At 49.3% G+C, this 49,098-nt stretch carries 42 protein-coding genes, 1 rRNA gene and 3 pseudogenes; 20 read left to right on the top strand and 26 right to left on the bottom strand.

All coding sequences use genetic code 11. The annotated features are described in order from the left end of the window. Window positions 1–142: 142 nt before the first annotated feature. The 3 genes from C0K55_RS22465 to fdhD all read right to left on the bottom strand — a co-directional run bounded on the left by C0K55_RS22465 (window position 143) and on the right by fdhD (window position 5,584). Complete coding sequence (locus C0K55_RS22465; protein WP_105267024.1) at window positions 143–2,449, bottom strand: hypothetical protein; 2,307 nt, start codon at window positions 2,447–2,449, stop codon at window positions 143–145. 1 nt (window position 2,450) lies between these two features. Beyond that, window positions 2,451–4,286, bottom strand: a complete 1,836-nt coding sequence (locus C0K55_RS22460; protein WP_001517339.1) for an ATP-binding protein — start codon at window positions 4,284–4,286, stop codon at window positions 2,451–2,453. Window positions 4,287–4,747: 461 nt separating this feature from the next. Then, window positions 4,748–5,584 (bottom strand): formate dehydrogenase accessory sulfurtransferase FdhD, encoded by an 837-nt coding sequence (fdhD, locus tag C0K55_RS22455; RefSeq protein ID WP_085449386.1) that lies wholly within the window; start codon window positions 5,582–5,584, stop codon window positions 4,748–4,750. A 193-nt stretch (window positions 5,585–5,777) separates the two neighbouring features. Here fdhD and fdnG point away from each other — a divergent pair, with 193 nt between their 5' ends. The 4 genes from fdnG to fdhE all read left to right on the top strand — a co-directional run bounded on the left by fdnG (window position 5,778) and on the right by fdhE (window position 11,422). Then, on the top strand, window positions 5,778–8,834 hold the full coding sequence (fdnG, locus tag C0K55_RS22445) for a formate dehydrogenase-N subunit alpha (protein WP_077688246.1): 3,057 nt from the start codon (window positions 5,778–5,780) through the stop codon (window positions 8,832–8,834). A gap of 127 nt (window positions 8,835–8,961) precedes the next feature. Then, window positions 8,962–9,864: a formate dehydrogenase O subunit beta gene (fdoH, locus tag C0K55_RS22440; RefSeq protein WP_000331381.1), complete on the top strand. Its 903-nt coding sequence runs from the start codon at window positions 8,962–8,964 to the stop codon at window positions 9,862–9,864. Next, window positions 9,861–10,496, top strand: coding sequence for a formate dehydrogenase cytochrome b556 subunit (gene fdoI, locus C0K55_RS22435; protein ID WP_000829020.1), 636 nt, complete (start codon window positions 9,861–9,863; stop codon window positions 10,494–10,496). The genes fdoH and fdoI overlap by 4 nt, the downstream gene beginning before the upstream one ends. Beyond that, window positions 10,493–11,422, top strand: coding sequence for a formate dehydrogenase accessory protein FdhE (fdhE, locus tag C0K55_RS22430; RefSeq protein WP_000027717.1), 930 nt, complete (start codon window positions 10,493–10,495; stop codon window positions 11,420–11,422). Before fdoI ends, fdhE begins: the two co-directional genes overlap by 4 nt. 36 nt (window positions 11,423–11,458) lie before the next feature. Here fdhE and C0K55_RS22425 read toward each other — a convergent pair. The 12 genes and pseudogenes from C0K55_RS22425 to yihU form a co-directional block, all read right to left on the bottom strand. Next, window positions 11,459–11,587: pseudogene (locus C0K55_RS22425) on the bottom strand (PIN domain-containing protein); the annotation flags it as partial. Window positions 11,588–11,608: 21 nt separating this feature from the next. Beyond that, window positions 11,609–11,828 (bottom strand): annotated as a pseudogene (locus C0K55_RS22420) (CopG family transcriptional regulator). Between the two features lie 426 nt (window positions 11,829–12,254). Then, the gene (gene fabY / locus C0K55_RS22415; RefSeq protein WP_001517342.1) at window positions 12,255–13,196 is read right to left on the bottom strand and encodes a fatty acid biosynthesis protein FabY; all 942 of its coding nucleotides are present in this window, start codon (window positions 13,194–13,196) and stop codon (window positions 12,255–12,257) included. Between the two features lie 44 nt (window positions 13,197–13,240). Next, on the bottom strand, window positions 13,241–13,678 hold the full coding sequence (dtd, locus tag C0K55_RS22410) for a D-aminoacyl-tRNA deacylase (protein ID WP_000560983.1): 438 nt from the start codon (window positions 13,676–13,678) through the stop codon (window positions 13,241–13,243). After that, window positions 13,675–14,547: a virulence factor BrkB family protein gene (locus C0K55_RS22405; RefSeq protein WP_000920721.1), complete on the bottom strand. Its 873-nt coding sequence runs from the start codon at window positions 14,545–14,547 to the stop codon at window positions 13,675–13,677. The genes dtd and C0K55_RS22405 overlap by 4 nt, the downstream gene beginning before the upstream one ends. Next, the gene (gene yihX, locus C0K55_RS22400; protein WP_000965690.1) at window positions 14,541–15,140 is read right to left on the bottom strand and encodes a glucose-1-phosphatase; all 600 of its coding nucleotides are present in this window, start codon (window positions 15,138–15,140) and stop codon (window positions 14,541–14,543) included. Before yihX ends, C0K55_RS22405 begins: the two co-directional genes overlap by 7 nt. Before the next feature lie 140 nt (window positions 15,141–15,280). Continuing rightward, window positions 15,281–16,168, bottom strand: coding sequence for an aldose 1-epimerase (locus C0K55_RS22395; RefSeq protein WP_001517343.1), 888 nt, complete (start codon window positions 16,166–16,168; stop codon window positions 15,281–15,283). Next, window positions 16,158–17,507 carry an MFS transporter gene (locus C0K55_RS22390; RefSeq protein ID WP_010376781.1) on the bottom strand — a complete coding sequence of 450 codons (1,350 nt, stop codon included), beginning with the start codon at window positions 17,505–17,507 and terminating at the stop codon, window positions 16,158–16,160. The genes C0K55_RS22395 and C0K55_RS22390 overlap by 11 nt, the downstream gene beginning before the upstream one ends. Before the next feature lie 101 nt (window positions 17,508–17,608). Next, window positions 17,609–19,042, bottom strand: coding sequence for an MFS transporter (locus tag C0K55_RS22385; protein ID WP_000078427.1), 1,434 nt, complete (start codon window positions 19,040–19,042; stop codon window positions 17,609–17,611). A 69-nt stretch (window positions 19,043–19,111) separates the two neighbouring features. Next, window positions 19,112–20,122: a zinc-dependent alcohol dehydrogenase gene (locus C0K55_RS22380; protein WP_105266851.1), complete on the bottom strand. Its 1,011-nt coding sequence runs from the start codon at window positions 20,120–20,122 to the stop codon at window positions 19,112–19,114. Between the two features lie 32 nt (window positions 20,123–20,154). After that, window positions 20,155–21,042 carry an aldolase gene (locus tag C0K55_RS22375; RefSeq protein ID WP_000094553.1) on the bottom strand — a complete coding sequence of 296 codons (888 nt, stop codon included), beginning with the start codon at window positions 21,040–21,042 and terminating at the stop codon, window positions 20,155–20,157. A gap of 24 nt (window positions 21,043–21,066) precedes the next feature. Next, window positions 21,067–21,945, bottom strand: coding sequence for a sulfolactaldehyde 3-reductase (gene yihU, locus C0K55_RS22370; protein ID WP_016249351.1), 879 nt, complete (start codon window positions 21,943–21,945; stop codon window positions 21,067–21,069). A 172-nt stretch (window positions 21,946–22,117) separates the two neighbouring features. Here yihU and C0K55_RS22365 point away from each other — a divergent pair, with 172 nt between their 5' ends. The 8 genes from C0K55_RS22365 to C0K55_RS22330 all read left to right on the top strand — a co-directional run bounded on the left by C0K55_RS22365 (window position 22,118) and on the right by C0K55_RS22330 (window position 29,625). After that, a complete protein-coding gene (locus C0K55_RS22365) occupies window positions 22,118–23,014 on the top strand; it encodes a sugar kinase (RefSeq protein ID WP_001517346.1) in 897 nt (298 codons plus the stop codon). A 39-nt stretch (window positions 23,015–23,053) separates the two neighbouring features. Continuing rightward, window positions 23,054–23,842, top strand: a complete 789-nt coding sequence (locus tag C0K55_RS22360; RefSeq protein ID WP_000022286.1) for a DeoR/GlpR family DNA-binding transcription regulator — start codon at window positions 23,054–23,056, stop codon at window positions 23,840–23,842. A gap of 245 nt (window positions 23,843–24,087) precedes the next feature. Then, on the top strand, window positions 24,088–24,936 hold the full coding sequence (locus C0K55_RS22355; protein ID WP_105266777.1) for an STM4015 family protein: 849 nt from the start codon (window positions 24,088–24,090) through the stop codon (window positions 24,934–24,936). Window positions 24,937–24,996: 60 nt separating this feature from the next. Continuing rightward, window positions 24,997–25,983 (top strand): STM4014 family protein, encoded by a 987-nt coding sequence (locus C0K55_RS22350; protein ID WP_038354794.1) that lies wholly within the window; start codon window positions 24,997–24,999, stop codon window positions 25,981–25,983. Next, window positions 25,976–26,848, top strand: a complete 873-nt coding sequence (locus C0K55_RS22345) for an STM4013/SEN3800 family hydrolase (RefSeq protein WP_105266776.1) — start codon at window positions 25,976–25,978, stop codon at window positions 26,846–26,848. Before C0K55_RS22350 ends, C0K55_RS22345 begins: the two co-directional genes overlap by 8 nt. Continuing rightward, on the top strand, window positions 26,841–28,079 hold the full coding sequence (locus C0K55_RS22340; RefSeq protein WP_038354726.1) for an STM4012 family radical SAM protein: 1,239 nt from the start codon (window positions 26,841–26,843) through the stop codon (window positions 28,077–28,079). The genes C0K55_RS22345 and C0K55_RS22340 overlap by 8 nt, the downstream gene beginning before the upstream one ends. After that, complete coding sequence (locus tag C0K55_RS22335) at window positions 28,076–28,933, top strand: STM4011 family radical SAM protein (protein WP_105266775.1); 858 nt, start codon at window positions 28,076–28,078, stop codon at window positions 28,931–28,933. The genes C0K55_RS22340 and C0K55_RS22335 overlap by 4 nt, the downstream gene beginning before the upstream one ends. Next, window positions 28,930–29,625, top strand: coding sequence for a Cof-type HAD-IIB family hydrolase (locus tag C0K55_RS22330; RefSeq protein ID WP_038354724.1), 696 nt, complete (start codon window positions 28,930–28,932; stop codon window positions 29,623–29,625). The genes C0K55_RS22335 and C0K55_RS22330 overlap by 4 nt, the downstream gene beginning before the upstream one ends. 91 nt (window positions 29,626–29,716) lie before the next feature. Here the strand turns inward: C0K55_RS22330 and typA are convergent, their stop codons facing one another. Then, window positions 29,717–31,540 carry a ribosome-dependent GTPase TypA gene (gene typA / locus C0K55_RS22325; RefSeq protein WP_000570678.1) on the bottom strand — a complete coding sequence of 608 codons (1,824 nt, stop codon included), beginning with the start codon at window positions 31,538–31,540 and terminating at the stop codon, window positions 29,717–29,719. A 372-nt stretch (window positions 31,541–31,912) separates the two neighbouring features. Between typA and glnA the strand changes: the two genes are divergently transcribed. The 4 genes from glnA (at window position 31,913) to C0K55_RS22300 (ending at window position 36,188) form a co-directional block, all read left to right on the top strand. Then, entirely contained in the window at window positions 31,913–33,322 is a 1,410-nt protein-coding gene (glnA, locus tag C0K55_RS22315; protein ID WP_001271717.1) for a glutamate--ammonia ligase, read from the top strand. 173 nt (window positions 33,323–33,495) lie between these two features. Next, window positions 33,496–34,545: a nitrogen regulation protein NR(II) gene (gene glnL / locus C0K55_RS22310; RefSeq protein ID WP_001517349.1), complete on the top strand. Its 1,050-nt coding sequence runs from the start codon at window positions 33,496–33,498 to the stop codon at window positions 34,543–34,545. Between the two features lie 11 nt (window positions 34,546–34,556). Then, window positions 34,557–35,966: a nitrogen regulation protein NR(I) gene (gene glnG / locus C0K55_RS22305; RefSeq protein ID WP_001517350.1), complete on the top strand. Its 1,410-nt coding sequence runs from the start codon at window positions 34,557–34,559 to the stop codon at window positions 35,964–35,966. A gap of 111 nt (window positions 35,967–36,077) precedes the next feature. Beyond that, window positions 36,078–36,188, top strand: coding sequence for a YshB family small membrane protein (locus C0K55_RS22300; RefSeq protein ID WP_001517351.1), 111 nt, complete (start codon window positions 36,078–36,080; stop codon window positions 36,186–36,188). Window positions 36,189–36,346: 158 nt separating this feature from the next. Here the strand turns inward: C0K55_RS22300 and hemN are convergent, their stop codons facing one another. The 3 genes and pseudogenes from hemN to C0K55_RS22285 all read right to left on the bottom strand — a co-directional run bounded on the left by hemN (window position 36,347) and on the right by C0K55_RS22285 (window position 38,764). Continuing rightward, a complete protein-coding gene (hemN, locus tag C0K55_RS22295; protein ID WP_001517352.1) occupies window positions 36,347–37,720 on the bottom strand; it encodes an oxygen-independent coproporphyrinogen III oxidase in 1,374 nt (457 codons plus the stop codon). Window positions 37,721–37,908: 188 nt separating this feature from the next. Then, complete coding sequence (gene yihI / locus C0K55_RS22290) at window positions 37,909–38,418, bottom strand: Der GTPase-activating protein YihI (RefSeq protein ID WP_001517353.1); 510 nt, start codon at window positions 38,416–38,418, stop codon at window positions 37,909–37,911. A 118-nt stretch (window positions 38,419–38,536) separates the two neighbouring features. After that, a pseudogene (locus C0K55_RS22285) lies at window positions 38,537–38,764 on the bottom strand (hypothetical protein). 233 nt (window positions 38,765–38,997) lie between these two features. Between C0K55_RS22285 and yihA the strand changes: the two are divergent. Then, on the top strand, window positions 38,998–39,630 hold the full coding sequence (gene yihA, locus C0K55_RS22275) for a ribosome biogenesis GTP-binding protein YihA/YsxC (RefSeq protein ID WP_001517354.1): 633 nt from the start codon (window positions 38,998–39,000) through the stop codon (window positions 39,628–39,630). A gap of 186 nt (window positions 39,631–39,816) precedes the next feature. On the opposite strand, the gene C0K55_RS27235 is transcribed toward yihA, so the two are convergent. Together C0K55_RS27235 and polA are read right to left on the bottom strand one after the other, a co-directional pair. Continuing rightward, window positions 39,817–39,864 (bottom strand): spot 42 RNA, inhibition of DNA synthesis, encoded by a 48-nt coding sequence (locus tag C0K55_RS27235; protein ID WP_071892919.1) that lies wholly within the window; start codon window positions 39,862–39,864, stop codon window positions 39,817–39,819. Between the two features lie 165 nt (window positions 39,865–40,029). After that, the gene (gene polA, locus C0K55_RS22270) at window positions 40,030–42,816 is read right to left on the bottom strand and encodes a DNA polymerase I (RefSeq protein WP_016249355.1); all 2,787 of its coding nucleotides are present in this window, start codon (window positions 42,814–42,816) and stop codon (window positions 40,030–40,032) included. Window positions 42,817–43,179: 363 nt separating this feature from the next. Between polA and C0K55_RS22260 the strand changes: the two genes are divergently transcribed. Next, window positions 43,180–44,112, top strand: a complete 933-nt coding sequence (locus tag C0K55_RS22260) for an acyltransferase (RefSeq protein ID WP_016249356.1) — start codon at window positions 43,180–43,182, stop codon at window positions 44,110–44,112. Window positions 44,113–44,152: 40 nt separating this feature from the next. Here C0K55_RS22260 and C0K55_RS22255 read toward each other — a convergent pair whose 3' ends face one another. The 4 genes from C0K55_RS22255 to C0K55_RS22240 all read right to left on the bottom strand — a co-directional run bounded on the left by C0K55_RS22255 (window position 44,153) and on the right by C0K55_RS22240 (window position 47,712). Further along, entirely contained in the window at window positions 44,153–45,583 is a 1,431-nt protein-coding gene (locus tag C0K55_RS22255) for a DUF945 family protein (protein WP_105224733.1), read from the bottom strand. A 153-nt stretch (window positions 45,584–45,736) separates the two neighbouring features. Next, complete coding sequence (gene dsbA / locus C0K55_RS22250; RefSeq protein ID WP_000725337.1) at window positions 45,737–46,363, bottom strand: thiol:disulfide interchange protein DsbA; 627 nt, start codon at window positions 46,361–46,363, stop codon at window positions 45,737–45,739. 16 nt (window positions 46,364–46,379) lie between these two features. Further along, entirely contained in the window at window positions 46,380–47,366 is a 987-nt protein-coding gene (srkA, locus tag C0K55_RS22245) for a stress response kinase SrkA (RefSeq protein ID WP_001065532.1), read from the bottom strand. 76 nt (window positions 47,367–47,442) lie between these two features. Continuing rightward, window positions 47,443–47,712: a YihD family protein gene (locus tag C0K55_RS22240; protein ID WP_001295263.1), complete on the bottom strand. Its 270-nt coding sequence runs from the start codon at window positions 47,710–47,712 to the stop codon at window positions 47,443–47,445. A gap of 69 nt (window positions 47,713–47,781) precedes the next feature. Here C0K55_RS22240 and mobA point away from each other — a divergent pair, with 69 nt between their 5' ends. Both mobA and mobB read left to right on the top strand, forming a co-directional pair. Further along, window positions 47,782–48,366 carry a molybdenum cofactor guanylyltransferase MobA gene (gene mobA, locus C0K55_RS22235; RefSeq protein ID WP_001517359.1) on the top strand — a complete coding sequence of 195 codons (585 nt, stop codon included), beginning with the start codon at window positions 47,782–47,784 and terminating at the stop codon, window positions 48,364–48,366. Further along, on the top strand, window positions 48,348–48,875 hold the full coding sequence (gene mobB / locus C0K55_RS22230; protein ID WP_061091194.1) for a molybdopterin-guanine dinucleotide biosynthesis protein MobB: 528 nt from the start codon (window positions 48,348–48,350) through the stop codon (window positions 48,873–48,875). The genes mobA and mobB overlap by 19 nt, the downstream gene beginning before the upstream one ends. 103 nt (window positions 48,876–48,978) lie before the next feature. Here the strand turns inward: mobB and rrf are convergent. Continuing rightward, window positions 48,979–49,094 (bottom strand): 5S ribosomal RNA (gene rrf / locus C0K55_RS22225). Window positions 49,095–49,098 lie beyond the last annotated feature (4 nt).

The following is a 49,098-nucleotide window of genomic DNA, read 5'->3' as shown; positions in this document are numbered from 1 at the left end:
CGTTTTGTTTATAAATAAACACATATAATTCACAGAATGAATAAGCTCTGCAATTTAATATATAAATCGCAGAACTTAATTTAATTAACAGTTCAGCCGTTGCGGAGGGGGAGTTTCCTGCTCCCCATTATTTAAGCCCCGATTACATCCCATAACGTTCAGAAATAGCAGCATGCTTCTCTTCATTCGCACCGGCTTCTTTGGCAAGACGCCACCAGCACAACGGATGTTCCCAGTCAGCGGTCAATTCACTCAGGCTCTTATCGATATCACCTTTAGAAACTGAACGCGGTGCACTGATGACAAAGTAGAACGCAGACAGCGGCTGTGCATCTTCTCCCTGATGACTGTCCGTTAACGTATAGTCATCATTACTGTTGCTCCAGTAGTACCAGTTTCGTTCACGGAGCGCCTCACGGAAGGTATTAAACTGTTCTTCACCAGGCATAACACCTTCGCAGAACCAGGACTCGCCGTACCCGGTCGGGATAATGGTTTGCAGGCACCCATAGAGCGGAGTGAAATTCTTCTGCTCTTCTTCGTCTTCTGGTCGGGTATTCAACATTTCCGCATCGAAAACGACAATTTCATCAACATGTTGTGGGAAATCGGTCCGGTAAGTCGGCTCTATAATCCTTGCCGTTACCGGCCCAATCCGCTGGGCATAGTAATAGCGGTATTCGAAGTTTTCCCGGAAACGGATGTTCAATAACCCCCATTTTTCGTCGATAAAACCTTCGCCTTCCGTAAGTTCTATTTCCAGCTCGGCTGCAATAGCACGCACCAGACCCCATTGTTGTAAGATGCTGGCGGTCGCCATGATATCCCACTGGAGATTGCGAATATCTTCTTCACGGCTGATCAAAAGCTGCTGTAATTGCTGTAAATAATCCAGTTGCCGATCCCAGGCATCCTGTTTTTGCGCCGCCCAGGAGCACATACGATAAACGCCTGGCCACTCACGCCCTTTTGCGTTTTCCAGCAATTGTTGACCAATTGTCTCCAATTCACTCCAGTCTTCCTGTTGGTTGATCACTCGCGCGCGGAACCACAGCGCCATATGTAGCAGCCCCGCCTGTTCATACAGCTTCGCCAGGTGCTCAATGGTTTGCTGATCGCCACGGTTAAGCAACAAATCCAGCAGGTCGAAACAGAGACCGTTATCTTCCTCAATATGACTTTCAACGTAACATTGCAAAAGTTCGATCGACTCATTGATCGCATTACAGGCGTTTAATGCATTGACCAGTTTGCCCAGCAATTCCGCATCATCTGGCGTGTTCAGGTAAGCACGACGGAATACCTCTACGTCTTTTTCTGGATCTGGCTGCGTTTCTTCATCGCTATTTTCAGATGCTTCCACTATCGGGCGAGCAAGCAACTCCGCCTCTTTGGCGGCGATTTTTTCGCTGAGTTCGAGAAATTCACGATCGACACCTAATAACGCGCGTAATTTCGGCATGTGCCGCTGGGCCAGTTTCATCGCCATTTTAGCAACCCAGACAGATTCACGTTCCAGCGCGAGGGTGATTTGCAGTTTTGCCAGATCAACCACTTTGCGGTGCGCCCCAGCCTGCGAACGATGCTCCAGCATTTGTTGGATAATGCGCGCCAGTTGCCAGTGGTTTCTCTGCGGATGGCGAGGAAGCAGTACGGTAATAATCTTTACCCACATGCCCCATGAATAGGGAGTCAGATCTGGCCAACGCGGCAATTCCTTCCAGACTTCTTCGTCCTGTCCGCATAACGCCATGATGTACAGTTTTTTCAACTGATAACTGATACGGTCACGTCCCCAGTAATCATTTTCTTCTGCCAGTTCATCAATCAATTTGCGTGCTTCATCGTAACGCTGAAGGGCAACCAAAATATCGGCACGGGTCGCCAGCAGCGCTTCTAAATATTCACTCCCCGCTGCGTTTACCGCGTCGATTTGCCTGTCGATATAAACCAACGCCTCTTCTGTTTTGTTGGAATCCACCAGTGCGCTGGCATATTCGCAGGATAAACACATAAAACAGCTCCAGGTCGGATCAATGCGCGCGATGGTCTCTTCACATACCGCCATGCGTTCATTAGCCCAGCCTGGGGCATCTATATTCTCGTAGCAGGCGGATAAATCCTGCGTAACGCAGATAGATTGCGGGCAATCTTTCGCCTCTTCCCGATGTGCTTTTTCAAACAGCGCCACCACATCAGGCAGCACTTTTTCGCCTTCTTCGTGGTTAGTCAGACGATGGCGCATTTCCCAGTGTCCGATAAATATTTCCAGCCACGGATTTTTTGCCACCTGATTAAGTGCTTTCATTTCCGGTAATAATGAATCGCACTTTTCCATTTGCAGATGCAAAACACCTTCTGAAAAATCATCAATAAGTTGCGGAATATATTCTTGCCCGGCATCGCGCAACTCCTGACTATATTTATTGTACCACTCCCATGTATCCATTTTATTTTCCTTGATTAATTAAAACAGGAATAACCTGAGTAAAATCTTCCAGTGCCTGGTGTAAATCCCACTGCTGCTCTTTATTACCGCTGGAACACAAAATCACTTTTAGCGATTTTAATAACCGTAATGCCGCCGCTGGTTGCTGTTGATGTTGTAATGCTGTCACCAGTTGCATGACGCAGGGATTATTAAGGTTGATATACAGACTTGATGTTTTGGTCTTTTGGATTTGCGAAGTAAATTGCCGCGCCAGCATTAACGCCGCGGTGCTGATGCGCTTATCGGCATCATCCTGCTCAAGAATTTGTTTTAATTCCGCTTCCCGGTCTGGCGTGACGACTAACGGTAAAACGGCCGGTTCGAAGCGGGAAATAATTAATTGCTCACCATCGCAGAGCTGCTCTTCCAGATACGCAACCTGCTCTTCGGGCAACTCCGCCAGGCTGAACAACTGCTCATTACCCGTTTGCGTACCGACTTCGATAATCCGGCAGTGATATAACAGCGCCCAACGGCGTAAAAATGGCACCACGGCATAGCGATCGCCACGCGCAACGGGTCGTTGCAGAATGTGGAACAACATCTCTTCAAAACCGCCGTCGCGGCTTAACAGAATATGAATGCTGTTATTGATGCGTAAATCTTTCGCCAGCAACGCTCCTTTTGAGGTTGGCACCTGCAAACGGTCTTTCAGCAAATCAAACAGACGATCATCACACAATGCCGCACCCAGTAACGCCTCGTTATGGCGCATTAATACCCGTCGCCATATTTCTGGCTGGTTTTGTGCGAGATCGGACAAACCAGAGATCAGCGACTCTTTTAACGCCTCCTGCACCGCAACCCAGGTTTCATCTCGCTGAAGATCTTCCCGGCTCGCCGTCGGCGTCAGTTTCGATGATTCAATCACACCGCCAATAAAACCGGCCCAGGGCGGTAACAGCTCACGCGCTTCGTCATCGAGTAACATGCCGCGCAAAAACAACGACAGGTTGCGGTTATCGCTGGTGCCGTAAGTTGCACCATCCTGAATCCATAAAATCCCGACGGCATCGCTCATCCCCGCCGGTACTACCGGAATGGTACAAATCGGTTCGAAGGAGGATTCAAACTGGGCGGCAAAGGCGAGATTTTTACGCTGCACCAACGCGCGGTGCATGGTTACGCCTTCGGGGGCAACTTCACGCCACGGCGGCTGGAGTTTATTCACCGGCTCGCTGGCATCGCCCACATAGACCGGCTCGTGCAGCAATATGCAGTAGCGGGAAAGAACGCGGTTCAGCAAATTGTTACTCGCCAGATGGCTGTACTCTTCTTTGAGCGTCAGAATGACCTGCGTACCCGGAGCCGAGTTTTGATGCGGGGTAACGGTGTATTTTTGCCCGTCGGTAGAGTGGTATTTCCAGCTCTGATCCGGCGTTTGCCAGGATGTGGTCAACACCGTGACCTCTTTTGCCAGCACAAAGGCCGACAAAAAGCCGAGGCCGAACATGCCAATGAGTCCCGTATCGTCATCCTGCTGGCGTAACATTCGGGTATAACCCACACCAACCGTTGCCAGAAAGCCATGAATTTCACTTTCCGTCAGGCCTGCGCCGGTATCGCTAATGGTGATGGTGGACTTCGCCACGTCAGCTACCACACGGATTAGATTGTCCTTTGGTGCATCAGGTTGCTCAATCCTGCGACGCACAATTGCATCATGCCCGTTCTGCACCAGTTCGCGCACGGCAACCACAGGTGTGGAGTAAAGATGCTTGCTGAGCACCTCAATTAAGCCGTTTAAATTAACTTCTGTTGAATATGAACTGCCTGGTAACTGTAATGTACTCATTTTTCAATACTCATAATCCATCACCCACTATTGAAAATACATTGAGGTTGACAACAAACACGAAATTGCCTGATGCGCTGCGCTTATCAGGCCTACGGAATTCATTAAGTCTGTACGATTTACAGGTCGGATGAGGCGTTTTCGCCGCATCCGACAAAAATATTTTGCATTTTGTCAGTAATACTTATTGCTGTTTTTAATGCTGGAATAAAATTGTTGTTTCCCTTTACTCATTAGTTACACGTTTTTATTTATTGATACGATGATTAGTTCAAAACGTCCATATAAATAAAATCATTAATTCATCACGTAACGTGAGAGAAGTATATCTTTAACCGCCGGAGTTAACGAGTATATTTACTACAAATAAACAGTAATTATATTTAAATGCTGAATAATATGTTGAGGATTATTTAATAAAAAAATAAAACCGCAACCCGTAATCAGAATTGCGGTATTTTTTAATGATGAATTAAACGCTGAGGATGGGTATAAACCGTTGCCCTGCCTGGCTTACAAAAGCCCACTAATGTCAGGTTACAACGCTCAGCAACTTCCACCGCCAGCGTTGTCGCGGCAGACACCGCAAACAAAATCTCTACGCCGCACATCGCTGACTTTTGTACCATTTCATAACTGGCACGACTGGAAACCAGCACCGCACCTTGCAGCCAGCTTTCGCCTTCCCGCGCCCGGCGACCCAGCAGTTTATCCAACGCTACATGGCGACCCACGTCTTCATGTCCGCCCACCAGTTCACCAGAAGGCAGCATCCAGGCGGCGGCGTGCGTACAACCGGTCAATTGCCCCACGGGCTGGAAGTCATTGAGATGACGTAATGCGTCATCCAGTTTGTTGAGATCAAAGGTCTGGGTGAACGGCAGTGGCTGCACCGGTTTACCAATGTCATTAAGTTGCTCTACGCCACAGACACCACAGCCCGTGCGCCCGGCCAGCGCCCGGCGGCGCTCTTTCAGCCCCATAAAGCGGCGGCTGGAAAGCTCGATTTGCACTTCAAGACCGTTACAGGAAGGAACAACGTCCATACCGAAGATATCACGCGGGTTTTCGATAATTCCTTCTGAAAGCGAAAAACCGAGCGCAAAGAGCTCAAGGTCTTTTGGCGAGGCCATCATCACCACATGCGAAATACCGTTGTAGACCAACGCAACGGGAACTTCTTCCGCGACTTCATCAAGCCGGGAATGTTGTAAATCATCACGCCGCCATAACTCAATTTGACGCATCCCTGTGATATTTGTCACATTTTTGATTTCTTTTTGCTGTGTTTTTTTCACTTTCTCTTAACCAGATAAGAACACACACACCAAGATTATGGTATTCTGTTACAAACCCTTCCTGGATGGAGGGAAATTGAGCCAATTCTGGACCTTTGCGGCCTCTTCCGCAAAGAAAAATAACTCCCACTCCCTGCACGCGCAGCAAGCGAATGTAAATGGGACGTGACAATGTCGAAACAAGGAGCAATCCATGCAGGTCAGCAGAAGGCAGTTCTTTAAGATCTGCGCTGGCGGTATGGCAGGCACCACGGCAGCGGCACTGGGTTTTGCACCCAGCGTAGCACTCGCGGAGACAAGGCAGTATAAACTGCTGCGCACCCGCGAAACCCGTAATACCTGCACCTATTGTTCTGTTGGTTGTGGGCTGCTGATGTACAGCCTCGGTGACGGAGCAAAAAACGCCAAAGCATCTATCTTCCATATCGAAGGTGACCCGGATCACCCGGTCAACCGCGGTGCGCTTTGTCCGAAAGGCGCTGGCCTGGTGGATTTCATCCACTCCGAAAGCCGTCTGAAGTTCCCGGAATACCGTGCACCTGGTTCTGATAAATGGCAGCAAATCAGTTGGGAAGAGGCGTTTGATCGCATCGCCAAACTGATGAAAGAAGACCGCGATGCTAACTACATTGCGCAAAACGCCGAAGGCGTGACTGTTAACCGCTGGCTCTCCACCGGGATGCTGTGTGCTTCCGCGTCGAGTAACGAAACCGGCTATTTAACGCAAAAATTCTCGCGCGCGCTGGGTATGCTCGCGGTCGACAACCAGGCGCGTGTCTGACACGGACCAACGGTAGCAAGTCTTGCTCCAACATTTGGTCGCGGTGCGATGACCAACCACTGGGTCGACATCAAGAACGCCAACCTTGTTGTGGTGATGGGCGGTAATGCCGCTGAAGCTCACCCGGTCGGATTCCGCTGGGCGATGGAAGCCAAAATTCACAACGGCGCGAAGCTGATTGTGATCGATCCTCGCTTTACGCGTACGGCAGCGGTGGCTGATTACTATGCCCCTATTCGTTCCGGTACTGACATTGCTTTCCTGTCAGGCGTATTGCTGTACCTGCTGAACAATGAAAAATTCAACCGCGAATACACCGAAGCCTATACCAACGCCAGCCTGATCGTGCGTGAGGATTACGGCTTTGAAGATGGCCTGTTCACCGGCTACGACGCGGAAAAACGCAAGTACGATAAGTCTAGCTGGACTTATGAACTGGACGAAAACGGCTTTGCCAAACGCGATACCACGTTGCAACACCCACGTTGCGTATGGAACCTGCTGAAACAGCACGTTTCCCGTTATACGCCAGATGTGGTTGAAAACATTTGTGGTACGCCAAAAGACGCGTTCCTGAAAGTCTGCGAATACATCGCAGAAACCAGTGCTCACGATAAAACCGCCTCGTTCCTCTACGCGCTCGGCTGGACGCAACACTCCGTTGGTGCACAGAACATCCGCACGATGGCGATGATCCAGTTGCTGCTCGGCAATATGGGGATGGCAGGCGGTGGCGTTAACGCCCTGCGCGGTCACTCCAACATTCAGGGGCTGACGGATCTGGGGCTGCTGTCACAGAGCCTGCCGGGTTACATGACGCTACCGAGCGAGAAGCAAACCGATTTGCAAACCTACCTCGCCGCCAGCACGCCGAAACCGCTGCTGGAAGGTCAGGTCAACTACTGGAGCAACTACCCGAAATTCTTCGTCTCGATGATGAAAGCATTCTTTGGCGATAAAGCAACGGCGGAAAATAGCTGGGGCTTTGACTGGTTGCCGAAGTGGGATAAAGGCTACGACGTCCTGCAATACTTCGAGATGATGAAAGAGGGCAAGGTCAATGGCTATATCTGCCAGGGCTTTAACCCGGTTGCCTCATTCCCGAACAAAAACAAAGTGATCGGTTGTCTGTCGAAACTGAAGTTCCTCGTGACCATCGACCCGCTGAACACTGAAACCTCTAACTTCTGGCAGAACCACGGTGAGCTGAACGAAGTCGATTCTTCGAAGATCCAGACCGAAGTGTTCCGTCTGCCATCGACCTGCTTCGCGGAAGAAAACGGTTCTATCGTTAACTCCGGTCGCTGGTTGCAGTGGCACTGGAAAGGCGCGGACGCCCCGGGGATTGCGCTGACTGATGGCGAAATCCTTTCCGGTATCTTCCTGCGCTTGCGCAAGATGTATGCCGAACAGGGCGGCGCAAATCCGGATCAGGTGCTGAACATGACCTGGAACTACGCCATTCCGCATGAGCCATCTTCAGAAGAAGTGGCGATGGAGAGCAACGGTAAGGCGCTGGCCGATATTACCGACCCGGCAACCGGAGCGGTCATTGTTAAAAAAGGCCAACAACTTAGCTCGTTTGCCCAACTGCGTGATGACGGAACAACCTCCTGTGGCTGCTGGATTTTCGCCGGTAGCTGGACGCCGGAAGGCAACCAGATGGCGCGTCGTGATAACGCCGATCCGTCTGGCCTCGGTAACACGTTGGGCTGGGCATGGGCATGGCCGCTTAACCGCCGCATTCTGTATAACCGCGCCTCCGCAGACCCGCAGGGTAACCCGTGGGATCCGAAGCGTCAGTTGCTGAAATGGGACGGCACCAAGTGGACCGGCTGGGATATTCCAGACTACAGCGCGGCGCCTCCGGGCAGCGGCGTCGGGCCGTTTATCATGCAGCAGGAAGGCATGGGCCGTCTGTTTGCCCTCGATAAGATGGCGGAAGGTCCGTTCCCGGAACACTACGAGCCGTTTGAAACGCCGCTGGGGACTAACCCGCTGCATCCAAACGTTATCTCAAACCCGGCTGCGCGTATCTTTAAAGATGACGCTGAAGCATTAGGTAAAGCCGATAAGTTCCCGTATGTCGGAACCACCTATCGTCTGACCGAGCATTTCCACTACTGGACTAAACACGCGCTGTTGAACGCGATTTTGCAGCCAGAGCAGTTTGTGGAAATCGGTGAGTCGCTGGCGAACAAACTTGGCATTGCCCAGGGCGATACCGTGAAAGTCTCCTCCAACCGCGGCTATATCAAAGCCAAAGCAGTGGTGACCAAACGTATTCGCACGCTGAAAGCGAACGGCAAAGATATCGATACCATCGGTATTCCGATTCACTGGGGCTATGAAGGCGTAGCGAAAAAAGGCTTTATTGCCAATACGTTGACGCCATTCGTCGGTGATGCGAACACGCAGACGCCGGAGTTTAAATCCTTCCTCGTGAATGTGGAAAAGGTGGATACCTAATAGATTTCAGATTGCAGGGAGCTGGCAACGCCATGAAGACCGGGAGCATAGAAACACTATGTGACCGGGATGAATAAGGAAGCCAGCGAACCTGCAAGCTGAAAGATGAAGGGTACGGAGACGAAATATGGCTTACCAATCTCAAGATATCATTCGTCGTTCCGCGACTAACGGTCTGACCCCCGCCCCTCAGGCGCGGGATTTCCAGGAAGAAGTGGCGAAACTCATCGACGTCACCACCTGTATCGGCTGTAAAGCCTGTCAGGTGGCGTGTTCAGAGTGGAACGACATTCGCGATACCGTCGGCAATAACATTGGGGTGTATGACAACCCTAATGATTTAAGCGCCAAATCGTGGACGGTGATGCGCTTCTCGGAAGTGGAGCAAAACGACAAACTGGAATGGCTGATCCGCAAAGACGGCTGTATGCACTGTTCCGATCCAGGCTGCCTGAAAGCGTGCCCGGCGGAAGGGGCAATTATTCAGTATGCCAACGGTATCGTCGACTTCCAGTCCGAGCAGTGCATTGGCTGCGGTTATTGTATCGCGGGCTGTCCGTTCGATATTCCTCGCCTCAATCCGGAAGACAACCGCGTCTACAAATGCACGCTGTGCGTAGACCGTGTAGTGGTTGGGCAAGAACCGGCCTGCGTGAAGACCTGCCCGACAGGCGCGATTCACTTCGGTACGAAAGAGTCGATGAAAACGCTGGCGAGCGAGCGCGTGGCTGAGCTGAAAACCCGCGGTTACGACAATGCGGGTCTGTACGATCCGGCTGGCGTCGGTGGTACACACGTGATGTATGTGTTGCACCATGCTGACAAGCCGAATCTGTATCATGGCTTGCCGGAAAATCCGGAAATCAGCCAAACCGTAAAATTCTGGAAAGGCATCTGGAAACCGCTCGCGGCTGTTGGCTTTGCGGCTACCTTTGCGGCCAGTATCTTCCACTACGTGGGTGTCGGTCCGAACCGTGCGGATGAGGAAGAGAATAATCTGCACGAAGAGAAAGACGAGGAGCGCAAATGAAACGACGTGACACCATCGTGCGCTACACCGCACCGGAACGTATCAACCACTGGATCACCGCCTTCTGCTTCATCCTGGCGGCGGTAAGCGGGATGGGATTTTTGTTCCCCTCTTTCAACTGGTTGATGCAAATCATGGGCACGCCGCAACTGGCGCGAATTCTGCACCCGTTTGTTGGCGTGGTTATGTTTGCCTCGTTCATCATCATGTTTTTCCGTTACTGGCATCACAACCTAATCAATCGGGATGATATCTTTTGGGCGAAGAATATTCGTAAGATCGTCGTCAACGAGGAAGTAGGTGACACTGGGCGTTATAACTTCGGTCAGAAATGCGTTTTCTGGGCGGCAATTATTTTCCTGGTCCTGCTGCTGGTGAGCGGTGTGATTATCTGGCGTCCTTATTTTGCGCCTGCTTTCTCAATCCCGGTGATCCGATTCGCGTTAATGCTGCATTCATTTGCCGCAGTGGCGTTAATTGTGGTTATCATGGTGCATATCTACGCCGCCCTTTGGGTGAAAGGCACGATTACCGCTATGGTGGAAGGATGGGTTACCAGCGCATGGGCGAAGAAACACCATCCACGCTGGTATCGTGAAGTCCGCAAGACAACGGAAAAGAAAGCTGAATGAGTATTCGCATAATCCCGCAAGATGAGCTGGGTTCGAGCGAGAAACGTACGGCGGATATGATTCCGCCGTTATTGTTCCCTCGGCTCAAAAATTTATACAACCGCCGCGCCGAGCGTCTGCGCGAGCTGGCAGAAAATAATCCGCTGGGTGATTACCTGCGCTTTGCTGCGCTTATCGCCCACGCCCAGGAAGTGGTGCTGTACGACCATCCGCTGGAGATGGATCTGACCACACGCATTAAAGAAGCAAGCGCACAGGGCAAGCCACCGCTGGATATTCACGTACTGCCGCGTGATAAGCACTGGCAAAAACTGCTGATGGCGCTGATTGCTGAACTGAAACCTGAAATGAGCGGTCCGGCGCTGGCTGTGATTGAGAATCTGGAGAAGGCATCGACCCAGGAACTGGAAGATATGGCCAACGCGCTGTTTACCTCTGATTTCTCGTCAGTCAGCAGTGATAAAGCGCCGTTTATCTGGGCCGCGTTGTCGCTCTATTGGGCACAGATGGCTAATCTGATCCCTGGCAAAGCCCGTGCAGAATATGGCGAACAACGTCAGTACTGCCCGGTTTGTGGTTCGATGCCGGTTTCCAGCATGGTGCAAATCGGCACGACTCAGGGCCTGCGTTATCTGCACTGCAACCTGTGCGAAACCGAATGGCACGTGGTGCGCGTAAAATGCAGCAACTGCGAACAGAGCGGTAAACTGCACTACTGGTCGCTGGATGACGAACAGGCTGCAATTAAAGCCGAAAGCTGTGATGACTGCGGCACTTACCTGAAGATTCTTTATCAGGAAAAAGATCCAAAAGTTGAAGCTGTGGCGGATGACCTCGCCTCTCTGGTACTGGACGCGCGAATGGAGCAAGAAGGCTACGCCCGCAGTTCCATCAACCCGTTCCTGTTCCCGGGTGAAGGGGAGTAATCTCTGACGTTTTCCGGGGGGCACAGGTCGCCCGGATTACAGTTCATAGGGTGTGACAACACCTGCTATTCCCGCAAAATCTCTCGTATTTCGCGTTACCAGTTCGCAGCCATAAATCTGTGCCGTTGCCAGAATAATGGCATCTGGCTTTTTGATTTTATATTCAAGAATGAAAAAGTCTTTTTGTCATTCCTCATGCACCTTACACGGATTCTTCAACACCTGGCGCCTCCCCCTTTTGCCTGCCTCCCTTTGCCTTACGTACCGGAAATTGCTGCCGCTCCAGATATTGCTCCACCGCTTCGCGTAAAATTGCAGATCGTGAAACTTTACGCCAGCCCCTGAGTTTGTTCAGTCTTTTAATTGCCTCTTCTGACAAATGAAGAAAAACCGTATTCATCGCCATCGTTACCACCTAACATATACTGTTAATTAATGTATGAAACTTACACTGGAAAATTAATTAACGAAAGCTGGTTTCCGCATGTGGTTTTGTTTTTGCGAGACACTTTCCAGAAACAATGCAACAGTTACAGTTATTTTAATTATTATTAAAAAATCGTTTAGCATCGCCCATGATTGTTTATTACTCTTAATTAGGTCGGATCGCATCCACAGAAAAGCGACAACAAATAATAAGGCCGAGTTATGGTGCTATGAATATATTATATTCAAGGATATTTGTTTTTTGACTGGGTCTTCATTTACATCATCAGGATAGTGTACCCGAAAAAGTCAGCGTATTTACCGCATCAGGCTTAAGATAAAATTTATCGCCCATCGCAGACCGGTCAGTGCCGCCACCAACCGGTATTTAATTAAAACGGCCGCCCTACTCTTCTTCGTTCCCGCCCTCTTCATACGGGCCAAATGGCTTCGCGGGCAGAACGATATATGTGCCTTCAAACACCGCGCCTGGCGTATCGTCGCCAAAGATTTCGACCTGCATTTGCACCCGCGCTTTACGCCCGCGCGCCAGACGGTCGAGATCGCCGCTTAACGCACCGAGGTCGGCCACCGCATGAGGTTTGCCGCTAATCGGCTTGCTGTAGCGGATATGCGCATCGGCAAGAATAATCGTTCCGCCGAGGTGGCGTTCGCGCAGCATCAGCCAGATAAGCCCCCAACCGGTGAGCGTTGCCAGAGAGAATAAACTCCCGGCAAACAACGTGTGGTGCGGATTCTGATTGCCGGTTTCCGGCATGGTGGTGATAAATTTTTGCCCGGTATATTGCTGAATGCGCACGCCCATTTTTTCGCTTAACGGGATGTGTTCATACCACGCCTGCTGGAGCTGGGCGCACCAGTCGCCGCGATGCAAAATGTCATCCAGAGTAGCGACGGGTTTAATCATCAGAAAATGGCGAATCGGCGTGGTGGTTGGGGTGGTGATCTCCCCCTGATTCACAAACCCCAGCTTAGCGAAAAACTCCACCGCGTCTTCACGGGCGCTACAGGTCACGCGCTTAACGCCTTCCTGACGCGCTACCGACTCCAGGGTCATCGCCATCAGCGTGCCCAGGCCTTTGTCCTGCACGTCGGGATGAACGGCCATAAAGCGAATGGAGGCTTCGTTATCGGCATTGATATACAGCCGCCCTACTGCCACCAGATTACCCTGCTCGTCGACGACCATCTGGTGATGCGCCATCGCATCCCAGGCGTCGCGTTCAGAACCTTTCGGTTGATGCAGGGGTTTACGCAACATCTCCCAGCGGAATTGATAGTAGCGCTCTAATTCTTCTTCTGTTTGTGGAACCCGAAGGTGATACATAGCGATACTCTCTCTTGTTTCCCGTGACACACCTGGAAGCTGGCTCATACCTGCAACCAGAATGTCACGGGACCATCATTGACCAGCGATACCTGCATATCGGCAGCGAAGCGTCCTGTTTGCGTGTTCATTTCCTGCTGACGGCAGCGTTCGACGAAATAGTCATATAACGCCTCTGCGCGATCCGGTGAAGCGCCTTTGGAGAAGCTGGGGCGCATCCCCCGTTCGGTATCTGCGGCAAGGGTAAACTGGGAAACAACCAGCACACTGCCGCCCGCCTGTTGCACGTTGAGATTCATCTTGCCTTCAGCATCGCTAAAAATGCGATAGCCGAGCACACGCTCGCACAGACGGTTTGCTTTCTGTTCGTCATCATCCTTTTCGACACCCAATAACACCAAAAGTCCCGCGCCAATTTCGCCCGTCACTTCTCCCTCCACGGTGACGCTGGCTCGGGTTACGCGTTGAATTAATGCAATCATGGTTCGTCGTCTTCTTCTTGTTCAGCAGCTTGTTTAAGTTTGCGGTATTCCCCGAGAGTGACAGTAATTTCTGCACCAAGCAAGACGATACACCATGTCCAGTAGACCCAGACAAAGAGGATGGGGATCACCGCCAGCACACCGTAAATGAGCTGATATGACGGGAACATGGTGATATAAAGCGCGAAACCTTTCTTTCCTGCTTCGAACAGGAGTGCGGCGACAAACGCGCCGACAATCGCGTCGCGGTTAGGTACGCGGATGGTAGGAACAATGCTGTACAGCAGCCAGAAGGAGATCCACGACAACAACAGCGGAAAAATACGCAGCACATTGTCGATGACAGTATTGAGATCGCTCGCCCAGCGCAGGGAGAGTAGATAGGAGCTGATCGCCAGACTGGCCCCCGCCAGCAGCGGCCCCAGCGTCAGGATCATCCAGTACACAGCAAACGAATAAATTTTGGGGCGAACCCGTTTACTGCGCCAGATGGCATTCAGCGCGCTATCGATGGAGTACATCAACAATAATGCCGTGACGATCAGACCACACGCCCCGACGGCGGTCATCTTGTTGGAGTTGGCAACAAACTGTTCGATATATTGCTGGATAACATCGCCTGTGGCAGGAAGAAAGTTGGCGAAGATAAAATGACGCAACTGAATGCTGACGTCAGAAAACATGGGAAACGCGGCGAAAAGTGCAAAAACAACGGCAACCAGCGGCACTAATGAGAGCAATGACACGTAGGCAAGGTTACCTGCCAGGGTTGTCATGTTGTCCTCATTAATGCGTTGCCAGAGTAGTTTCAGCCAGGCCCATAGCGGACGGGTACGATGCCTGGCTTTTTCATGGATGGTTTTTAGCATAACACCTTCGCGAAATAGTCCGGAATGGTGGTTTTATCTTTCACCAGAATGCTGGTAATACCTAGCTGATTAGCTCCTTCTATATTATCGGCGTTATCGTCGAAAAAGACCGTCTCGTCTGGTGAAAAACCTTCTGCCCGCAAAACATGCTGGTAAATTCGCGCTTCCGGTTTGCGCATACCTAAATCTTGCGACAAGTAGATATGGTCGGCAGCGCTACGGATTTCCGGGTATTCCTCTGGCCAAAAGGTAGTATGCAGGCGGTTAGTATTGGAAAGCACCACCACGCGATGCCCCTGCTCACGCAGTTTATGCATAATGGCGATCACTTCCGGGCGTAGCGCGACAAACACCGCCTGCCAGCCGTGGGAGAACTGTTCGTAACTTAACGGTAAGGCCATCTCATGACACAGCGCCTCAGCGAACTCTTCATCACTAATTTCCCCACGCTCATGTTGATGAAACGCCTCACCCATATGAAAACTCTTCTTAAGCGACGCCAGCGGAATACGCGTTAAATCGCTCCAGGTTCCCAGCACACGGTTAAAGTCGATATCGACAATCACATTACCTAAATCAAAGATATAGAGCATTTTTGCCTCCTTTCACACCACAGGAAATTAACTGTAGCGGGAAAGGATGGGTTTGGCTATGTGGCAATAAGGGTAATCTTGTGACGCTGATTGCGAAAAAGCAGAGTAATTTCACTGACTTTTTCGCATTAGATGAATGGTTAAGATTCAGGCGTAAATTGCCAACGGGTTTCGATGACCAGCGGCTTATCTGGTGTCACAAATTCCGGCGTTAGATTTATTGCGTTAGGTGCCTGAGTAAGCGGGTTAACACAGGTGGCATCAGGCTGTTTATCAAATACAACCAGACTGTTTGCTGAAGAAGTCATGGTCATCGCGAGTTTACCTGGCCACAGTAACTTAACCTTTAACCCGTCATAAAAACCAAAACAGTCATCCCAGGGGCCGACTTGAGGAGAGATGCGATTTCCTGTTGGCAGTTCATCACTACCCGCTTCTTCTTGCCAGTCCGCATCAAAAAGTACCTGCAACGACGCTGTACTTTGCGGAGCCAGCTTTTTCGCAAACCACGGATGCCAGCCCGCAGAGGCCGGGAATGTATCGGCATGTGAATGGATTTCCAGTTGTAAAACCAGCGCATCGTTCTCCAGCAAAAAAGTCTGAATCACTTCCCCTTGCCATGGCCACGGTGAAGCCAGAGGCATACGTAAAGTCAGGGAATCTGTTGTTTTGGCGATAATTTCCCATGTTGAATAGCACGCCATACCATGTAACGCATGTGGTGGTTTATTGGCGGGTAAAGAATAACATTGCCCACCAGCATTCAGCGTCGCGTTCCCCAATCGCCCTGCCCACGGCACCATTGGGAAACAGCCGTACTGAAAAGCTCTGCGTTGCGGCTGCCATTGGCGTAATACTTCACAACCAAATGCCTGTAATGAGGTGATCCTGGCACCATCATGCGGATAAATCTGCAGGCGAATACTGCCTTTTTCCAGCGTCACAGACTCTCCCACAGGCCCAGGCCAGGGCGCGTCAAACGCCTGTTGTAGCGCCAGATAATGCTCGTTATTCCGTTCAGTTTTCATGAGATTGTTCCCTGATGTAGCGGTAAGAAGCGGTTTCTTGTTCATCGGTCGGCTCAATCAGCCAGACGCAAACAAAGGAAAGAACTGAGACAGCAAATAAAAACAGAGCGACATACCACGGTTTTCCCCCTCCCAGCGCCAGCAAACTTGAGGCGATAAGGGGGCTTAGTCCGCCAAGTATTGCGGAAAATTGATAGGCAAAAGAAAGACCGGTATATCGTACTTTGGTGCCGAACATGCGGGTGAAAAGTGTCGGCTGCACGGCAAACATCATCGTCGGGCCTAAGTTATAGCCGAGGATCATACTGCACCAGATGATGAGCGTACTTTTACTATCCAGTAATAAGAAGAAAGGAAACGCGAACAGGACACAAAATCCCGCACCTGACAAATACAGACATTTTTGACCTATACGGTCTGATAACCACCCGACCAACGGACAACTGAAAATACCGATCGCCGAGGCAATCAACATGCCCGTCAGAGGAATATCTCGCGATAATGCTAATTGGCTGGAAATATAAACGATACCAAAGGCGTTAATAATATTGGAGGAGACACTCTCTGCCAGCCTCGCGCCCAGCGCTAATAAAATATTTCGCGGATGTTTTTTGAATAATTCAATCAACGGAGGAACGGACTTTTCTTTATTATTCGTCGTTTTTTGCTTTTGAAAATCCAGTGTCTCCTCAGTATGCAGGCGGATAAATAACCCAACGATCAACATCACCGCAGAAAGCCAGAACGGAATACGCCATCCCCAGGAGAGAAACTGTTCCTGAGTCAGTAAATGGTTACAGAGCGCAAAAATACCGGTTGCCAGCATAATCCCCACTGATGCAGCCGTTTGTGGGAGCGAACCTAAAAAACCGCGCCGGGATTCGGGCGCAGATTCAATGGTCATCAATGCCGCTCCGCCATACTCGCCACCAAGACCAAAGCCCTGAATTAAGCGCAGCGCCATTAATATGAGCGGTGCCCAGATCCCAATTTCCTGATACGTCGGAATAAAACCAATCAAAAATGTGGAGCAACCGACAATAGCCAGTGTCCAGATAAGCGTTATTTTTCGCCCAATTTTATCGCCAAAATGGCCAAAGACGATGCCACCTAAGGGACGAGTCAAAAAACCGACACCAAAGGTAGCAAAGGCGGCTATAAGACCTATAAAAGGATCGCTGTTCGGGAAAAAAAGCGGAGCAAATACCAGCCCTGCTGCCGTGCCAAAAATAAAGAAGTCATACCATTCCATCAACGCGCCCGCGAAACTGCCCATTACGACACGTCTCATGGCTTTACCGGAAAGTCCTTCTTGCGGTGTAGGTAACGTTTCAGACATCATTTTCCTCTCCTGGTCGGCGAGAAATTGGGGAATAACCCACTACAAAGTGGGCAGTCTGATAAATACGCGCATCGACCTGATGCCGATACGCGTTATGTTTATTTGTTCAATTCCGCCAGAACTTCCGCGTCTTCGGCATCCACATTCGCCCCCAACGGTTCCCAATTAATCAATACGCAGGTCAGGAATCCCAGAAATGGCACAATTGCCAACCAGTAAAACGCTTCAGTTTTCAACGCACCCCACAACATCGGCCAGAAAATAAGCCCGGCAATCGCACCGGTGCGCATAATCGCACGGGCAAATCCCACCCCAGTAGGGCGAATAGCAGGAGGATATGAGAGTGTGGCAATGGTCATGCCCAACCCACCAGGCCCCGCTGAATGGAAGAAAATAATTGATCCCAACAACCCTAAAGACAGCCAGGGATTAGTCGTCGCCAGTGCGCCTAACGACAGCAATGCTAAGGTCACAACGGCAAATCCATACATGGACTGTCGGCGGGTGCCTAATCGTTGGAGAATAAACGAGCCGATCATCCCGCCGGTTACCCCACAAAGGGCATTCACGACGGCAGAACCCGTCAACGCGCCAGTAAGCCCGCCACTTATTATTCCCGCCAGGGTAAGAGGAAGATAAACACCTACAGCGTTATATTGCCACGCCTGCATGGTTGCCACGACACAGCCGAGGATGGTGCGTTTGCGGTAACGATCATTAAATAAGATGCCATATCCACCTCTGTATTTATTCTCTACCTTTTCCGCAGATCTGGCTTCTGCTGTACCCGGTGTCGCAACGCGAGCCTGAACACCGTAACGTTTTCCCAGGATGTCGCACGCTTCCTGGTAACGCCCGACGCGTGCGGCCCACATTGCGGATTCACCGATAAAGACGTAACGCAAAATCATGAAGATGACTGCGAAAATAGCCCCGATGAATATTCCGTAACGCCACAACTGTTCTTCAGCAATACCAGACAGAAGCAGAGGCAAAAGCACCAGATAGACAACGGTAGTTGAAACATACCAGGCCATTTGCCAGAGATTGACCGACGTTCCGGTTTTCTTCGACGTTGAACCACGAAGCTCTGCCACGGCATTGGTTGCCAAAGGGAAGTCGATGCCTAAGCCAAAGCCCATGATGACGCGACACACCAGCACCCACCAGATACTGGGCGCAATAGCCACCGCAGCAGCACCGATGGTGCATAACCCCATGCCAATAATAAATGCTCGCTTTTGCCCAAAGCGGTTGATGACCCGATTCGCTAATAAACCACCTATTAATGCGGCGATTAATACTGAAGCATTAACGGTTGCGGCAAGCCCAGGAGAAATACCAAATTGAGCGGCAATATATTTATTACCAAACCCCACCATCGCCGCCTGATAGGCATCAATCAATATGCCGCCCAAAGCAATAAAAATAACGCCGATACTGGTGTTGATCGCAGAGTTCTTATTAACAATATCAATTACGTCCTGTGGACGACTAATTGAATAAATTGCAGGACTGGTGATTTGACTCATCGCAGTGTCCTTTTTAATTGTTGTAGGGTGGCGCTGACGTAGCGCAGCGCCAGACAGAGATTTAGAAAATCATTCCGGCGCAAATTGCAGCATGACTTTTATGGAGTCATTTTGCTGCGCGCGTTCGAATGCTGCCGCTGCGTCATCAATGGCAAATAAATCGGTAACCAGCTCACTGGTATCAAACCGCCCATCCGTCAGCCATTCGATAACGGCATCGAAATCTTCAGGGATGTACATGCCAGAGTTGAGCAAGTCACGCTCGAAACGTTGCATCATCGGTAGTGGTATTTCACGCGGCCCACTCGGTACGCCCATACACACAACGGTGCCTCCGGCATACACACGGGTACAGGCATCATTAAGCGTGGCCTGCGCTGCAACGACATCAATCGCTCCCGTAAATCGCACATCTGCGGCCAGTTCTCCAGGTGCCCAAACCTCTGCAGCACCCAATTTTAACGCCAGTGCACGTTTGGCCGCGTCAGGTTCAATCACGGTAATCTTTCCTGCCCCCATAATGCGCAGTGCCTGCACAATGGATAAGCCAATTGTTCCAGCACCAATCACCAGTACGCTCTCCAGAGAAGCCTTCGGCATTCGGTTAACACAGTGACGAGCACACGCTGCCGGTTCGGCAAAGGCCAACACTTTTAGCGGTAAAGAGGCTGGTGCGACATGGCAATTACGCGCAGGAACAATGTGCTGTGAGCGAGCAAAGCCCGGCGCGCGAAAACCGGCAACCTGCGGTGGTTCACAAAGATTAAAACGCCCTGCTTTGCAGGCCCGGCATTCCATGCAAGCCATGATGGGATCGACAACCACATGATCGCCCGGCTGTACATGTTTGACGTCGCTACCCACTTCCGTAACACGCGCTGCAATTTCATGACCGGGAACGACTGGCGGTTTGGCAAACGGATGACCGCCTTTCAAAACATGCAGATCCGATCCGCATATCCCGTAGAACACAGGCGCAATCCGTACTTCGTGCGGTTTAAGTTGCTGGTGTGGTACTTCAACATATTGAGTGGTGACTTTCCCAATATCTGAAAATAAAACCTGGGTAATTTTATCCATCATTATTCTCCAGAATCGTTATCCATAGGGAATTAGCGTTGCGCGATACCTTCATCGACAATTTCAGCCAATCGTTGTAAGCGTGGAACGGAGACATCGCGCAGCATAGTTTGTGGATCTTGTGCACCAACAACCGACGCCCAAACCGCTCGTCCTGCCAGGAAGCCAGACGCGCCGCTTTTCATCGCAATACTTACCGCGCGTCCAAAAATATCGGCATCGACGCCAGAAGAAAGAATTACCCACGGCATCTTCATCTGATCGTTAAGTTTCTGGCAGGCGGAAAGTAAGGTTTTTTCATCGCCTTTGCCTCCTAATGGCATCTCGGCTTTGTAAAGATCAGCCTCTGTTCCACCAAGCTCTGCGGCGGCAGCAACAATGGCGCTTTCACGATCAAAGTCCCAACCACGACGAGGTGGACGCACCACAGGCTCAATAATGCTGACCAGCCCGGCACTACGGCAGCGACGAACAAACTTATCGACCATTGCCAGACGTTCCTCTGCAGGTTCATCTTCACGCCAGAGCACAAGTAATTTCATCGCCTTCGCCCCCATTTCACGGGCTTTATGCGGGTCGACGGACATATCTATTTCAACGCTATCAACCGGGATGCCATTACCTGGGATAAAAAGATCGGCAGCGACAATCAGACCGCAAGAATTAGCAACAGCGCCCTGCTCGACAATTTGATCAAGACAAAATTGTTTATCCGCCAGAACGGCAGAAGCATAAGGAGAAAGGATGCGGGTCGCGGCGACTTTAAAATCGGTGAGTACACTGTCGGAGACGGGTTTTGGCTGTCCTGCTGCCGCAAACATCAGACGCATAGCTTCACGCTGATCGACAGCTAACATGGCAAATCCACCACCTGGGCGGGAGATATCTTTCAGCGTAAATGGGGTGAAGTGGGATGACATAGAAACTCCTGTTAATAGATAAAATTAAAGACCAGCCTGCTGACGAACCTGATTTAGCAGGGCGCTCCAGTCCTGCCGCCCTTTACCGTCTTGACTTGCTGCGGCGTAATAACTTTCTGCTGCAATCCCCATATTGAGCGGCGCCCCCGTCTCCTGAGCGACATCAACAGCAATACGCAGATCTTTCAACGCCAGATCCACCATGAAGGCGGGAGAAAGATCGCCTTTCAGCACTTTGCCAGGCCAGGTGGTCGTAAAATGCCCTTTCCCTGCTGCCGTACCACTCATCACCTTAATTGCGATATCAAGATTTAATCCCAGTGACTCACATAACACAGCGGCTTCGGAGGACAGCGCATTAAGCGCAATGCTCATATAGTTGTTAATTAGCTTCACGCGGATCCCCATTCCCGGGCCGCCAGCTTCGACCAGCTCATTACCCATGCACATGAGAATCGGGCGTGCGCGCACAATCTGCTCATCAGTGCCACCCGCTAAAATCAGCAATGTGCCATCAATCGCATTCACAGACGTTCTGCCCACGGGGGCGTCCATCATACTGATGCCTTTTTCTTGTAATTCCCGTATTAATGCATCGGTCTGTAAGGGATGAATAGTCGACATATCAATCACTAACGCGTCAGATGAAACAGTTTCACAGACACCTTTTTCCCCCAACAACACCTGCCGAACAATGTCACCATTGGGAAGCATAGTGATGATAAATTCAGCGCCTACTGCCGCTTCCGCTGGGGTTTGTGCCGCAGTGGCCCCCTGCGTGACTAGCGCATCGACAGCCTGTGTATTGACATCAAATACCTGCAATAAATGCCCTTTTTGCAATAGATTGTTAGCCATTGGGCTACCCATCTGCCCCAGCCCGAGAAATGCAATGGTTGCCATGAACGCTCTCCTGTCTGACATTGACAAAATAATGACAATTGAAAATTCGTTTTCGTCTGTTTTTGAGCATATTTGTAATTTATGTTCAAAAACACGACACACATCACTAATTTGATCATTTGTGTCATTTAAATTGACCAAAGACGACAAAATTAAACAGGACAAGACAAATATGACCAGAATTGCATGTGTAGGTATCACTGTTCAGGACAGGATTTATTCTTTGCCCTGTCTGCCAGAGGGCGGCGGGAAATATCAGGCAAATCATTATCTTGAGATTGGTGGTGGCCCGGCGGCAACAGCCGCTGTCGCAATAGCAAAACTCGGCGTGGAGGTTGATTTCATCGGTCGCGTCGGCGATGACAGTTGTGGAAATACCTTACTTGCAGAACTTGAGAGTTGGGGCGTCAATACGGCATTTTGCCGCCGATATCTTAATGCCCGTTCGTCGCAATCAGCGATCCTCGTTGATCAGCATGGCGAACGGATTATCGTTAATTATCCAAGCCCCGATCTCGATACTGATGCCGAATGGTTAGAAGCGATCGATTTCTCTCGTTATGATCTGGTTCTGGCCGATGTTCGCTGGCATAGCGGCACTGAAAAAGCATTCTCGCAAGCGCGCCTTGCGGGCGTGACAACGCTTTTAGACGCCGATATGACACCGCAGGATATTTCTCCACTTGTCGCGCTTGCCGACCATGCTGTGTTCTCAACGCCAGGGCTGAAACGTATGACCGGCCTTCAGTCACCTGAAGAAGGCTTGTACCAGGCTGCCACACAAACAGCAGGTAAAGTGTATGTCACGCTGGGTTCTGAAGGTTCGTTGTGGATTGAAGATGATCATTTGTGTCAACAGGAGGCATTTTCTGTCAATGTGGTTGATACCACTGGAGCAGGCGATGTTTTTCACGGCGCACTCGCGGTAGCGTTAGCAGAAAAAATGCCCACAAAAGAGGCTATTCGTTTTGCCAGTGCGGTTGCCGCGATGAAATGTACCCAGGCTGGCGGTCGGGCTGGCATTCCTAATCGTGAGCAAACCGAATCATTTTTGTCACTTTATGCGTAAAATGGTAAACATCTACCGAGGAGGGGCAAGGGAGTATTCATGAGTATCATCGAAGTGACAGGTAATCCACGCCATGACCAACTCGTTCATCTAATCGCAGAACGCGGTTATATGAATATTGAAGAACTGGCACAACTGCTGGATGTTTCAACGCAAACCGTGCGCCGGGATATCCGAAAACTAAGCGAGCAGGGGTTGATCACCCGTCATCATGGAGGGGCTGGGCGCGTCTCCAGCGTCATGAATACCGCTTTTGAGCAACGGGAACTTTCGCTCACCGCCGAGAAACGGGCGATCGCTGAGGCGGTCGCTGATTACCTTCCCGAACGCTGTACCGTCTTTATCACCATCGGTACTACGGTCGAAGCCGTTGCCAGGGCATTACTCAACCGCCGTGATTTACGCATTATCACTAACAGCCTACGTGTGGCACAGATTCTTTATAAGAATCAGGATATTGAAGTGATGGTGCCGGGAGGCACTTTACGCGCCCATAACGGCGGGATCATCGGCCCCGGAGCTGTGGATTTTATTGAAGGTTTCCGCGCAGACTATTTAATCACCAGTATTGGTGCCATTGAGCATGATGGCACCCTGCTGGAATTTGATGTCAATGAAGCGTTAGTCGCGAGAACGATGATTAAACATGCGCGGAATACATTGCTAGTGGCAGATCATACTAAGTTTGCCGCGTCTGCTGCCGTTTCAATTGGCAATGCACGAAATGTCAGAGCATTTTTTACTGATGCTCCACCGCCCAATTCTTTCTGCCAGTTATTAAGCGAAGAGAATGTCGAACTGGTGGTTGCCGAGCAAGAAGTATCCTGAAATATAAACTACCATTAATGCCCAATGGCGAAAGCCATTCGGGCAATCACTCATTGTTAAATACTTATTTTTTACTAAAACGAACCATTGAAAAACCAATCGATATATTTAAACATTGATATCACCAATATTTAAATATGATATATAGGTTTCGTGATTGAATTATTTTCATATTATCCACTATTAAAAGCATTCAGTAATAGAGTACACTTTTCATTCCCTCATATACCTACCAGGAATGCAAAATGGAAAAGAAATTTTATATGGATTGGGATAATGAAATCCTACAAGAAGAATTTATCAATAATATTTTAGCCGATGAAGACCTGGCAAAAATTCGCTCTTTGGTCATTGGACGTTGGGGGGAGTGCTGGGACGAGGAAAGTTGCCAACTGATAATCGACATGTTTGTTGAACATGCTGAACGCTTTGCTCATCTTGAATCCCTGTTTGTTGGCGATATGGAAAGCGAAGAGTGTGAAATTTCGTGGATAAAACAAGGGGATTATTCTCGTCTGTATGCAGCGCTGCCGAACCTGAAAAAGTTGACGATTAAAGGTGCCCAGGGCCTGGAACTGGGAGAAATCGCCCACGATAAACTGGAGCACCTGGAAATTATCTCTGGCGGTACGCCGTGCGGCGTGTTCGCGTCATTGCAAAACGCCCACCTACCCGCATTAAAAACACTTATCGTTTATATTGGCATTGAAAATTATGGTTTTGATGCGTCGATAGATATCGTGATGAAGCTGGCGTCTAAATCCCTCTTCCCAAGCCTGATGCATCTTGGCCTGATGAACAGCGAAGAACAAAACGAAATCACCCGCCGCGTGCTGGAGAGCGACATTCTGCCGCAACTGGAAGTGCTGGCACTCTCTTGTGGCACACTCACCAATGAAGGCGCGGAGTATCTTCTCAAACATGCCGATCGCCTTAGCCATCTGAAACTGCTGGATTTGCACCATCATTACATGACAGAAGATATGCAGAAAAAACTGCAAAAAACACTGACATGTACTCTCGAATTATCAGAAGCGCTAACGTCTGAAGTCTATGATGACGAAGTTTATATGCATGCGATGTTTACCGAGTAAATGAAATTTATTGGGAGAGAGTCATCTCTCCCATTATTTATCACAGAAAAGGAATTCTTCGTGATTACGCTAATTGGTCATCCTGAAAGCAAACGCACATTTTATTTTTGCCAGGCAGCGTCACGCTTACAGGAACATATCAACGTAGTGAGCCATGATCAAGCACTTACCCTGCCCTTAAATAAAGGCATGGTAAAAATTGATCCCCCCTTACATCAGGAAACAGATATTGGCTTAATTAATACGGTTAGCCAAAACTATATTAGTTTTTTACAAAAAATGGCTACCAGAAAGGAAATACGTTTTATTAACTCGCCAGAAAGTATTATTCATTTTCTGGATAAGCGCCACTGTAAACAACGATTAATCGAACACGCGATCCCGACACCGCCGATATTAGCGGATAATGTCCATAGTTACGATCAACTGATCGCCTGTATGCGCAGCGAGAAGATTTATCGCGTGTTTATTAAGCCGAATCTCGGATCAGGTGCCGCCGGGGTACTGGCTCTAAGTTTACATCCCGGTGATAACCGTCAGGTACTTTATTGTGCGATCCAGATTACAGGTAACACGCTGGTGAACAGTAAACACATTATCCGCTATGAAAACAGCGATGATATTACGTTGATTGTGAATGCTATTTTACAACAAGAAAATATTATCGAACGCTGGCTGGCAAAAGCCCGAGTGGGCAATAAAAGCTACGATTTACGCATCGTGTATGTTAATGGCGAAATCATCTGGCGGGTTATCAGAAAATCATCACAGCCGATCACCAATTTGCATCTGCAAAATGAAGCTATCCGTTTTGCCGATCTTAATTTACCCGCAGAAAAAGTGGCTGAAATTGACTCGCTTTGTCTCAACGCCATGAAACTCTACCCGGACATACACATTGCCGGGCTTGACGTATTACTCACACAAAATTTAACCCCCTATATTATCGAAATTAATGGACAGGGCGATCTTATTTATCAGGACACCTGCGAACAAAATATGATTTATCAACGCCAGATTCAGGTAATGAGAAAACACCATGTATAACGTAACTGACGAAGTACCGGAAAATACCCGCGCGGCAATCCATTCCTGCGATGGCGAAATCAATATGAATGATTTGATTGCCAGGGAAGCCAATGTCCTGTTTGTGGTGCTTGATTCTCTGCGTTTTGATATCGCTTATCAGGAACAAGAAGCAGGCAATACGCCGAACATTAACCGTTATGGTCGCTGGATAAAGTGTGAAGCCTCTGGCAATTTTACCTGGCCTTCACATCATTCGATGTTCTCTGGTTTTATGCCTAAGCCGTTGGAAGCTGTACCGGGTCATTCAATGCTCTTTTTCCCCAAAGATATTGGTTTAGGACGTTTAGGGCCAAAAAATGCGTTCGCATTCAGCGAAGAGACGTGGATTAAAGGGCTGGAAAACAAAGATTACCGCACTATCTGCGTTGGTGGCGTCTCCTTTTTTAATAACCGCTCAGGGATGGGGAAAGTTTTCCCAGCGATGTTTAAGGAGAGTTACTGGTATCCGAATTTCTCCTGCACGGTAAAAGAGAGCATGGATAATCAGCTAACTTTAATTAATAAAAAGGTGAATGCTGAACATCCGCTGATGATGTATATCAATATCGACACCATTCATTATCCAAATCATTTTTATATTGAAAATGCCAAACCTGGCGATACGGTAGAAACTCACGCCGCTGCCCTGCATTATATTGATGCGAGAATCGAAAAACTTTTTGACATCTTCCGGCAAACCGGGCGGGAGACGTTAGTTATTATCTGTTCCGATCATGGCACCTGCTACGGAGAAGACGGTAAATACTTTCACAGTTTTAACCATCCGATTGTGAATACCGTACCCTATTTTCACTTTGTGTTAGATGTCAAAGCTCATGAATAATGAATCGATTTATCAGCAATATATGTACAGTTACCCGCATAAAACCGCTTATCGGGAATTAAACAATATTGCTTTTGCGGATGTGAAGTCGCGTATTTACGAGCATAAAACACATCTCTATATTCATATGCCTTTTTGCCAGAGCCGCTGCGGTTTTTGTAATCTTTTTACCTGCACGGGGGCAGACAATGCCTTTATCGACAACTACATTGAGGCGATTATTATCCAGGCCCGGCAAATGCAACTTGCGCCTGTAGACTGGGCCAGTTTTACCATTGGCGGCGGTACTCCACTGTTGCTTAATGTCGGGCAACTGTCGTGGTTGTTTAGCAGGGTGTTTGAAGAATTACAGGTCGATGCGCAGATTTTTAAGGCGATAGAAACATCACCCTCCGATACCACCGCCGAAAAAGTCGCGTTGTTGCGCCAGCTTGCGGTAAACCGTGTCAGTATTGGTATTCAGAGTTTTAACGATCTGGAACTCGCCACATTACACCGCCGCCATAGCGCTGAAAATGCCCATCGGGCGCTGAAGCTACTGCGTACAGGTAATTTCCCGATAATTAATATTGATATTATTTACGGCATTCCTGGTCAAACGGCAGCAAGTCTAATAGCTTCGCTTAATCAGGCATTAGATTATCAGCCTGACGAACTGTTTCTGTACCCGCTGTATAACATGCCGCGCCAGCAGGATATGTATAGCCTCTATATTGAGGCCCGTGATCGCTTATTGCATGAGGGATATACGCAAACGTCAATGCGCCGTTTTGTGCGATCCAGTGATGATTCGACGGCTGAAAGTTGTGGCTTTGAAAATTCGCTGGCGCTTGGTGCGGGGGGGCGAAGTTATCTTGGCAATTTACATTACTGCACACCGTGGTCACAAAACCAGCCTGCATCGCGGCAGATTGTGGCGGATTTTATCGGCCGACAAGATAAGACCCAAATTAACCACGGCTATGTGCTTTTACAAGCAGAGATGAAGCGGCGTTTTATTATCAAGAATCTCTTTTTCTATAAAGGACTTTCGTTAAGTGATTATCAGCGCCAGTTCTCTTCGCAGGTATTAAGCGATTTTCCCTTGCTGGGAGATTTCATCAAACAAAATTACTGCCACCAGCGGGATAATCGGATTCAACTCACCGCGCAGGGTTTGGCGCTTTCAGACAAGCTTGGCCCGCTGTTTATTTCTCCGGAAGTTCGCCGACTGGAGATGCATAAACGATGATGCTAAAGCAGATCCAGACGCTGATTTATCGCGGCGAAATGAAATCGTGTAATTATCGCTGTGGCTATTGTCCGTTTCATAAACAAGACCGCAATGATAAAGAACAGGATGCAGCGGCATTATGGCACATGGTTGAACATTTACCGGCTCTGGGTTCGCCGTTAACTGTTTTGATTACGCCTTACGGCGAAGCATTGCGTTATCGTTATTATATGGCGGCGATGGCAGAAATTAGCCGTTATTCCCATGTTCAGGCAGTGGGTATTCAGACCAACGCCTCTTTTAACTTATCCACGTTAATTGCGACTTTTCAGCACCATCAGGGCAATTTGGAAAAACTGCGGCTGTGGTGTTCGTTTCACCCTTCCCAGGTTAGTAAAGAGGTTTTCCGTAACCAGGTACTGGCAATTAAGGATGCGGGGATAGTTTGTTCCGTAGGTGCCGTCGCCAGCGTAACCGACTATGACACATTACAGTGGTTACGCACGCATCTTTCTCCCGATATCTATTTTTGGTTAAACGCCAATGAGCGCGATAAAAAGCCCACCAGTGACGAAATAAATGCACAATTTCAGTTGCTGGACCCGCTTTATAATCTGGAAACCAGCCTCTGGCCTGCTAATGTCGAGTTTTGTCTGGGCGGCAAAAAGAGCGTGTTCATGAATGCTGATGGTGATCTCTTCGCCTGTAATATCAGCAAAATTAAAATCGGCAATTTATATCAGCAGCAATGTTCATCTCCAGCCTGTATGGCCCGACAGTGCCACTGTTATCTGGCTTATCATCTGCGTCACGATATTCCGGCCCTCTCACAATTAGGCGCTGAACGCTGTTTTCGGATCTTCCCTTTATGATCTGCCGTTTAATCGCGCTCGATTTAGATGGCACATTGCTTAACAGCAAGAAGATGATATTCCCAGCGTCTGTTTCGGCACTGCAAAGTGCGCAACAGGCAGGCGTGAAGATTATTCTCGCCACCGGGCGTTCGCACAGCGAAGCCTTGCCTTATTACCAACAATTGCAATTAACCGAGCCGATGATCTGCTGTAACGGCAGTTATCTTTATCATCCGCACCTGCGGCAAATATTGCATCCGCTGGTGCTGGATATCCACAAGGTGGAACAGCTACGACTCTGGTTTTCACAACAGGCATTGCAGCCACATATTTATACGTATGATGATTTTGTTTTGCTGATTAGCCTGATACACCGCAAGGCCTCGTTATTGCGCCAGGCAGAGGAATTTGCCCGGCAAGAATTATCGCTGAACTGTAGTTGGTCCTGGCATCATCAACTGGATATTACCCAGGCGGGGTGCGATAAAAGCAAAAGTCTGGCCTGGTATGCACAGCAGCAAAATATCGCTCTGGAGGACATTATGGCGTTTGGCGATAACGATAATGATGCAGGGATGTTGAAGATGGCTGGGAAAGGTATCGCAATGGGCAATGGCAGCTCGCTGACAAAAGCCAGCGCCAGCCGCGTTATTGGTCACAACAACACCGACGCGATTGCGGATTTTCTTTATGCACAGGGGTTCAGATAATGCCTGATGCGATGCTGGCGCATCTTATCAGGCCTACAAAAGCAAAAAAACCTGCCATCGCTGGCAGGTTTTTCACGACTAAAAAGAGAAATTAATCTTCTTTCGGACCACGGTTAGCGCGGCGACGATCGTTTTCCGTCAGGTGACGTTTACGAATACGGATAGAGGTCGGAGTGACTTCTACCAGTTCGTCATCATCGATGAACTCCAGTGCTTGTTCCAGAGTCATGCGGATAGGCGGAACCAGAACAACGGCTTCATCAGTACCGGAAGCACGCATGTTGGTCAGTTTCTTACCGGTCAGGCAGTTTACAGTCAGGTCGTTAGAGCGGCTGTGAATACCGATAATCTGACCTTCATAAACTTCTGCACCGTGACCGAGGAACAGCTTACCGCGATCCTGCAGACCGAACAGCGCGAACGCTACCGCTTTACCCTGACCGTTAGAGATCAGTACGCCGTTCTGACGCTGACCCACTTCACCCGGACGCACATCGTCGTAGTGGCTGAAGGTGGAGTACAGCAGACCAGTACCGGAAGTCATGGTCATGAACTCTGAACGGAAGCCAATCAGACCACGGCTTGGGATCACGTAGTCGAGACGTACGCGGCCTTTACCGTCTGGATTCATGTTTTTCAGCTCGCCTTTACGTTCGCCCAGCGCCTGCATTACAGAACCCTGATGCTGTTCTTCAACGTCCAGAGTCACGTTTTCGAACGGCTCTTGTTTACGACCGTCGATTTCACGGAAGATGACTTTCGGACGGGATACCGCCAGTTCGAAACCTTCACGACGCATGTTTTCGATAAGAACAGACAGGTGCAGTTCGCCACGACCAGAAACGCGGAACGCATCGGCGTCTTCGGTTTCTTCTACGCGCAGCGCAACGTTGTGTACCAGTTCTTTGTTCAGACGATCCAGAATCTGACGAGACGTTACGAACTTACCTTCTTTACCGCAGAACGGAGAGGTGTTAACGCAGAAGAACATAGAAACGGTCGGCTCATCAACGGAGAGTGCCGGCAGCGCTTCAACGTTTTGCGTGTCGCAAACGGTGTCAGAAATGTTCAGTTCACCAAGGCCAGTGATTGCCACGATATCGCCAGCTTCCGCCAGATCGGTTTCGATACGTTCCAGACCAAGGTGGCCCAGCACTTTACCAACTTTCGCGTTACGGGTTTTGCCTTCACTATCGATGATAGTAACCTGCTGGTTCGGCTTCACTTTACCGCGCTTGATGCGACCAATGCCGATAACACCAACATAGCTGTTGTAATCGAGCTGAGAAATCTGCATCTGGAACGGACCGTCAAGGTCTACGTCCGGTGCAGGAACGTGGTCGATAATCGCCTGATACAGCGGGGTCATGTCTTCCGCCATATTTTCGTGGTCCAGACCCGCGATACCGTTCAGCGCAGAAGCATAAACGATCGGGAAGTCCAGTTGCTCGTCGGTCGCATCGAGGTTAACGAACAGGTCGAATACCTGATCAACAACCCAGTCAGGACGCGCGCCAGGGCGGTCAACTTTGTTGATTACCACAATCGGCTTCAGGCCGTAAGCAAACGCTTTTTTGGTTACGAAGCGCGTTTGCGGCATCGGGCCGTCAAATGCGTCAACCACCAGCAGCACTGAATCTACCATGGACATTACACGTTCAACTTCACCACCGAAGTCGGCGTGCCCCGGGGTATCAACGATGTTGATACGGTAATCATTCCATTTGATAGCGGTGTTTTTCGCGAGGATGGTAATCCCACGCTCTTTCTCCAAATCGTTGGAGTCCATCACGCGCTCTTGGGTTTCGGCACGAGAGTCGAACGTACCGGATTGTTGGAGCAGCTTATCTACCAGGGTGGTTTTACCATGGTCGACGTGCGCGATGATGGCGATGTTACGCAATTTTTCGATCACAACTTTGCCTCAGGCATTAGAAATAGCGCGTTATTGTACACGGATTAATCGCACTACAAAACAGGATCACAAACATCCTCCGCAAACAAGTATTGCAGAGTCCCTTTGTGATCGCTTTCACGGAGCATAAAAAGGGTTATCCAAAGGTCATTGCACCAACATGGTGCTTAATGTTTCCATTGAAGCACTATATTGGTGCAACATTCGCATCATGGTGCAGCCCTTTTGCACGATGGTAAGCATGATAACGCCTTTTAGGGGCAATTTAAAAGTTGGCACAGATTTCGCTTTATCTTTTTTACGGCGACACGGCCCAATTAATTGCAGATTTCGTTACCACGACGACAATGACCAATCCAGGAGAGTTAAAGTATGTCCGCTGAACACGTACTGACGATGCTGAACGAGCACGAAGTGAAGTTTGTTGATTTGCGCTTCACCGACACCAAAGGTAAAGAACAGCACGTCACTATCCCTGCTCATCAGGTGAATGCTGAATTCTTCGAAGAAGGCAAAATGTTTGACGGCTCCTCGATTGGCGGCTGGAAAGGCATTAACGAATCCGACATGGTGCTGATGCCAGACGCATCCACCGCAGTGATTGACCCGTTCTTCGCGGACTCTACCCTGATTATCCGTTGCGATATCCTCGAACCAGGCACTCTGCAAGGCTATGACCGTGACCCACGCTCTATTGCTAAGCGCGCTGAAGATTACCTGCGTTCCACTGGCATTGCCGACACTGTACTGTTCGGGCCAGAGCCAGAATTCTTCCTGTTCGATGATATTCGTTTCGGCTCTTCTATCTCCGGTTCTCACGTCGCTATCGACGATATCGAAGGCGCATGGAACTCTTCCACCCAATATGAAGGTGGTAACAAAGGTCACCGTCCTGCAGTGAAAGGCGGTTACTTCCCGGTTCCGCCGGTAGACTCTGCTCAGGACATCCGTTCTGAAATGTGTCTGGTAATGGAACAGATGGGCTTGGTGGTTGAAGCACATCACCACGAAGTGGCAACCGCAGGTCAGAACGAAGTGGCAACCCGCTTCAATACCATGACCAAAAAAGCCGACGAAATTCAGATCTACAAATATGTCGTCCACAACGTGGCGCATCGTTTCGGTAAAACGGCGACCTTTATGCCGAAACCGATGTTCGGTGATAACGGCTCCGGTATGCACTGCCACATGTCACTGTCTAAAAACGGTGTCAACCTGTTCGCGGGCGACAAATACGCTGGTCTGTCTGAGCAGGCGTTGTACTACATTGGCGGTGTAATCAAACACGCGAAAGCGATTAACGCGCTGGCAAACCCGACCACCAACTCTTACAAGCGACTGGTTCCGGGCTACGAAGCACCGGTAATGCTGGCTTACTCTGCGCGTAACCGGTCTGCATCTATCCGTATTCCGGTGGTATCTTCTCCGAAAGCGCGTCGTATCGAAGTGCGTTTCCCGGACCCGGCAGCTAACCCGTACCTGTGCTTTGCTGCCCTGCTGATGGCGGGTCTGGATGGCATCAAGAACAAGATCCACCCGGGCGAAGCAATGGACAAAAACCTGTATGACCTGCCGCCAGAAGAAGCGAAAGAGATCCCGCAGGTTGCAGGCTCTCTGGAAGAAGCACTGAACGAGCTGGATCTGGACCGCGAATTCCTGAAAGCCGGTGGCGTGTTCACTGATGAAGCGATCGATGCGTACATCGCTCTGCGTCGCGAAGAAGATGACCGCGTACGTATGACTCCGCACCCGGTAGAGTTTGAGCTGTACTACAGCGTCTAATAGTTGAAGTAGTCATACCCGGCGCACAAACGCCGGGGTTTTAGTTGCCGTGGAAATTTCAGCCCATCTCTGCATGGGCTTTTTTCTCCGTAACTTCTCTGATGCTTCGCGCTTTTTATCCGTAAAAAGCTATAATGCACTAAAATGGTGCAACCTGTTCAGGAGACTGCTTTATGGCAACAGGCACGCAGCCCGATGCTGGGCAGATCCTCAACTCTCTGATTAACAGTATTTTGTTAATTGACGACAACCTGGCGATCCATTACGCCAACCCCGCCGCGCAACAACTGCTCGCCCAAAGTTCCCGTAAATTGTTTGGTACGCCGTTACCGGAACTGTTGAGCTACTTCTCGCTAAATATCGGTCTGATGCAAGAAAGTCTGGAGGCGGGGCAAGGTTTTACCGATAACGAAGTGACGCTGGTGATTGACGGGCGCTCGCATATTCTTTCTGTGACGGCCCAGCGTATGCCGGACGGCATGATCCTGCTGGAGATGACACCGATGGATAACCAGCGTCGCTTAAGCCAGGAGCAGCTACAGCACGCCCAGCAAGTTGCTGCCCGCGATTTGGTCCGCGGCCTGGCACATGAGATCAAAAATCCACTTGGCGGCTTACGAGGTGCGGCGCAGTTACTCAGCAAAGCGTTGCCCGATCCGTCTCTGCTGGAATATACCAAAGTGATTATCGAGCAGGCGGACAGACTGCGAAATCTGGTCGACCGTCTGTTGGGGCCGCAACTACCAGGCACACACGTCACCGAAAGCATTCACAAAGTGGCAGAGCGCGTGGTGACGCTGGTGTCGATGGAATTACCGAACAATGTACGGTTGATTCGTGATTACGACCCCAGCCTGCCAGAACTGGCGCACGATCCGGATCAGATTGAGCAAGTACTGCTGAATATTGTGCGCAATGCGTTACAAGCGCTGGGGCCGGAGGGCGGTGAAATTATTCTGCGTACCCGCACCGCGTTTCAACTGACCTTGCATGGCGAACGCTATCGGCTGGCAGCACGAATTGATGTGGAAGATAACGGGCCTGGTATTCCGCCCCATTTGCAGGATACGCTGTTTTATCCGATGGTCAGCGGTCGCGAAGGCGGCACCGGGCTTGGTTTATCCATTGCCCGTAACTTGATTGATCAGCATTCAGGCAAAATTGAATTTACCAGTTGGCCGGGTCATACCGAGTTCTCGGTTTACCTGCCTATCAGGAAATAAAGGTGACGTTTATGCAACGAGGGATAGTCTGGGTAGTCGATGACGATAGTTCCATCCGTTGGGTGCTTGAACGTGCGCTCGCTGGAGCGGGTTTAACCTGCACGGCATTTGAGAACGGTGCCGAAGTGCTGGAGGCGCTGGCAAGCAAAACGCCGGATGTACTGCTTTCAGATATCCGTATGCCCGGAATGGACGGGCTGGCGTTGCTCAAGCAAATTAAACAGCGTCATCCGATGCTTCCGGTCATCATTATGACCGCACATTCCGATCTGGATGCCGCCGTTAGCGCCTATCAACAAGGGGCGTTTGATTATCTGCCCAAACCGTTTGATATCGACGAAGCCGTGGCGCTGGTTGAGCGAGCCATCAGCCATTACCAGGAACAGCAGCAACCGCGCAATATTCAGCTTAACGGACCAACAACCGATATTATTGGCGAAGCGCCTGCCATGCAGGATGTGTTCCGTATTATTGGCCGTCTCTCACGTTCTTCTATTAGCGTGTTGATCAATGGCGAATCCGGCACAGGTAAAGAGCTGGTCGCTCATGCCCTGCATCGCCATAGCCCGCGCGCCAAAGCGCCGTTTATCGCGCTGAATATGGCGGCTATCCCGAAAGATTTGATCGAATCAGAACTGTTTGGTCACGAGAAAGGCGCGTTTACCGGTGCCAATACCGTTCGTCAGGGCCGTTTTGAACAGGCCGATGGGGGCACGTTATTCCTTGATGAAATTGGCGATATGCCGCTGGATGTGCAGACACGGTTACTGCGCGTGCTGGCAGACGGTCAGTTTTACCGCGTTGGCGGCTATGCGCCGGTGAAAGTGGATGTGCGTATTATCGCTGCGACTCACCAGAACCTGGAACTGCGTGTGCAGGAAGGCAAGTTCCGTGAGGATCTGTTCCACCGCCTGAACGTTATCCGTGTTCATCTGCCGCCACTGCGCGAGCGTCGGGAGGATATTCCCCGTCTGGCACGTCATTTTCTGCAAGTTGCCGCGCGTGAGCTGGGTGTAGAAGCGAAGTTACTGCACCCGGAGACAGAAGCCGCCCTGACGCGTCTTGCATGGCCGGGGAACGTGCGTCAGCTAGAAAATACCTGCCGCTGGCTAACGGTGATGGCCGCCGGACAGGAAGTGTTGATTCAGGATTTGCCTGGCGAACTGTTTGAATCAACCGTAGCGGAAAGCCCTTCCACAATGCAGCCGGACAGTTGGGCAACGCTGTTAGCGCAATGGGCCGATCGGGCGCTGCGTTCCGGTCATCAAAACTTACTTTCTGAAGCGCAACCTGAGCTGGAGCGGACATTGCTGACCACCGCGTTGCGACATACGCAGGGGCATAAACAAGAAGCGGCAAGACTGCTTGGTTGGGGACGTAACACACTGACACGTAAGTTAAAAGAGTTGGGAATGGAGTGACTCAGGCTTGCTGTGTAAAGATTGATTATTGAGCGCAAATTGCTGTTATTTTGCGCTTTACTGTTCCGATAAGTTCAGTATGATCTTGCCCGGAAAACGGGGAGAGTCATTATGTTAGAATCAATAATTAATCTGCTATCGAGTGGCGCAGTTAGCAGCCACGCGCCGCAAACTGCCGTTGCTGCCGTGCTGTGTGCCGCGATGATTGGGCTGTTTAGCTGAAACTCGTTGTTCATGCCGGATGCGGCGTGAACGCTTTATCCGGCATACAAAAACAGGTTTTGTTGGCCTGATAAGCGTAGCGCATCAGGCAGTTTTGTTCTCAGTCAATTGATGGCGCTTTCGTTTATCACCGTTGTGAACGAAGCGCCATTCAACATTTAAATCACCCGCGAGAACTGCTGCATTCGCGCTTTCTGGCGCAAATAAGTATCAAAGCACATGCAAATGTTGCGGATCAGCAAACGACCTTTCGCTGTCACCTGAATTCCCTTCTCATCGACATCCACCAGCCCGTCTTTTGCTAATGGGGCGAGCAGCTTGAGGTCTTCCGCAAAATAATCAGCGAAGTTTAAATCCCACTGCTGTTCAACGGGGGCGTAATCCAGACGGAAGTTGCAGATCAGCGACTTAATTACATCACGGCGAATACAGTCATCGCGCGTTAACGCAATACCGCGCCACAGCGCATTGCCTTGCTCATCTACCTGCTGATAGTAACGCTTCAGCTCTTTCTGGTTCTGCGCATAGCAATCGCCAATCATACTGATGGCAGAGACGCCCATTCCCAACAGATCGGTATCGCCCTGGGTGGTGTAACCCTGGAAGTTGCGATGCAGCACGCCTTCACGCTGGGCCTCCGCCAGCTCATCATCCGGGCGGGCAAAGTGATCCATACCAATGAACTGATAGCCCGATTGCGTCAGGAAGGCGATGGTTTCCTGCAGGATATCCAGTTTTTGCTGCGGACTCGGCAGGTCAGCATCTTTGATTTTACGTTGAGCAGCAAAAATGGTCGGCAGATGCGCGTAGTTAAAGACGCTCAGACGATCAGGGTTCAGTTCCGCCACGCGTTTCAGGGTAAAAGCGAAACTCTCCGGCGTCTGTTTCGGCAGGCCGTAAATGAGGTCAATGTTGGTGGAGGTAAAGCCGATCTCACGCGCATGGTTAAGCAGAGCAAAGATGAACTCTTCATCCTGCTCACGGTTGACCAGACGTTGCACTTCTTTGTTGAAGTCCTGCACACCCATGCTCAGGCGGTTAAAGCCTTCGGCACGTAAATGATCGAGAACATCCAGTTCAATTTCACGCGGATCAACTTCGATCGAGATTTCCGCATCAGTATTAAACTGGAAGTTTTCCCGCAACAGATTCATCAGACGGCTAATTTGCGCTTTGTTCAGGTACGTCGGCGTACCGCCACCCCAGTGCAACTGGCTGACTTTACGTCCGGCAAACAGTGGCGCACGATGAACGATTTCTTGCTCCAGCGCGTCCAGGTATTGGTCGGCTTTATGCTGCTGGCGAGTCACAATTTTATTGCAGCCACAGAAATAGCAAAGCTTGTGGCAGAACGGGATATGCACGTAGAGAGATAAGGGACGCTCAGGGTAGCGCGCCACGGCTTGTAAAAACGCCTGTTCACCGAAGTCTTCTGAAAACTCCAGCGCGGTCGGGTACGAGGTGTATCGTGGCCCGGAATAGTTATATTTCTGGATCAGGGCCAGGTCCCAGTCGATTTGCTGTACAGACATGCTCACTCCTTCCGATGGCGTCTCTGGCGGCTACGGCGTACCGGCTGATGTCCGTTTTGGGTCATCAACCGGTTGCGCAGCCACTTTTGTCGCCGCGACAACCGCTGTAGTTTAACGAATAACCACACCAGATAACATATAACCGGAAGGGTTATCAGCAGAACGGGAAGGCCCACAGTGGCAACCCGTTAGTTGCCTCGCAACAGACGCATCATGTCTTCTTGCTTCTCGTCTTCTTCCTCTTCTTCATCGTCGTCATAAGAGAGTCCGAGTTTCTGCATCAGCTCATCAATTCGATCCAGTTTAGCATCAACCCAGGATTGCTCTTCGGCACTCAGGGTTTCGCCCGCTTCCAGACGTTCCAGCAGCGCATCCAGACGCTCATCCGTTTCCAGTAACTCCAACTCCGCCTGCGGTGAAAGCATAGGTTTCTCACTCTTCGGTTTGTGCTGTTTGGTGACTTTTTCAGTCACACCCAATGGAATAGGGGTTTTACTGCCAATGCGTGGATCTTTCGGTGCGTTCTGGCCTTTACTGCCCGATGTAGCGCTACCGCCCGCTGCACGACTGCCTGGCGCATGACCACGACGTTTTTTCTGACGCTTGCGGTCACGAGCTTCCTGATCCAGCTCTTCGCGTGTTTTTCGACGCGCTTTTGCGTGACCTTTGCTGCGTGAGTTTGAAGATGATGGTTTCATAATAGTTCGTCTTTTAGCCGTTTTATTCAGTATAGATTTGCGGCGGAATCTAACAGAAAGCAAGCAAAGAAAAAAGGCGACAGATTACTCTGTCGCCTTTTTTCCTGACTCATAACCCTTAACGGGTCTTACAATCCTTGCAGGCCGCCAACACACCCTGTTTTTCCATTAGCCAGAACATTCCGTGTTGATTCCATTTCCGTTTAATTACGTCTCCGGACGTTTGTCTTCCTGACAATCCTCTGTCTTCGCCTCCTGGCGCTCCTGACCCTCATCCTGAGTCATCTTCCTGTTAGCGTCCTCGCTCTATGGGTGCTACTTTACGCTTCTGCACCAAACAAACAATAAACTATCATCAGTATTTACTCATTTTCAGATTATTGTATAAAACTAATCACCTGATTTCTTTGACCTATTTGACATGCATCGCAGAATTTTCTCTACGATTTCGCATAAAAATGATCGGCAATGTCTCACAAAGCATATGGTTTTTACTTACACCACTCCCCCGAAAAATCCGTCTTTTATTGTGGTTCAGGTATAATCGCCGCAACGCTTTGACTGATGGAGACGACCGCTTTGACTAATTTGAATTACCAACAGACGCATTTTGTGATGAGTGCGCCTGATATTCGCCACTTACCTTCCGATACCGGAATCGAAGTGGCTTTTGCAGGCCGTTCCAACGCAGGGAAATCCAGCGCGCTGAACACGCTGACTAACCAGAAAAGCCTGGCGCGTACCTCGAAAACGCCAGGACGCACCCAGCTTATCAACCTGTTTGAAGTGGCTGACGGCAAACGTCTGGTCGATTTGCCGGGCTATGGCTACGCAGAAGTTCCGGAAGAGATGAAGCGTAAATGGCAGCGCGCATTAGGGGAATACCTGGAAAAACGTCAGAGCCTGCAAGGCCTGGTGGTACTGATGGATATTCGCCATCCGCTGAAAGATCTGGATCAGCAGATGATTGAGTGGGCGGTAGACAGCAATATCGCCGTGTTGGTGCTACTGACCAAAGCGGACAAACTGGCAAGCGGTGCACGTAAAGCGCAATTGAATATGGTGCGTGAAGCGGTGCTGGCGTTTAACGGTGATGTGCAGGTAGAGACATTCTCTTCTCTGAAGAAGCAAGGTGTGGATAAGCTGCGTCAGAAGCTGGATACCTGGTTTAGCGAGATGCAGCCTGTCGAAGAGGCGCAGAGCGGCGAATAATTTTCTTGCCCTTGTGCTGGTGCCGGATGCGGTATAAACGCCTTATCCGGCCTTTAAAGTGAAGAAAATTCAATAAGTTGTTATTCACAATAAACCTGATACGCGTAGCGAATCAGACAATACAGATATTTTCTTTCGTGCAATAAAAAACGCCCCAGTCATTACTGACTGGGGCGGCTAAAAAATTCAGCCAAATCCGATTACGTGAAGTAAAAGGTCTGAAAGATAGAACATCTTACCTCTGTACCCTACGCGAGTAACTTTACTCTTTTTTGTTCAGTTCAGAAAGCACTTTTTGTAATTTTTTTTCAGTTGTTGCATAGGAATTTCTAATAGTCATCACAAAATGTGGCGAGTTATGTTGCTTACTTACGAAAAAAAGGCTTGCTCAGGCGAATCTTAGTGCGCCTGATCCCAGTTTTCGCCACTTCCCACTTCCACCAGCAACGGCACATCCAGACGGGTACAGTTTTCCATCAACTGATGGATTTTCTTCGCTACCACATCGAGATCATCTTTATGAACTTCAAACACCAGTTCATCGTGTACCTGCATAATCATACGCACACGCGGTTGCTCGGCCTGGAGCCATGCATCAACGGCAATCATCGCCCGCTTGATGATATCGGCCGCGGTGCCCTGCATTGGCGCGTTAATTGCTGCACGTTCTGCCGCGGCACGGCGCGCACCATTGCTGGACTTAATATCCGGCAAATAGAGGCGGCGTCCGTCCAGCGTTTCAACGTAACCCTGTTCTTTCGCCTGGGCGCGGGTGCGTTCCATATACTCCAACACGCCTGGATAGCGTTCAAAGTAGAGATCCATGTACTTCTGCGCTTCTTTACGCGGAATGTTCAACTGGCGCGCCAGACCGAAAGCACTCATGCCGTAAATCAGGCCAAAGTTGATCGCTTTCGCGCTACGACGTTGTTCGCTGGTGACGGTTTCCAGTGGCAAACCAAACACTTCTGCAGCCGTTGCCCGGTGGATATCTTTTCCTTCTGCGAAGGCGGTCAGCAAGCCTTTATCACGTGAGAGATGCGCCATAATGCGCAGTTCAATCTGCGAGTAGTCCGCAGAAACAATCACGTAATCCTCTGGCGCAATAAACGCCTGACGAATACGGCGACCTTCTTCGTTACGCACCGGAATGTTTTGCAAGTTAGGATCGGTTGACGACAAGCGCCCTGTCGCAGTCACCGCCTGGTGATAAGAAGTATGCACGCGCCCGGTTTTCGGGTTGATCATCAGCGGCAGCTTGTCGGTGTAAGTCGATTTCAACTTCGCCAGACCGCGGTACTCCAGAATCACTTTCGGCAATGGATAGTCCAGTGCCAGCTCTTCCAGCACCTCTTCCGACGTTGACGGCGCACCACCCGGTGTTTTCTTCAGCGGTTTAATCCCCTGTTTTTCAAACAGAATGGTTTGTAACTGCTTGGTGGAAGAAAGATTAAATTCTTCACCAGCAATTTCATGCGCTTTCTTTTCCAGCTCCGCGAGACGCAGAGTGAGTTCTTCTGAATGATTGTGCAGAACTTTCGGATCGATCTTCACACCGTTACGTTCAATGCGCGAAAGCACCGGCACCAGAGGCATTTCGATGTTTTCAAAGACGTTCAACGGTCCTTTTTGTTTTTGCAGATCCGGCCACATTTTCAGATGCAACTGCAAGGTGACATCCGCATCTTCGGCGGCATAGCGTCCGGCCTCTTCCAGAGCAATCTGGTTAAAAGTCAGTTGATTTTTACCTTTACCGGCAATCTCTTCAAAAGTAATGGTTTTGTGCTTCAGCCAACGGTCCGCAAGGCTGTCCATGTCGTGACGCCCGGCAACACTGTTGAGAATGTAGGACTCCAGCATGGTATCAAAGGCAATTCCACGCAGCTCAATACCGTAGTTCGCCAGAATGCCGCGATCGTATTTCAGATTTTGCCCAACCTTCAGCGCCTTCTCATCTTCCAGCAGTGGTTTCAGCAGTTCGAGGGCGCGCTCGCGAGAGATCTGGTCGGGAGCATCGAGATAATCATGAGCAACCGGTACATACGCCGCCACACCTGGCTCGATGGCGAAAGATAGCCCCACCAGGTTGGCAGAGACGTTATCGAGGCTGTCGGTTTCGGTGTCAAAAGCAAATACCGGCGCTTTTTCCAGCTTCGTAATCCATTCTTTCAGCGTATTTTCATCAAGGATGGTGACGTAATTGTCGTAAGAAATCACCGTCGCAGTCACTTCCGGCATTTCGTCGACAACAATGGTTTCCTGCGACTTTGTGGCCGGTTTCGCCCCTTTGGCCTGTAACCACTTGCCTGCTTCAACATCGGCAACCCAGCGTTTGAATTCATACTTTTTAAACAGCCCTAACAACTCTTCAGCCGCCGGTTGCTGCACTTCCAGTTGTTCACAGGTCAGCTCCAGCTCAACATCAGTTTTAATCGTCGCTAACTGGTAAGAAAGATATGCTACCTCTTTATTTTGCTCGAGCTTCGCCGCCATTGTTTTCGCACCGCGGAAGCTTAGGCCAGCAATTTTTTCCGGCTCAGCATACAGCGTATCCAGCCCACCAAGACCTTGCAGCAGTGCCTGCGCGGTTTTTTCACCCACGCCCGGTACGCCAGGGATGTTATCTGAAGAGTCGCCCATCAGCGCGAGGAAGTCGATAATCAGTTCCGGCGGTACACCGTACTTATTCACGACCTCTTCCGGGCCAAGGATCGTATTCGTCATGGTATTGATGAGTGTGATATTTGGCGTTACCAGTTGCGCCATATCTTTATCACCGGTGCTGATCAGTACCGGGCGACCGGCTTTTTCTGCTTCGCGTGCCAGAGTGCCGATAACATCGTCTGCTTCTACGCCAGAAACGGCCAGCAGCGGCAAGCCCATCGCTTTAACCATCGCATGCAGAGGCTCGATTTGCACTCGTAGATCATCCGGCATTGGCGGGCGATGTGATTTGTAATGTTCAAACAGTTCATCACGAAAGGTTTTTCCCTTGGCGTCAAAGACCACCGCTGCATGCGTCGGTTTATATTGCAAGATCAGACTGCGCAGCATGTTGAGGACACCATACATCGCACCGGTCGGCTCGCCTGCGCTGTTGGTCAGCGGCGGAAACGCGTGATATGCGCGATAAAGATAAGATGAACCATCTACAAGGATAAGTGGGTTTTGGGGGATCTGAACCATAATGTCCGTGCCTGTTTATCAGATTATGGGTAAAGGATGCCACAGACGGGATAAAAACATGAGTTTTTCACCGCTTTTCGTGAAAATCTTTTGTAGATCTTCTGGATCGCTCGCTAATCCCCATGTGGATAACTTTGTGCATAAATTATTTACATCGCTTTTAATTTATTCTCATGCTTTTTACAGCATAATATTTATCGTTTACTTTCATGAAGTTAAAAATATCCCCTCAATGAACAATTGAGAAAAAGGGATTTTTTATAATGTGGATAGATATGATTTATTTTTCTATTTAAGGATCATCCGTTATTTGGATCGTTTTCTGCTAAAATCTGCGCCTTGCGCTTCTTTCGCGCACTGTCTATGGCTAACTTTTTGAATAAATTAATTATGACGAGAATACTCGCTACGATAACCCTTTTGCTGAGTATCGTATTGACCATTTTGGTCACCATTTTTTGTTCTGTCCCGATCATCATTGCCGGGATCGTAAAACTGTTGTTACCTGTACCAGTAATTTGGCGAAAGGTTTCACGCTTTTGTGATTTTATGATGTATTGCTGGTGTGAAGGATTGGCGTGTTTGCTGCACCTTAACCCACACCTGCAATGGGAAGTTCACGGGCTGGAGGGGTTAAGTAAAAAGAACTGGTATCTACTTATTTGTAATCATCGTAGCTGGGCAGATATTGTCGTACTGTGCGTGCTGTTTCGTAAGCACATTCCGATGAATAAATATTTCCTCAAACAGCAACTTGCCTGGGTGCCTTTTCTTGGCCTGGCGTGTTGGGCACTGGATATGCCGTTTATGAAGCGTTATTCCCGCGCTTATTTATTACGTCATCCGGAGCGGCGTGGTAAAGATGTTGAAACCACTCGGCGCTCATGCGAGAAGTTTCGTCGGCATCCCACCACTATTGTGAATTTTGTTGAAGGCTCCCGTTTCACGCAAGAGAAACATCAAAAAACCCATTCGGCATTTCAAAATCTTCTGCCGCCAAAAGCTGCCGGTATTGCGATGGCACTGAATGTGCTGGGTAAACAATTCGATAAATTACTCAACGTTACGCTGTGTTATCCGGACAATAATCGCCAACCATTCTTCGATATGTTAAGTGGCAAACTGACACGAATTGTCGTGCATGTGGATTTACAGCCCATTGCTGAAGAGTTGCATGGCGACTATATCAATGACAAAGGTTTTAAACGCCATTTTCAGCAGTGGCTGAACTCACTGTGGCAGGAAAAAGACCGGCTTCTGACATCTCTGATGTCATCACAGCATCAGAATAAGTAAATTTTACTCGCCTCTGAATTAGCAGAGGCGAGGCATCATTTTAATGAATAAAACGCCCTGCACGAGACATAAATTCTTCTTCACTCATCTCCTGCCCATTGAAAACAACTTTACCTGGCATATAACGCAGTTGCAGTGAGGCGATATTGTTATCAATGGTGATTAACTGAAACATCTTACCTAACGCCATCATTCCGCTAATTTGTTTATCAGCCCGCCTCTGGGCTTTTTCAGCATCCATTCCTTCAGATAAATTAATTTGCTTTGATATTTCAGTGACGACATTAAGCGGTAAAGTCACGTCAAAATTGAGTGATTTAATATCTTTATTTGTGGCCGATGATGATTTAGCAGGATCAGCAATACTGATATCCAGATTAGCGTTAAGTTCTCCGACTGTATTTTTCCAACTAATCGGTAATTTAATAACCGGTTCACTTTTTTGTAATAGCGGTAAAGACTCTTTGAACAACGCAGCATTCACTTCTTCTTGCGCATTTTGATCGTTAGCTAACTCAGGGTGTGCTGCATACTGCTTCTTCATCGCAATATTGTACTGAATGATAAATTGACGAACTGCCGTTGGGTCGATAGATTCAGCAATCAGCGACCATTGACCACTACCTAGCGCCTGATTTCCTTTGGTTAATTTCTCAATACCATAAGTCAGATTAGCATTGATAAAGTCTTTATCTTTAACACGCTCAAGCGTTGTCCTGGCTATGAATGCATCAATTTTGGCAACCTCTTCACCACGATTGATAATGCTGACCTGATTAAATTTTGACTCATTTTCACCAATCGGAAATTTATTTCCTTCCAGTCTTGTCAGGGAGTTCACAGTAAAGGTTTTTGCTATTACTTTATTCATCGGCGATAAGTTCAGAGTGATATCTTCGACTTTTCCTTCAATATTCAGGTTAGACAATGAACTATTATCGCCGCTAAAAGTAAACTGGCCCTCACCAAAGGATACCTGACCATACTCTGCAGGAGCAACATCTAATATCGTAGAGAATGAGCCACCAAATGCGAATCGCAATGATGCTTCGACGGGCGATTTATCTTTCGCAGCGATAAATAGCGACTGTGTCAGTTCATTATTCACTAATTTCACTTTTGCAGCCGCCAGAGCAGGGATGACATTACCATGCATTAACATCGTGATGGGAAACGGGCCGTGCTCAACATCCACATCAAATGCAACTTTCTGGCCTGGTTTGATATTGAGATCTGGAGCTCCGTTATCAAATGTAATTAGCATTTGAAAATGGGAATTAAAAAAACCTTTTCCAAAGTTTTCATAGCTTGCCGTCATCTCGTAGGCATGTTCACCTTTCTTTTTCCCATCGTTAAAATCTTTAATAAATTTTTCGACACCCGGCTGAATTTGCGTGCCAGTGTACCATGTACCACCACTCCAGATAACGGCTAACGCAATAATTACACCCGTAGCTGACTTACGTATCATATAGATATTCCCTGATAAAACAGCAAAAGTTTGAATATCCACTTATGATGAAATAATGTCCAGCAACTGGACGCATTATCAGAAAGTATTTATATTTATTTAAAAATAAAAAAGCCCGCGAGTATTCACGGGCCTTATGTAATTCACAATGAATTATTTTTTCTCAGACAGATATTTCACTGTGTCAGCATATTGCTGAACAAAAACATCCATATTGCTGGTATCCATACCCTGCGGGTTCAACTGATATTTACCGTTAACAAACATCGCCGGAACGCCACGCAATTGCACATCTGCGGCCGCTTTTTCTTGCTGTGCGACCAGAGATTTAACGACAAAACTGTTCCACGCCGCGTCGTACTCTTCACCTTTAATACCTGCGTTGATAAATACATCGCGGATATCAGATGCAGAGCGAATGGTCTGAGTTTTCTGTACGCCTTCAAACAGCGGAACAGTAACTTTGTCTTCTACACCCAGCGCCATCGCCACTGCCCAGGCCTGAGTCAGATCTTTGCCCAGGTCTCCACCCATGAAGTTGACGTGGTATTTGGTCATCTTCACGCCTTCCGGCAGTTTTTTCTTCACGTTATCAGAAATATGCAGAACTTCTTCAAACTGATAGCAGTGCGGGCAGAAGAAAGAGAAAAACTCCAGCACTTGCGGCGCGCCAGCAACCGGTTTTTCCAGGGTGGTGTACTGTTTACCATCTTCATACTGCGCCGCCGATGCGCTAAACGCTAAAACCAAACCAGCCAGCGCCAGCCAAATCTTTTTCATTGTCTACTCTCTCCGATTAATACATAGGTGTTAATTGTAAAGGGGGTTCTTGTAGAACTTTTACCTGTTCTATAAAAGTCGCCGTCTGTCGCAGCCAGTAATCTTCCCCGGTTAACCACGGGAAATTTTTCGGGAACGCGGGATCAGCCCAACGCCGCATCAGCCAGGCAAGATAATAAACCAAACGCATGGCGCGTAAAGGTTCAATCAGTCCGATTTCAGCGGTGTCGAACTCGCTAAATTCTTCATAAGCTTCAATAATAGTTTCCAATTGCATCCGCTGCTCGGCTTTATCGCCATTGAGTAACATCCACAGATCCTGTACCGCTGGGCCATTGCGCGCATCATCCAGATCGACAAACATCGGACCATCGCGCCAAAGAATATTTCCAGCGTGGCAGTCTCCATGTAGCCGCAGAACGGTGAAATCTTCCCGCCAATGCGCTGTAACAGCGGCAATCAGTTGATCTGTCGCTTTCAGGAATGCGGTCTTCAACCCGGAAGGTATTAGTGTGGCGTCCTCAAACAGCTTACGTGGCTCAGTAAGATATTCATTCAGGCCAATAGTCGGACGATGGATAAAAAGCTGTTTATGCCCCGTCTGGTGCATCCGCCCCAAATAGCGCCCCACCGCTTCCATCTGATCAATATTGTCGGCTTCGAATTGACGACCACCGACGCTTGGAAAAACAGCGTAATAAAATCCCTGATGATTCAATAAAGTTTGACCGTTATAGGCTAACGGCGCGGCGACTGGAACTTCGTCGTTTACCAGTTGTAACGCAAATTGATGTTCTTCGAGGATTTGGTCGGCTGTCCAACGTTCAGGACGATAAAATTTAACGACGAAGCGTCGACGCTCTTCGTCCTGAAATTGATAGACTCGGTTTTCATAGCTGTTAAGTGGGGTAAGACCGGAATCCACCCGGATCCCTTGCTCAAACAGAGCGTCCATGATGGTGTCCGGGTGTAGTGTCTGGAAAGTAAAAGCGCTGTTGTTCATCCCATCATCCGGAAAACATTACGAATGATGAAGGATATCATTTCACGATGATTTTGTTGGTGCCGCTTACAAGCTTTTACTCTTTAATTACGCCACGTGCGCGTAACAGCGCCGTTTTGAAATCTTCTTCATAATCTTTCTGCAAACCCGGGATCACCGCATCTTTTGCGGAATCGCGCATTTTCAGGTGGTAGATTAGAATGTCATCCGTCAAATCCGCCAGTTCGCCGTCAAAACCTGACTCTTTCGCCAATTTCTGCAAAAATTGCAGCAGGTTAAGGTCTGGCTCTTTTTGCCAGGCTGGCTGGAGGAGTTCAATAACTTCATTCAGACGTTTACATTTCATAGTGATGCTCCTTACTCTTGAGACAGACACGTTAGCAGGGTCAATCCCACAATAAAAGAGGCGATATCGGTGAATCTGATGACGACGATAACAGGCGTGGTGCTGGCAGGCGGTAAAGCCCGACGCATGGGCGGCGTAGATAAAGGATTACTTGAATTAAACGGCAAACCGCTGTGGCGGCATGTCGCTGACGCGCTAATGACGCAGTTATCTCACGTTGTGGTTAATGCCAATCGCCATCAGGAAATCTACCAATTAAGCGGTCTGAAAGTAATTGAGGATTCACTGGCAGATTACCCAGGCCCTCTGGCGGGAATGCTTTCAGTAATGCAGCAAGAAGCTGATGAGTGGTTTCTGTTTTGTCCGTGTGATACGCCTTATATCCCCCAGGATTTAGCCTCCCGACTTTATCATCAGCGAAAAGATGCATCTGTAGTGTGGGTCCATGACGGCGAGCGGGATCATCCAACTATTGCCCTGGTAAATCGCACTATTGAGCCATTATTGCAGGAATATCTGCATTCCGGAGAGCGCCGGGTGATGGCCTTTATGAATCTTGCTGGCGGTCATGCTGTTGATTTCAGCGATCGTAAAGAGGCATTTGTTAACGTGAATACACCAGAGGAGCTTGCCCGATGGCAGGAAAGACAATAATCCCTTTACTCGCCTTTGCCGCATGGAGTGGCACCGGCAAAACCACACTGTTAAAAAAACTTATTCCGGTATTGCGCACACGAGAGATCCGTCCGGGTCTTATTAAGCATACGCATCATGATATGGATGTTGATAAGCCGGGCAAAGATAGCTATGAGCTACGCAAGGCCGGAGCGGCACAAACCATCGTTGCCAGCCAGCAGCGTTGGGCTTTGATGACAGAAACCCCAAACGCAGAAGAACTGGATTTGCATTTTCTCGCAAGCCGGATGGATGACTCAAAGCTGGATTTGATTCTGGTTGAAGGGTTCAAACATGAAGAGATCGCGAAGATTGTGCTGTTTCGCGATGGGGCCGGACATCGACCGGAAGAGTTGGTGATAGACAGGCATGTCATTGCTGTGGCCAGCGATATACCGCTTAATGTTGATGTCGCGTTACTGGACATTAATGATATTGAGGGGCTGGCTGATTTTGTTGTTGGGTGGATGAGTCAGCAGGCTGAATAAGCAGGAGTAGGTCGGATAAGACGTGGCAAACGTTGCATCCGGCATTTTTTCCGCACCAGCGCAAAAAGGCCATCCTTACGGATGGCCTTTCGCTTTATTTGATGCCTGGCAGTTCCCTACTCTCGCATGGGGAGGCCCCACACTACCATCGGCGCTACGGCGTTTCACTTCTGAGTTCGGCATGGGGTCAGGTGGGACCACCGCGCTATCTCCGCCAGGCAAA

This window comes from Escherichia sp. MOD1-EC6098, assembly GCF_002965865.1.
GTDB classification, from domain to species: Bacteria; Pseudomonadota; Gammaproteobacteria; order Enterobacterales; family Enterobacteriaceae; genus Escherichia; species Escherichia marmotae.
This window is presented reverse-complemented; position numbering and strand designations above follow the sequence as displayed.

Bases quoted from the DNA above. Each gene is read 5' to 3' on its own strand.
- C0K55_RS22375 (WP_000094553.1), bottom strand. From the start codon at position 21,042: ATGTCATCCCACTTCACCCCATTTACGCTGAAAGATATCTCCCGCCCA.
- mobB (WP_061091194.1), top strand. From the start codon at position 48,348: ATGGCAGGAAAGACAATAATCCCTTTACTCGCCTTTGCCGCATGGAGT.
- C0K55_RS22395 (WP_001517343.1), bottom strand. From the start codon at position 16,168: ATGAAAACTGAACGGAATAACGAGCATTATCTGGCGCTACAACAGGCG.
- fdhE (WP_000027717.1), top strand. From the start codon at position 10,493: ATGAGTATTCGCATAATCCCGCAAGATGAGCTGGGTTCGAGCGAGAAA.
- srkA (WP_001065532.1), bottom strand. From the start codon at position 47,366: ATGAACAACAGCGCTTTTACTTTCCAGACACTACACCCGGACACCATC.
- dtd (WP_000560983.1), bottom strand. From the start codon at position 13,678: ATGATTGCATTAATTCAACGCGTAACCCGAGCCAGCGTCACCGTGGAG.
- C0K55_RS22365 (WP_001517346.1), top strand. From the start codon at position 22,118: ATGACCAGAATTGCATGTGTAGGTATCACTGTTCAGGACAGGATTTAT.
- glnL (WP_001517349.1), top strand. From the start codon at position 33,496: ATGGCAACAGGCACGCAGCCCGATGCTGGGCAGATCCTCAACTCTCTG.
- yihX (WP_000965690.1), bottom strand. From the start codon at position 15,140: ATGCTCTATATCTTTGATTTAGGTAATGTGATTGTCGATATCGACTTT.
- C0K55_RS22360 (WP_000022286.1), top strand. From the start codon at position 23,054: ATGAGTATCATCGAAGTGACAGGTAATCCACGCCATGACCAACTCGTT.
- C0K55_RS22335 (WP_105266775.1), top strand. From the start codon at position 28,076: ATGATGCTAAAGCAGATCCAGACGCTGATTTATCGCGGCGAAATGAAA.
- hemN (WP_001517352.1), bottom strand. From the start codon at position 37,720: ATGTCTGTACAGCAAATCGACTGGGACCTGGCCCTGATCCAGAAATAT.
- fabY (WP_001517342.1), bottom strand. From the start codon at position 13,196: ATGTATCACCTTCGGGTTCCACAAACAGAAGAAGAATTAGAGCGCTAC.
- C0K55_RS22260 (WP_016249356.1), top strand. From the start codon at position 43,180: ATGGCTAACTTTTTGAATAAATTAATTATGACGAGAATACTCGCTACG.
- C0K55_RS22385 (WP_000078427.1), bottom strand. From the start codon at position 19,042: ATGAGTCAAATCACCAGTCCTGCAATTTATTCAATTAGTCGTCCACAG.
- C0K55_RS22405 (WP_000920721.1), bottom strand. From the start codon at position 14,547: ATGCTAAAAACCATCCATGAAAAAGCCAGGCATCGTACCCGTCCGCTA.
- C0K55_RS22460 (WP_001517339.1), bottom strand. From the start codon at position 4,286: ATGAGTACATTACAGTTACCAGGCAGTTCATATTCAACAGAAGTTAAT.
- C0K55_RS22345 (WP_105266776.1), top strand. From the start codon at position 25,976: ATGTATAACGTAACTGACGAAGTACCGGAAAATACCCGCGCGGCAATC.
- polA (WP_016249355.1), bottom strand. From the start codon at position 42,816: ATGGTTCAGATCCCCCAAAACCCACTTATCCTTGTAGATGGTTCATCT.
- C0K55_RS22380 (WP_105266851.1), bottom strand. From the start codon at position 20,122: ATGGATAAAATTACCCAGGTTTTATTTTCAGATATTGGGAAAGTCACC.
- C0K55_RS22330 (WP_038354724.1), top strand. From the start codon at position 28,930: ATGATCTGCCGTTTAATCGCGCTCGATTTAGATGGCACATTGCTTAAC.
- yihI (WP_001517353.1), bottom strand. From the start codon at position 38,418: ATGAAACCATCATCTTCAAACTCACGCAGCAAAGGTCACGCAAAAGCG.
- glnA (WP_001271717.1), top strand. From the start codon at position 31,913: ATGTCCGCTGAACACGTACTGACGATGCTGAACGAGCACGAAGTGAAG.
- C0K55_RS22255 (WP_105224733.1), bottom strand. From the start codon at position 45,583: ATGATACGTAAGTCAGCTACGGGTGTAATTATTGCGTTAGCCGTTATC.
- yihU (WP_016249351.1), bottom strand. From the start codon at position 21,945: ATGGCAACCATTGCATTTCTCGGGCTGGGGCAGATGGGTAGCCCAATG.
- fdoI (WP_000829020.1), top strand. From the start codon at position 9,861: ATGAAACGACGTGACACCATCGTGCGCTACACCGCACCGGAACGTATC.
- C0K55_RS22300 (WP_001517351.1), top strand. From the start codon at position 36,078: ATGTTAGAATCAATAATTAATCTGCTATCGAGTGGCGCAGTTAGCAGC.
- C0K55_RS22465 (WP_105267024.1), bottom strand. From the start codon at position 2,449: ATGGATACATGGGAGTGGTACAATAAATATAGTCAGGAGTTGCGCGAT.
- glnG (WP_001517350.1), top strand. From the start codon at position 34,557: ATGCAACGAGGGATAGTCTGGGTAGTCGATGACGATAGTTCCATCCGT.
- C0K55_RS22340 (WP_038354726.1), top strand. From the start codon at position 26,841: ATGAATAATGAATCGATTTATCAGCAATATATGTACAGTTACCCGCAT.
- fdoH (WP_000331381.1), top strand. From the start codon at position 8,962: ATGGCTTACCAATCTCAAGATATCATTCGTCGTTCCGCGACTAACGGT.
- C0K55_RS22390 (WP_010376781.1), bottom strand. From the start codon at position 17,507: ATGTCTGAAACGTTACCTACACCGCAAGAAGGACTTTCCGGTAAAGCC.
- dsbA (WP_000725337.1), bottom strand. From the start codon at position 46,363: ATGAAAAAGATTTGGCTGGCGCTGGCTGGTTTGGTTTTAGCGTTTAGC.
- C0K55_RS22355 (WP_105266777.1), top strand. From the start codon at position 24,088: ATGGAAAAGAAATTTTATATGGATTGGGATAATGAAATCCTACAAGAA.
- C0K55_RS22240 (WP_001295263.1), bottom strand. From the start codon at position 47,712: ATGAAATGTAAACGTCTGAATGAAGTTATTGAACTCCTCCAGCCAGCC.